Source organism: Priestia sp. AB (assembly GCF_028369225.1).
In the GTDB taxonomy this organism is placed as follows: Bacteria; Bacillota; Bacilli; order Bacillales; family Bacillaceae_H; genus Priestia; species Priestia megaterium.
Map to the genome: position 1 here is coordinate 57,672 of NZ_JAQMYN010000002.1, position 57,671 is coordinate 115,342.

Genomic DNA, 57,671 nt, shown 5'->3' on the forward strand with positions numbered 1-57,671 from the left:
CAATCATATATTGAGCAATCTTTTCATGAAGCTCGATGGTTTCATTTAATTGCTTTTTTAATACCTTTCGAACTTCCGGCGTCGCTGTTTCAGTAAGCGCTACAGCATATGTTCGTACACCACTCTTAGCTGATAATAATAAATCAGTCGCAATAGCAAGATCGTCTAACGTTTTAGTAAGAGTACTTTTAGTGGCCATTTTTCTACCCCTCCTATTTATTGAGCTTTCTTTAAGATTTTTTTCAATTCTTTAATCGCTTCAGTAGATGTTTGAACATCTTCTTCAAGAATCTTTTTTAATTCCTCATCCTCTACCAATTCCAACATCGCTGTTCCTTTTGTTACACATGATGTTTTAAGCGTTAAGATTTCATGAACTTCTAGCGTTTCGTGCATAGCTAGTCCCTTTGCCATGTTTGTATCCTCCTTGTCATTTTTTTGACTTGTGAATTATATTCCCAAATCATTTCCATTTAAACAAGTATTAATTTTTTTTTTTTGAAATTTTAGAAAAATAAATAGGAATATTAAAACTAACAAAAATAATCACCTATCTTTTGCAATTGACCTTCGGTTTTATTGCAGAATAAATCCCTTTAGGTGTAATATGTAACCCTTCAATGAACCTTAAATTGTAAGTCTTTCTTTCTAGACCTTTTTAATCGTTTAAAATTGCGTAATACATTTTGTAAAAGGTGTGATTTTATTAATTTTTTACATATTACCATCAAGGCTGTTGTTCTCTCTTTTGTTGATGTTATATCCAGGGTAATTTACGGTCAAATAATTGGAGAAAAAGATGTTCAAATAGAAAGTCTTATCGGTCTTTTTATTGGTTTTTTTATTGGGATTTTCTTAATTTCCTGCTTTACTGACTATCGTAAAAGGCACAAAAATCATAAATAAAATAACCAAGTTCGTTTGCGCAACCATTTCAATTATCAAGTGAGTTAACCCAGCTTGGATTAACGCACTTGATAATTACACTTGAATCAACATAACTCACTTTTCTATAAAATCTAAACATACTTTTAAATATTAAAGCGAGGATCCGTTTGGAAGGAAAGAGTAAGGTTAATTGATGAATTCAGGGTGATTATCACACTCGATTACCTTCTAGGCCGATGATTTTTCTGATGACTTATTGCCAGGTGCAAACCAACCTAATAGAGCAATACCAACTAATACTCCATAGAAAATTAGAGTCCAGATGGTGCTATGAGGAAAATGGGGATCTAAGACACCAATATCTTTATGTGCAAAAGTAATAACAGCAAGTTTCACACCTACCCAGGCAACAATGGCGTATGCTGTCGTTTCTAGGGCAGGTCGCTTTTCAAGGAGTTTTACGAACCAGGTCGCTGCAAACTTGATTAAGATAAGGCCTGCAATCCCTCCAAGAACTACAACTGCAAACTGCCCTCCGTCCATACCACCGATTTCTCCAAACTGTGAATCCGGAAGTCCAAGTGCTATAGCAACCGCAGCTAAAATAGAATCAATGGCAAAAGCTAGGTCGGCTAACGCAATTTTGCTCACCGTAGGCCAGAACCCTTTGCCAGCAGACTCCTTTTCATCATCATTATGAATATTCTCATTGTGTTTCCCAAACCGCGCCTTAATGACATGCTTTAAACCTAAATACAGAAGATAAGCTGCTCCTATCGCCTGTATCCACCAAACGTTGGCGATAAATGAAATGGCAAAAAGAGCTCCAAATCGAAAAATAAACGCCATAAGAATTCCGTAATTAATTGCTCTTTTCTTCTGGTCCTCGGGTAAATGTTTAGCTATAACTGCTAGTACAAGAGCATTATCAGCTGATAATAATCCTTCTAACCCGATTAGAATCAATAATGCCCATACATATTCGAGCCAAATAGATTCCATCCGCTTCTCCCCTTTCCAAAATATAAGCTGTTATGCTAAAGGTTTTGTTTACAATAGAATAACCATATATACTAAACGCAACTCTAAAAGCTAGGATTTTCATTATTTTAACACTAACCTTTTATAAAGTATTATTTAAAATACAAATAAAAACCAAATTATTAAATTTTTACGTTTTCATCATATAACTTCGTCTTGTTAGGTTGTTAATGAAAACGTTGAACCACCATTTATTTATAAGTTTGTCACTTAACATGTAATCGCTATCATTTACCGATTTCCACAAAGTACTTACGGCCAAATAAAAAGCAGCTAAAACATATTGATCAATATGTTTTAGCCGCTTTTTATTTCTTTTTTTGACGCTGGAATAAAAACGTCAATTAGGACTAATCCCCACCCAAAACAGGTCCACTAGAGCCTGAGCCGTTTTTTCAGGGCCTCCTAATTCTGTAATTAATTCTTTTTTGTTCCGAATCATTGTTACCGTGGAAAATGTATGCGCAAGCAATCTGGGACTTGCTACGACGATTTCTCCGCTGTTTGCAGCTTGCTTGAATACGTTCTCCAATGCCTCATGTATTGCTTTCTCCGCTTCACGAATTTCATGAATATGACCTTCTGTAAGCGAAGAAGTCGCTTCTTGCAATAATGTTTCAAAATCAATATGCGGTCTTTTTAAATGATCTAATGTTACCTCATATAATCTGTGTTTCAGCCCTTTGGAGTTTTGTAATAATTTCTCTGTCTGTTTTGTGATACGTTGGAACATACTTGATACCGAAACGGTAAACAAAGTTGCCTTATTTTTAAAATAGTAGTAAACGCTGGCCTTGGTCACATCGCATGCTTCAGCCACTTGCTCCATTGAAACTTTTTCGTATCCATATGCCATAAAGAGATGGGCAGCTGTTTTTAAAATTTGCTCTCTTGTTATATTATTTTCAGTTGTTATTTTAGGTCTGCCAGGCTTTTTTTTCGGTGTCTTATCAGTATTCATAAGGGCCCTCCTTCTAGTTCAAGAAATTGGCACATTTAAACTAGTTGATTAATTAACCTTCTGGTATATATAATTATTGAAGGTTCTATATATATTGTAATAGAAACAAACAGATTTGGAAATGAGGGAGAATTAATGAAAGAATCACCTTTAGCAACATTCAGTCGATTGATGACTGGAAAAGTGAGTCGTTGGGTTGTTATTGCCGTATGGATTCTGGCAACTGCATTTCTAACAATTGCTTGGCCTGCCGTTAATAAAACGGAAGTGAACAATGCACCAAACTTAAGTAAGAATTCACCTTCCGTAGAGGCTGAAAATCTTATAAAGAAAGAATTCCCTAACTCTTCAGGGGTTCCTGCCCTGCTTACATGGCATAAAGATTCAGGTTTGAATACCGATGACTTAAAATCTATTCAGCAAGTGGCGGCAGATTTAGAAAAGAAACCATTAGAAGAACAAACGTCTACTCCGCCTTTGCACAAATTACCGTTAGCAGCTCTACAAAAAATGATATCAAAAGATGGTACCACGCTTGTACAGCCTATTTTCTTTAAAGAAAACGTTGAGACGGATGTACTAGAAAAAAATCTAGATACGATTAAACAACAAGTAAAAGAAAACGTTTCATACGATTCTTTTGCGACAGATATCGATGAAAAAGATAAATTAAGCACGCGCGTTACGGGTCCTGTAGGAATTCAAGTAGATGCAACGAGCTTATTTGAAGGAGCAGACGTTTCGTTACTAATTGCGACAGTTTTATTAGTCTTAATTTTACTTCTTGTCATTTATCGTTCCCCAATTTTAGCGATTATTCCTTTAATCGGTGTGGGTTTTGCCTATGGGGTGCTGAGTCCGATTCTCGGTATTTTAGCAGATAAAGGATGGATTACAGTTGACTCGCAGTCCATATCCATTATGACTGTTTTATTATTTGGAGCCGGAACAGACTATTGTTTATTTTTAATTTCTCATTATCGCGATGAGCTTCGCAAAGTAAAAGACAAGAGACAGGCACTTATCAACGCCTTTAAAGGTGCTTCAGGTGCTATAGCGATGAGTGGCTTTACGGTTGTCATCTCTCTTTTAGCTTTAATCGTAGCAAAATACGGTGCTTACCATCGTTTTGCAATCCCTTTTAGCTTATCTATTCTGATTATGGGATTAGCAAGTTTAACACTTATTCCCGCCCTGCTTTCGGTTATGGGAAGAGGTTCTTTTTATCCTTTCGTCCCTCGTACTCCTGAAATGGAAGAGGAATTGGCGAAAAAGAAAGGAAAACCGGTGCGTGACCGAAAAGCGAAAAACCGTTTCGGGAATTGGATTGGTAATGTGGTTACGACTAAACCATGGACAATCATTGTAGCTTGTCTAGTCTTTTTTGGAGCTTTATCCATTTACTCTAGTCAAATCAAGTACACATATGATTTATTGTCTTCTTTCCCTGAAGATATGCCTTCTCGTGAAGGATTTACGATTATTTCTGATGCTTACTCTCCTGGTGAACTAGCACCAGCACAAGTAGTCATTGATACGGAAGGAAAATCGGTTGACCTTGAAAAAGCATTAAAGAAAGATGACCTTATTAGTACTGTTTCTGCACCTCAAAGTGGTACAAATAATGAGGATCTAAAAGTATATGACGTTACGTTTAATGTGAATCCATATAGTATAGAAGCAATGAAAGCTATTCCAGACTTGAGAGATGCAGCTGAAAAGGCACTGTCACAGTCCGGAGTTTCCACAGTCAAATCCAAAGTATGGATCGGCGGTCAAACAGCAACGCAATATGATACGATGACAGTTAGTGATAAAGACGACAGTATCATTGTCCCATTAATTATTATTTTTATATCGCTCCTGCTATTGGCTTACTTGCGTTCCATTGTAGCCATGATTTACTTGGTTGGAACGGTTATCTTATCCTACAGTGCAGCCTTAGGATTAGGCTGGCTCATTATTCACAACATCATGGGGGCAGATGCTATCCAAGGAGCGATTCCTTTATATGCATTTGTATTTTTAGTGGCGCTTGGTGAGGATTATAATATCTTTATGATCTCAAGCATCTGGCAGAAAAAGAAGCACATGCCATTAAAGCAAGCAATTAAAGAAGGCGTAAGCGAAACAAGCGGTGTTATTACATCAGCTGGAATCATTTTAGCTGCTACCTTCGCGGTTCTAGCAACACTGCCTATTCAAGTTCTGGTTCAGTTTGGAATTATCACGGCTTTAGGTGTTCTGTTAGATACATTTATTGTGCGACCATTCCTTGTACCTGCGATTACTACGGTTTTAGGAAGATTTGCTTTCTGGCCAGGTAAAGTTGAAATGGTATCAGAAAAAGAGCAGTAAATATTTGAACAAAGATGTTATATATATAATTTACTATGTAGCTTCTATGAATATGAAAACAAGAAAAAAGCAAAGAGAATATTCTCTTTGCTTTTTTACTTCACTTCCATCTATTCTCTTTTTTATCTGTTAGCTTTACGGTAAATGGAAACAAGTGATAACCATCCTTAAGTTTCTTGTCCAAGCGTTCTTAATAGATTAAAAAAGGGTGTGATTCTATTAACTTTTTACGTATTACCACAGCGGCTGTTATTCTCTCTTTTGTTGGTGTGATCTTCAGAGTCATTTACCGCCAATTAATTGGAGAAAAAGGTGTGCAAATAAAAAGTCTCACCGGTCTTTCCATTGATTTTTTATTCAAATAATTTTAATTTACTATTTTACTGATTATTGTGAAAGAAAAAAAGAATTAATCTAGTAGTTAGCAAACGAAATAATCAATGCAAGTTCCAATAATCTAAAAGGGCCTTTAACACAACTTTCATAAAAGCAACTGTTTAGGTTAAATTATTACTTAAGAAACATATGCTACTGGAGGTCATAACTTGTTAATAGGTGAGATTGTTCAAAAGTTAAATAATGGTGCTTCTTATGAAGATATTGCTTCTTCCATCAGAATTACTGAAGATATATTGAGAAATGATTTAAAGAAAATCGGATTTCACTATGATAATAAAGAAAGAAATCTGGTATTTACAGGATACGAATCTGAATATGAGAATACACTTTGTATTTGTTACTCTGATATCAGGAAACTCTCTACTTAACATTTTCATTTTAAGGTGATATAGCGAGCTCCCGCTATAAAAGCGTGGGTTAGATTTAATCCACGCTTTTAACTAGGCCTACTCTATTAGAGACTACGAAAACTAACCATTTTTAGTCATCTTAGATTCGTTCAAACTAGCCTCTTATTGCCGAGTCGTTATATTCCCTATCCTCTGCATTAAAAAAGATTCCTTTGTATGTTATGAATCAATTGAGCTTTCGCCTCTTCTAATTCTCTCTCGCTTTCATTATCATTATTTACTCAATTTATTACACGATTTTCAAGTTAACATACATATCATATAGAGAAATAATCAAGACAAATCTATATTCCATGCTATAACAAGTGTTACCAGTAAAAATGAAGTGATTCCTCAAAATTAAGAAATGTTTTTTATTAGCTATTCTTTTTCTCTCTATTAGTTGAAGAAGACTTTAATTTGGTAAAATATTGGAGAGGCTTTTCATTTTCTTATTCAGCTTCACTATCTAGATTTCTCATTTCCTTAATAAATAACTTTACAGCAATGGACGCTTCTTTTAACGCTGGAACTGCTAGTGCGATTTCTCTACAAAACCTTGGTTCTAATTTTTTTATAGCAATTCCTTCAGGTACACTTGTTAATGAAAATTTAGGAGCTATGGCCAAGCCTAAGTCTTCTTGAATCATTTTTAATAGAGTATTGATATGAGAAACTGTAAATTCAGCTCTTAATTTCACTTTAGCTTTATTAAACATATCTATAATGGGAGATTCAAACCCTCCTCTGCACAAAATTAATGGCTCATTATCTAAGTCATTAATACTAATAGAATTTTTTTCAGATAAAGCGTGAGTTTTTGGTACTAAAACTACCATTTCATCTTTAGCAATTGGCACAATATCCATACCTGTGCTTGGAAGAACGATAAACCCTATATCGATAGCTTTAGATTTGAGCCAACTTTTAATTTCATCTAATGTTCCTTCATGAACAATTAGCTGGAGAGAAGGATATTTTTGTTTAAAAACTTTAATGATTCCGGGTAAAAATTTCGTAGATGCACTAGGAAAACTTCCTATTCTTATTGTTCCTACTTCAAACCCCTTTTCAGCTGCTACTTCTTGTTCCACTTTTTCAATATGATTTAATACTGCTCGAATATGTACTAAAATACGTTCCCCAATATCAGTTAAAAGTAGACCTCTTTTACGATCCCTTAAAAGCAATTTAACGCCCAAATCAGCTTCTAAGTTAGATATTGCATGGCTGACAGCTGGCTGAGTCATATTCAAAACATGACTAGCCTTTGTAAAACTTCCCGTGTCAATAGCTTTTACTAATACTTGAAGTTGTGTAATTGTTATCATAAGTGATTACTTATACTCCTTATAAAAAACATTCATTTTCTTTATTCATCTTCCTATCGTATCATGTTTAATGTAATCATAACAAGGAGGTTTTATCATGAAGCAATATTCTAAAACGCGAATTGGATTTTTTCTTGCATTTCTTGTTTTTATGTGGGGAATAAACTGGCCTCTAACCAAATTCGCGCTGCACTACTCTCCACCACTTTTATTTGCAGGTATACGATTGTTTATCGGCGGAATCATATTACTCATAATTGCCGTTCCTAGATATAAAATGCTTCGTTTTAAAGAGACATGGCCTATTTATTTTATATCCGCACTATTTAATATCATCTTATTCTATGGACTCCAGACGATTGGATTAAATTATTTACCGGCCGGACTTTTTACCGCGATTGTTTTCTTTCAACCAATCTTAATTGGATTATTTTCTTGGATTTGGCTTGGTGAATCAATGTATACCTTCAAAATATTAGGTCTTATTTTAGGATTTGCGGGTGTTCTTGTCATTTGTCTTGGAGGTTTAAAAGGCCATATTTCTATTACAGGCATTTGTCTTGCATTAGGTTCTGCTTTAAGCTGGGCTTTTGGTACTGTATTTATGAAAAAAACCTCTAATAAAGTTGATGGAATTTGGCTTACTACACTGCACATTATTATTGGTGGATTATTTTTAATGGCTTCCGGAACACTTACAGAAAGCTGGTCATCTATTTCATGGAATCCGGCTTTTATCGCCGTATTGTTGTTCATATCTGTGTTCGTCATTGCTCTGGGTTGGCTTGATTTCTTTACACTTGTTAGTTCAGGAGAAGCAAGCAAAGTTTCCACCTATACTTTTTTAATCCCTATTATTTCTATTACAGCAAGTTCATTATTTTTAAAAGAACCAATTACAATGAATCTACTAGTAGGTCTCTTATTAGTCATTTTCAGTATAATACTTGTCAGTATAAAACCGAAAACCTCAAAGCCTCTTCTAGTATCAAAATAAAAGAAAAGGATGGCCCTTTGGATCATCCTTTTCTTTTTCATAACTTCCTCTCAAAGTTTACTTGCTCATTTATTCATTAAAGGAACTTATTTTTGTTCTTTTTCCTCTTCTAAATCTCTTTTCAGCCAATAAATAAGTTGTTGTTCACGTTCTTTGTTCATTTTTTTTGATTGCTGCTGTGACCATTCATAAAATCCTTTTCCCGTTTTTTGTCCGTAATTTCCCTCATCTACAAGTTTTTTTATCTTGCTAAACGATTTATTATGATTGCTTAAATCGGGGAATAGATAGGCTGATATAGAATCAAATACATCTAGTCCTCCCATATCAGCTGTCATAAATGGGCCTGTCACCGACAAACGTCTACCTATACTGTAACAAACAGCTTTATCAATATCCTCGATTGAGGCCACCCCTTGCTCAAGAATATATTGAGCCTCACGGAATAAAGCATACTGCAGTCGATTTCCAATTGAACCAAGGATATCTTTTTGAACCACAATAGGCTTTTTATTCAAGTTTTTAAGTAATTCAAGCGATCGATTAACAGTCTGTTCTGACGTCTGCTCTCCACGTATTACTTCTACAAGAGGGATCAAATGTCCTGGATTCCAAAAATGTGTAACTACTGTTCTTTCCGGATATGATGTAAGAGCAGCAATATCTGTTGGACTCAAACCGGATGTGTTACTCGCAAGTATTACATTTTGGGAACATAATTCATCTAACTCTTGAAACATTTTTTGTTTTAAGTATAAGTTTTCTGGAATTCCTTCAATCACGAAACTCGCATTATTTACACACTCTCTTAATGAATTTGTAAAGTAGATACGTTCTTTTATATTTTTTATCTCATTAGAATCCACTACCTCATACGTTGTCAACAAATTCAATTTTTCATCAATACCTTGCTTCCCACGGTGAATATCATTATCATCTATTCCCCAAATTTTCACGTTGAAGCCTGCTATAGATGCAGATAAAGCGATAGAATGCCCCATTGTACCAGAACCTATAATTGCTAATTCTTCTTTAGAAACACTCATATTGCTGTCCACCCTCCATCTACTTTAATTGTTTCTCCTGTTATAAACTGAGCTAAATCGGAAGCTAAAAAAAGAACTGCTCCTGTAACATCGGAGGGCTGAGCCAATTTTCCTAAAGGGATACGGGAAACAACATCCTGATAAAATTCCTCATCTTCAAACATTTCTTTCGTAAAATCTGTCTCGATAAAAGTAGGAGCCACAGCATTTACTCTTACGTTATAGGGTGCCCACTCAACTGCAAGTGCTTTTGTTAACTGAACTGCGCCGCCTTTACTAGAACAATAGACAGAGCGCTTAATATACCCTACAAAAGCCATTTGGGACGCCATATTAATAATCTTTCCTCCTCCTTGTTCTATCATATGTTTGCCTACTCTTTGTGCACAGAAAAAGGTTCCTTTAAGATTGGTGTCTATGACTTGATTCCAATCTTTTTCGGTTACTTCCAGTGCTGGTTTTGCAATATTAATCCCTGCATTGTTTATGAGTATATCAATATTACCTAATGTAGAAACTGCGTTATCTACCATTTCATGCACACTTTGTATATCTTGTATATCTGCTTTTAAATAGAAAGAATTGGGATGAATCCGCTTTAATTCATTTGTAGTCGACACTAAATCAGCTTCGTTACGCCCTGTAATGACTACGTCTGCCCCTTGTTTAGCGAGCGCCAAAGCAATATCCTTACCAATTCCTTTACTACCTCCAGTAACCAGCACTTTTTTTTCTTTGAGTTCAGAAAAATAAGTCACTATAATCCTCCTTTTATTAGATTCATAGATTCTATTATCAAACTAAACCAGTTAAACTATAAACAAGGATTACAAAGAAGCATGCGAGTGTTTTAAAAATAGTCACTGCAAAGATATCTCCATAAGCTTGTTTATGGGTTAATCCAGTAACAGCAAGTAGGGTAATTACGGCTCCGTTATGAGGTAAGGAGTCCATCCCACCCGATGCCATCGCTACGACACGGTGCATAACTTCAGGAGGAATATTATATTGTGTAATAGCTTGTATATACTTATCTCCCATAGCACTCAGTGCTATCCCCATTCCGCCAGATGCTGAACCCGTGATTCCAGCTAATACGTTTGTTGTAACAGCTCCATTAATAAGTGGATTTGTAAAAGTATGTGAGATGCTATCCCGTACAGTTGCAAATCCGGGAAGAGATGCAATAACTCCACCAAAACCATATTCAGAACCTGTATTCATAGCTGCTAGCAGAGCTCCGCCAATACTGGCATTAATACCTTGTTGAAATCCACTAGTCACGCGCTTCCAGTCATAGGCAAGTGCTGTAATAATACCTAGCACTAAAGCTAGCTCTACCGACCAAATTCCTGTTACTGTTGCTAAGTCTACTTTTCCAAAGGCTTCTAAACCTAACTTAGAAAAATCAAAACCTTCTGGGTACCACTTTGGAATAGATATAGTGAAAAATTTATTGGCCACTCCAACTAAAATCAGAGGAACAAATGCTAATACCTGACGCCCAATACTAGCAGAATTAGTAGAAGGAGCAGCTGAAATATTAACTGTTTCAGCAGCAACAGCTATCTCTTCCCCAGCACCATTAAAACCAAAATAACCTTCACCTGCACTTTGAGCTTTTTTACGGCGTCTTTCCAAATAAAGAAGTCCTAGGCAAAGTACAAAGAGCGATCCAGTTATTCCTAATATAGGAGCTGCATAAATATCTGTCTTAAAAAAAGAAGTCGGTATTACATTTTGAATTTGAGGTGTTCCCGGCATAGCATCCATTGTAAAAGATAAAGCTCCTAAAGCAATGGTTCCAGGAATAAGTCGCTTAGGAATGTTAGCTTCTCGAAAAAGGTTCGCTGCAAATGGATAAACGGCAAACGCTACTACAAACAAACTGACTCCGCTGTAAGTTAATATTGCACACATGAGAACGATAGCTAAAATAGCTCGTTTTCGACCAACTAAATTTATGATTGTTTTAGCTATAGATTCAGCAATTCCAGACATTTCAACTAACTTTCCAAAAACTGCTCCTAATAAAAAGACTGGAAAATAGTTCTTAATAAAGCCGACCATCTTTTCCATAAAAATATTAGAAAAGAAAGGTAAAGCATAGCTAGGTTCCGTTAATATAACCGCAAGTAATGCACATAGAGGCGCAAAAAGAATGACAGAAAAACCTCGGTAAGCAATAAGCATTAAGAGCCCTAAAGCAAGTATAATGATGACTAAATCCATTGTTTCTCCCCCTATATTTCTCGTCGCAACTTATTATATTTTCTTTCTTAGTTTAAATTTTTAGCCTTTAAACCATATTAAGCTCTAGTAATTCTACCGCTAGCCCTCTAAAAGCAAACGCTTTCAATATTTTAATAGGGATAATCAGTAATTCATCTCAAGAACAAAAACTTACTGAAAAAGGATACATAAGAAGTTTATGCATCCCTTTTATTGGTTATTTTGCTGTTACTTTTCCATAACGACGTACGCGAAGTAAAGCTTGTTCAGCATGCCCAGAGAAGTTCTCTAGTTGACAAAGGCGTGCTGCATATTCCCCAATATGCGCGCTAGCTTCTTCTGTAACCTTTTGATAAGTACATGTTTTTAAAAATTTACCTACCCACAGTCCACCAGTATAGCGTGCAGCTCCTTTTGTTGGAAGCGTATGGTTTGTACCAATGACTTTATCACCGTAAGCTACATTTGTCTCAGGACCTAAAAACAAACATCCGTAATTATTCATGTTTTCTAAAAAATAATCTGGATTTTCAGTTAAGATTTCAACGTGTTCAAAAGCTAATTTGTCTGCTTCTATTAAAGCTTCCTGTTCATTTTCTACAATTATGATTTTTCCGTAATCCTCCCATGAAACACGTGCTACATCAGCTGTTGGAAGCTTTTCGAGCTGACGTTCAATTTCTTCTACAGTTTCTTGAGCTAACTTTTCAGATGTTGTAATTAATGCTCCCGGTGAAGTTGGTCCATGTTCTCCCTGTCCTAAAATGTCAGTGGCAATCATTTCTGCGTCTGCTGTTTCATCAGCTACAACTAATGTTTCTGTAGGGCCTGCAAAGAGATCAATTCCAACACGACCGTATAATTGACGTTTTGCTTCTGCCACATAAGCATTACCTGGCCCTACCAGCATATCTACAGGTTCAATTGTTTCCGTACCAACAGCCATGGCAGCCATTGCTTGAATTCCCCCAAGAATGTAGATTTCATCGGCTCCTGCTAAATGCATGGCTGCTACTGTAGCTGATGGAATTTCTCCTCCAATAGGCGGAGTACAAGCAATCACTCGATTTACTCCAGCTACCTTTGCTGTCAGTACACTCATATGTGCAGAAGCAACCATAGGATAACGTCCACCTGGAATATAACATCCAACACTTCCAACTGGAATATTTTTATGGCCTAAAATAACACCAGGTAATGTTTCTACTTCAATGTCTAGCATAGATTTTCTCTGTTCTTCAGCAAATCTTTTTACATTATTTTGAGCAAATTTAATATCTTCAATTGTTTGCTCTGGTACACTATTCACGATCTCAATGATTTGTTGATTGCTCAATCTGAAATTTTCCGGAGACCAATTATCAAATTTTCTTGATAGTTCTCTAACTGCACTATCTCCTTCGCCCTCAATTTTTTTAATGGTTTGACTTACTGTTGCTGATACTTGCATATCATTTTGATTAATTTCTTCCTGACTTTTCCCCTGTTTAAAAACTTTCGCCATGAAAAATCTCTCCTTTTTTTTGCATACGTATGCATTAAATTCATGCTTCATTTAACAACATCCCCAAAATGCATACGTATGCATTTTGAAACAGAATTTTAAAATCATAGTAGTATTAATTCAATTAATAGTAAGCTTCCTAACTTTAATAAAAAGCTATTTGCATACGTATGCATTTTTAGTTACAAAAGAGATATTATGTATCCCTTTTAGAAAAAACCTATTATTTACACAATTCACACTATTGTGTCTACTAGATCATAAATGATAGCCCTTTCATTGTCAACTATTTTTGAGAAGTTTTACGGACTTTCTCTCAAGAAGCTTGCCTGAAAAAAGTAGAGATTGAGGCTTGGTCGCTTCTCCATCCACTGTATTTAATAACATATTAATAGTTGCTTCAATCATTTCTTTTACTGGTTGCTGCCAAGTTGTTAAAGAATAAGGAGGCCAGGAGGCCATTGAAATATCATCAAATCCTACAATTGACAATTCATTTGGAATAGATATTCCTAATATTTTAGCAGCATCTATTACTCCTAAAGCTACAATATCATTTGCACAGAAAATAGCATCCGGACGATTTCTATTTTTTAGTACACGCATTGCTACAGTGTAACCAGCTTCATAAGTGTAATCACCTTCTTCAATTACCGGTTTTATTCCTTTTTGTAAAAGAAACTCAGCAAATCCCCTCTCACGATCACGACTCGTTGATGTATTGGTACGACCGGTAATATAAGTGAACTTTTGATGACCTTGTTTAAATAAATACTCCCCGATTTTCATGCCCGCTGAATAATTATCACAACATACAGAATGACAGGTAGAATCTTGGTTATATCGATTGAAAAGGATAATAGGTATATCATGTGTAGAAAGTTTGGAGACAACATTTGAAGATAGCAAAACGTCTGTCACTATCACACCCTCTACATTGTATTCAAGAAATTGAGATACTTCATCTTGGGTAATTGCATCATTCTTTGTATGAAAAAAAAGTACATGATACCCTTTTTCGTACAAACTTTTTGTGAATTCATCAAGGATTTCTGGATAAAAAGGGTTTTGAATATTACCCATTACAAGTCCAATTATATTAGTCTTATTAGTTATTAATCCTCTTGCTAAAGCATTTGGGCGATATCCTATTTTTTGAGCAGCTTCTAACACGCGTTTTTGTGTCCTAGGAGACACCTTGGCACCTGGAGTAAATACCCTAGAAACCGTCGATTGTGATACATTAGCTAACTTAGCCACTTCTATTGCATTAATTTGTTTTTTTTTCACATTTACCTCTCCCTGTTCCCTCTATAGTACGTTTTCTTAATATAAAAACTCGTTAATAGCTAGACTAGATATATTTATATTATAGATATTTCTCTATTTTAACAATTGACTATTATATTATTATTATCATTTTTTGAGAAAAGGTAATAAAAAAGTGGTTTAATAAATACTAAGAGGAATTAAAATAATCCCGTGACATTTCAATTTTTAGGCAAATGTCTCTATAATATTATTAAAACACAAAAAAGTCGCAAAGCCTTAGTGGAAAAGGTCTTTGCGACTATGTGATTTTTATTTCACTTGCATTAATATCAAACACATTTATTTTTGGACAATATTAATGAGAATTACTTAAAGCTTCCCCTTTGTCTCTAAATATCTTTTTAGTAACGAGCCGTAACCATTTTCTTTCTTGTATAGAACTCTACGCCATCTGTGCCGTTTGCATGAAGATCACCGTAGAAAGAGTCTTTCCAGCCCGAGAATGGGAAGAACGCCATAGGAGCTGGCACTCCTACATTGACTCCTAACATGCCCGACTCAATATTTTCACGGAACTCGCGGACGCTTGCACCACTATCTGTGTAAATGCAAGCACCATTTGCAAATCGGGAATTATTCGCTACCTCAATTGCTTCTTCTAGTGATTTTACACGTACAATCGATAATACTGGTGCAAAAATCTCATCTTGCCAGATTTTCATTTCTTGTGTGACATGATCAAAAATAGTTGGCCCTACAAAATAGCCTTTATCTTTTACTGCACTATCTTCACGGCCATCCCGAACTAACCGAGCTCCTTCCTCTATGCCTGATTTTATGTAGCTAAGCGTACGCTCTTTGTGATTTTCACGAATAACGGGTCCTAAGAAGACATCTTTTTCTAGGCCGTTTCCAATGACGATGTTGTTTGCTTCTTCTACTAAACGATTGATTAATTTATCTGCAATTTCCTCTTGTACCGTTACAACAGAAGCGGCCATACAACGCTCACCTGCCGAGCCGAAGGCAGCACCAATAATTTGCTTTGTTGCTACGTCTAAGTCAGCATCATTTAGTACAATTGAGTGATTTTTTGCACCGGCTAAAGCCTGAACACGCTTTAAATTTTCTGTACCTTTTTTGTATACGTATTCAGCTACTGGCTGAGAACCAACAAAAGAAATAGCTTTCACTAATTTATGTTCAAGAAGACCATTTACCACATCATGCGCGCCGTTTACAATGTTTAATACGCCTTTTGGCAATCCAGCTTCTTCAAATAATTCTACTAATCTTGCAGCTAAAAGCGGCGTACGCTCAGATGGTTTTAAGACAAATGTATTACCGCAAGCAATCGCAAGAGGGAACATCCAGCAAGGAACCATCATTGGAAAGTTAAACGGTGTAATCCCTCCAATTACGCCAATTGGATAGCGGTACATGCCAGATTCAATGCCTGTCGCAATATCAGGAAGCTGTTTCCCCATCATTAAGGTAGGAGCGCCCGCAGCAAATTCCACGCATTCAATACCACGTTGTACTTCACCATGTGCTTCATTAAAGCTTTTTCCATTTTCAATCGTCACTAACCTTGCTAATTCATCCCAGTTATCTACTAATAACTGTTGATACTTAAATAAGATTCGCGCCCGTTTTGGAACTGCTGTCTTGGACCAGCCCTTAAATGCTTCATTCGCAGCTCGGACAGCTTGATCTACATCTTCTTTTGTTGAAAGAGGCACCTCTGCAATTACTTCTCCAGTTGCAGGGTTATAGACTTTCTCTCTAATCCTTGTAGATGACTCTACCCATTCACCGGCAATATAGTTTTGAATTACTTTTGTATTAGTTGTAGTTTCCATTTTTCATTCTCCTTTTAGATAAACTAGTAGATTTTTAAGATTCAACAGTATTTTTGCTTCTTGAAAAATTGTAGTTATAGCAGTAATAGTACAAATCCACTATTTCTTGATGAGTAGGCACTTTTGGGTTATTTCCAGGGCTGCCGCTTGCTAGTGCATCCGTTGCCATTTTATCAACTACTTTTTGAAACTCTCGTTCATCTATTCCCCATGCTTTCATATTAGGAATATCTAAGTCACAACAAAGTTGCTTTATTTTCTCAATAGCCACATCAGCTAGCTCTTCTTTGTTTAATGATTTCGATTCTGGATAAATTAGATGTCCTATTTTTGCTAGTGAATCGATAGCAGCTTCTTTTGTAAATTCAAGTACCGCTGGAAGTAACATTGCATTTGAAATACCATGAGGTACATGAAATAAAGCACCAATTGGACGGGACATTCCATGAATTAGCGTCACAGAAGCATTACTAAAAGCAAGTCCAGCTTCCATAGAAGCAATGGCCATTTTTTCCCTTGCGTCTGAATCCTCTCCATCTTGATAAACTTTTCTTAAATGGTTCAAAATAGCTTCTATCGATGAAAGAGCCAATGTTTCCGTTAACGGTTGAGATAAACGTGATATATAAGCTTCAACAGCATGACAAAGTGCATCAATTCCCGTTGCTGCTGTAACTTGTGGAGGAGTAGAAATTGTAAAAATTGGATCTACAATCGCTACTTTCGGAAGAAATGCTTGATGTTTAATCATCATTTTTATATCTTCCTTAGTATTCGTAATTACGGTAACATTTGTTACTTCCGAACCCGTTCCAGCCGTAGTCGGAATTGCAATAAGCGGAAGAGGATCTTCTGTAATTGGAGACTTTCCGCCTGCAAAATCACCAATATAACCACCATTGGTTGCTACTACAGCTACAGCTTTGGCAGCATCAATGCAGCTTCCTCCACCTATTGCGATAATAACACCGCATTGCTCTCTTAGACACAGGTTTAATGCTTCATTAACGTGTAAATCCGTAGGCTCTGTATTAACATCTAAGTATGCAGCATAAGAAACATTTAAATCCTCTAGTATTTTTTCGCAACTTCTTACATGTCCTATTTTTTCCATAACACGATCACTAATTAAAAGTACTTTCTTTCCATAAGCTCTCACTTGCTCTCCAAGCTGAGCTAAAGAATTTTCCCCATAAAAGACTGAGTTAGGCATACAAAATTTTGAATACCCTTTCATAAAATCCCTCCTTACATTAACGTCACTGTTATTAATGCAAGAACCGTGCCAATTATAAAAGCTTAATTCCAAAGGCTTCTTTTAGTTAAAGTGTCTATTTTTAAATACATAAGTGTTTGATATATGTCCGATTATACAGACACTTGAACTATAATCCGTATTTTTTTAATTTTATGTAAAGAGTAGAACGCTGAATTCCAAGAATTCTCGCGGCAGCAGCCTTATTACCGTTCACGTCAGCAAGCGTTCTCAAAATAGTGTCTTTTTCACTAGATAAAATATCTTCTCTTACCTTTTTTAAGAGTCTGTTTGTATCACTATTTTTTTCTGTTATAAAAGAGCTTGTATCTTTTTTTCGAAAATGAGCAGGTAAGTCTTCTTCCGTAATTTCTTGATTTTCTACTAGACTTACTAACATTTCCACCGTATTGACAAGTTCCCGTATATTTCCTGGCCATTGATATTCTTGTAAATACCACATTGCTTCAAAAGAAAAGCTTTTTTTAATGATTCCAAACTTTTCACAAAAATTTTTAAGGTGGTGTATGAGTAATATTTGAATATCCTCTTTTCTTTCTATAAGTGGTGGAATACTCAAACGAATAATGTTTAAACGATAATATAAATCTTCACGGAACTCTCCCTTCTTAACTAGCTCTTCTAACCTTTTATTAGTAGCAGCAATAATTCGTACGTCTACATGTTGACTTTTCATTCCTCCGACTCGCTCCACTTCTCTGTCTTGTAATACTCGGAGTATCTTAGCTTGCATAAGTAGGGGCATGTCTCCAATTTCATCTAGAAATAAGGTACCTTTATGAGCTTGTTCAAATTTACCTGGCTTTCCTCCTTTGCGTGCTCCTGTAAATGCTCCTTCCTCATAGCCAAATAACTCTGCTTCAAGTAATTGTTCTGGAATAGCGGCACAATTGATACTAACAAAGGGTCCTTCTGAAAATGGACTAGAATAGTGAATTGCTTTTGCGAATAATTCTTTTCCGGTGCCACTTTCTCCAGTAATTAATACGGTAGAAGGTGTTTTTGCTGCTTTTCTAGCAATCTCTTTTACGGTTTGTATTGCGGGACTTTCTCCAATAATTTGATCAAAATGATTGTTATTCTCTATTTGTTCAGGATTAGGCAAATGAGATTCTGTTACTTTTCGGGACAATTCCTGCATACGACCTAAGATATTATAAAGCTCACTGACGCCTTCAAAGATAAGCATGCCAATTGCTCCTACAATTTTCTCTTCCTTTCTAATCGGAATACGATGAACAATCATGTCTTGACCTTGGATACGTTGAACATAACCTCTTTCATCTGTCCCCGTTTCACTAACGATATGCACTCGGGTATTTTCTATAATCTCTGTGACATGTTTTCCAATAGCTTCTTCACGTTTTTTTCCTAAAAAACGGCAGTAGGCCGCGTTAAACTCCTTAATAATTCCATTTGTGTCAACAATAACAATACCTTCGTAAGCGCTTTCTAGAACAGCGTCTAATGTTTCAACAGCATAAGGATTTTCTTGGAGATGCTTTAAATAGAAAGAATACGAATGAAGAATATCCGTTTTAGTTAATAACCCGACCAATTTTTCTTTTTCATCTATAACAGGTAAAATCCCCCCTTGTATTTTCCAAGCTGTGTCAATAGAGTCATGAGGACTAACACTGTTTATTGAAGGCTTCATAACTTCTTCAACTTTGGTATTTAGTGAGTGGCATCCAGTTAAGGATCTCAATAATTCCGAAGTTGTTAGCACCCCTATAACTTTCTGTTGTGCGGAAACAACAGGTAACCCCTCAATACCGTGCATGTCTAGTAAATGAATGGCTTCCTTTAATGTTTGACCTTCTGTCAGGTTAGCGGAAAGAGGTCTCATCCATCTATGAACAAGTTCGTTATTTTTTATTTGGTTATAATCAAAGGGCGTATATTTATTAAAGTCTTGTATCATTATTTATATCTCCTAATCTTAGCTATTAATAAAAATGTAGTATTTATTATACATAAAGTTTTTGAAATTGTCTGTGTTTTAGACATAAAAGAAATCTCTTATTACCTATCTAATCATATTCAAATTGGTAGAAAAAAGCACCAGTTTAAGATTACATACGACAGTTATATTTCAGCGTTTAGTTGTTCTGTTACATGCTTATCTCCTTATTGAAAAATAAATATGTAGAGGAGGTTAAATATGGTATTGTTAATTTTTATCTTAGCTTATTCTTAGTTATTTCTTACATGTATTGGAATATAGACTTAAACATTAACTATTTTATCATTCTCGGTTTTATTGCTTTTACTTTCATAAATCCCCCAAAAATAACTTACCGAGAGGTGGACTGTTCGTAATATTATAGAAGAATTTCGATAAAAATGAAATTAGTATTTTACTTTTAATTATACTCGCTTTTGCTGTGTTCGCTTTTCTTCCTCAAAGATTGTCCCGTCACATTACGTTTTTAAGCTTATTATGGGGTTCAGCTAGTGGCATACTCTTCTATTTCACCCTTGGAAGGAGTTTTGGGGGATACTTATACAGTAAATGACTAAGAACGCTACGAATTATTTGATTTTTTGTATCATACTTTATTCTCTCCACTCAACTATTTTTTCAGTTGTATTACCGATATGAATAACGAAGGGTATAAGAGTTATATTAATAAAAACGCTAAGATAATATAGAGCTTCTCTTCTTGCTATAGGATCTATAAATGACCATGGAGGAAAATATGAATAAAGTCTTTTTCATTTTTATGATTATTGGTGTACCTCTTTCAATTATTGGCAGCATTTTTAATTGGAATTATATTTTCATGTTCTTTATTTATTGTGTGACATTAATTAGTTTGGCTAATTACATCAGACGTTCTACTGAAAGCCTTAGCGTTGTAGTAGGTCCAACAGCAGGGGGATTACTTAATGCTACGTTTGGCAACGCTGCAGAAATTATTATTTCGTTTTTTGCATTAAGTAAAGGACTAAATACAATCGTCATTTCCTCCATTACTGGAGCAGTTCTCGTTAATCTACTTTTTGCGAGTGGAATATCAATGATTGTTGGAGGAATTCGATTTAAAAAGCAAAAATTTAGTGTATTTAAAACACGACATAATACCTCCCTCTTAATGTTTGCTATTATCGTAACTTTTGTATTGCCATTTATCTTTGCAAAACGTTTGGATGATAAAGATATGCAGGTTCTATCAACTTCTTTTGCTATTGTGATGCTGACCATTTACTTGCTTGCTCTTCTTTTTAAACTTGTCACGCATAAGGGGATTTTTACTGGAAACGCAGAAGAAAATGGAGAGGAACCAGAATGGAAAAAAAAGAAAGCAATCGTTGTACTTGGACTGGCCACAATTGTACTAGCTTATATTAGTGAAAAACTTGTTGGCACCATTGAGCCAGTAGGTGCTGCCTTAGGCTGGAGTCACGTTTTTATTGGAATTATTGTTGTGGCCATAGTCGGAAGTGCTGCAGAGTACGTGTCAGCAATTGCAATGGCCTATAATAACAGAATGGACGTAATGGTGGAGATTTCCATTGGTTCAACCGTCCAAACGGCCATGTTTGTTGCTCCTATACTCGTTCTGTTTTCATACTTGTATGATTTCTTGCCTCTTGTATTTAATACAGCGGAAATGATTGCGATGATCCTTGCCGCTCTCATGACGGTGACCGTTGTGAACGACGGTGATTCCAACTGGTTCGAAGGTGTTTTACTTGTTGGTACCTACATTGCGATAGGCTTTAGTTTTTACCTTTTATAGAATTTTTTCAAGAAAAAGATGAAAATTTCAGCTTACATAAAGACAACGCTTGGTCATCTTTTTAAATCTTGACGAATAACATATATACAAAAATTTGCTTTTCTTTTGCATGGTTTTCAACTTTAAACACGATTAAAATATTGCTGCATTGATAATATATAAAGGTATATGAACGAGAAAAACGAGCTCTTATCTGCTAAGGGCTCGTTTTTTACATTTATTTCATCTGCCCTTATATACAAGCATTTAAAATAAACAAAAGACACAAGTAAACCTAAAACATATGTACATATTCTGACGTAAATGACATATTAATAGCTCGACAGTGCTAATAATAAAATTTAGAGGAGATGAGAGTGGGAATGGATAATTTTAATTCACAATCATCCACCAATCATTCAAACCCGCAAGTATGAAATTTTGTTTCGGCTCCTAATTTACATCCCATGAAGGTTACCATTAATGTTGATAAGCCCGGAACAGCTCCCGGCCTATTATTTGTTGCGCCCTATACGGTATATGAAGCAGCGATGATTGGCCAAACTGGGGCACTAATTATGGATCAGACAGGGAATCCAATGTGGTTTAGACCACTTGCTAGTAGATATATCCAAAACACAGACTTTCGAGTACAAATGTACTGCGGGAATCCTGTTCTTACGATGTGGCAAGGAACAATTTCAGGAACTCAAACCGCAACCCCAAACCTTCCAGCAGGCGATCCTGAACCTGGTGCTTATTTTCAAATTATCAATCAGCATTATAAGGTCATTAAAAAATTATTTGCTAAAAAAGGATTTACAGCTGATGTGCATGAGTTTACAATCACCGAACGGAATACGGCTTTGTTTACGGCAGTAAAACAAGTACCTGCAGATTTATCTAAGTATGGTGGACCATTACGCGGGTATTTTGATGATTACTCTATTCAAGAAGTAGACATTGAGACGGGAGAGCTTCTCTTCTTTTGGAGTGCACTTGAACATATTAATCCAGCTGATTCAGTGGTACCTGCTTCATCCGCGACAAGTTCTAATAATATATGGGATTGCTACCACGTAAATTCAGTCGAAGAAGGGCCAAACAATACACTTCTAGTGAGTATGCGTAATATGTGGGCCATTTATAACATTGATAAAAAAACGGGAAAGGTAATTTGGCAACTTGGTGGAAAACAAAGTGATTTTAAGCTTGGACCGAACGCTGCATTTTCTTGGCAGCATGATGCGCGCTATAGGTCCGAAAATAGGATAAGCTTGTTTGATGACGCCTGCTGTGCCTCTTCAACCTCTCCTCCTGAGGGACAGGCGCGTGGTTTAATTCTTCACTTAGACTATAAACACAAGGTCGCCAATGTAGATCGAACGTATTATCATGACCCAGCTTTATACGTTCCAAGTCAAGGAAATGCGCAAAAGCTTTCCAATGGAAATCAACTCATTGGGTGGGGGCAAGAGCCCTACCTTTCAGAATTTAAGAATGCTGGTAATACACAAAGAAATCCTTCATTTAATTTGTTATATGATATGCGGTATCCAAATCAGAACCTTTCTTATCGAGCGTTTAAAAATAAGTGGGTAGGTCTACCACTTTACCCTCCTAGCATAACGGTAGACTTATTGCATGACGGTCAAGCTACAGCTTACGCATCATGGAATGGTTCAACAGAAACGGTTGCTTGGCAGTTACTGGCAGGCCCAACGCCTTTTAAATTGTCAGTAGTGATATTTAGTAGCCCTCGTACTGGATTTGAAACAGATATCCTTGCTCAGGCAGTTGGTCCCTATTTTCAAGTAAAAGCATTAGACTCCTGCGGGAACGTCATTGGTACATCACCGACTACTTACGTGAAAATAAGACGAAATAGACGAAAGTGAGCATTAATAATCTTCTATTAGATTTTAAAAATGTTCGTATAGCGCCCCCTACTCAGAAGGCTTGAGGGGACATTCACCTTTTAAGGAATCAACTAGAAATTATGTGAGCTAAGGATTTTTCCAAAAAACCGCTACTATATTAATCTAAACTGCAAAAATAAAATTCCTGATATATAATATTATATTTTAACAAATAGTAAGGATAAAGAACTGAGGGAATATTTGATATAGATGAGTATAAGGTGCTTTTTCTTCCTAATTACTTAACTTTTAAAATCATATCTTCTGACTTTTCATTCCATTTAACAGTTAAAGTCATATATTCAGGTTTAATTACACCTTTACTAGCGTCAACCTTTACTTTTTCTTTGAAATTCCCTTCTTTATTTAACTTTGCGTCTCTTACTGCAATTTCATTTTGATTATTTGAAGTGTCTAAATTAATCCCAAAATCTCCTACGGATTCTACCTTACCACCTAGATAATTTAAGTTTATTTGAGCTGTTTCTTTACTATTTTCAACGGGATATAACGTAATAGTAGCTGACCAGCTTTGGGTTTCACCTGAAAACTCTAAAGGATTCTCATCTTTACTTTGACATCCAACTACTAATGAAATAAAAAAGAAAAGACTAAATAAAGCAATATAAAACTTTCTCATGCTCTTCCTCCATGTAAACACCATAATGTCATTTTTACTACTTTATATTTTATTAAAATATATATCTTTAGTTAACATGGCGTAGAATATTATCTAGTAAAGAACATATGTAAGATCTTTTTTAATAGCTGTTCGTAAGTTTTGAAAGTCGCACTAAATGTGGAACGTTTCTTTTCATTTCCCATCATAATTTTATCCCCTTTTACTTTAAGCGGGTATATTATATACAAGTTTATACAAAATGAATTGTCGTTAGTTTAAATAATGAAAGGTCTCCCAGAAATAATTCTGAGAGATTAGTAAACAAATTAACCTGTAAAAAAGCTTACAACACCTATCAGCACAAAAAATATGAGAATTGCAGATAAAATGAGTACAATTGTAAAGATAGGTTTATACTTTACTCTATTTTCTTGCTTATTTATCTTATTATGTAAATCATCTAATTTTCTTTCAATTTCATCCAGACGTTTTTCCGTGTTAATATCCATCACCTCCTGCCTTTTATACGAATTACTTCTATAAAAGTTCCCTAATTACTGTATTTTAAAGAATATATATGTAAAAGCCGTTTTGAATTGTATTTATAGTTAGTTACCGAAATCCCCTTTTCACATAGTAAACTTTCATTTTTTTTAAAACCTTAATCTAAATCAAAAGTGAAATGGACTTACTTGTTTGATAATAAACCAAATGATAAACGAAACAGAAATTGTTGCCGCTAGCTGCTTTGGATTTTTGTAAAAGACTCCGCATAAAACAGCATACATAATGAACTCTTCAATATAATTTACATGTATATAAAATACTCCAACCGCTAAAGAAAGGCTTAGCAATAACCCCATAGGCAACGCTGGTAATATCCAAGCTAGACGTAAATTATTTTTAGCCATCCATACAATAGCTGCTAGAAACGGAGACGCTAGTGCGATACTTCCCCACAGTAAAAAATAACTAGTTGGAAAAAATCCAAATAGAAAAGCGGAATATATATAATAGCCTGTTAACATTCCTATAAAGAACATGAATGTATTAAGAGCCGCACTAATTTTGGTTTTACTATACGCGGCTATAAGGGTAGCAATCAGTACCCAAATACCTGTCCTTGAACACAAATCCCCGAAATACGGCAGGATATTCATCCACCAGCTTCCATCAGCACCTGCAATAGTATCTAAATATTTGGCTACTATCCCCAAAACTGTACCGAAGACTAAATAGATAATAGAAAATGCAAGTTTATTTGTAGACTTAACTACTCCAATAGTAAACTCCCCCTAACCAAAGCAAATCTATTAAATTGTTTTAACTCTTTCGTCCAAAAGCTTTTGTATCAATATTTTTGTCATCTAGAAAATTCTCTATCTTTTTCTGTTCCCTTCCATTTACGCCTTCATTTTTATTCATAAGTGACTCATTTTCTGTTTCAGAAAAATCTCCTTTGCTTATATGCTCAACCATGTCATCGATGGCTTGATCCAGTTCATCCAAAATTTGATTGGAACCCATAATAAAACGGCTAATTCTCTCTGACTCTTTTTTATATCCTTCTGGTAGAGTATTGTGCGAGATATATGTGGAAAAGTTACGATCATTTTCTTTGACCAGATCGTTTAGTTGTTCAAGTTTTTTCGCTTCAGCTTTAGTTAGCTGTTGATCAGAATCCATCATTTCTTCAAATTGATCACTGATATTAGATAAATCCTCGTTAGTATTTAAGTAAGTCTTTATACTTTCTTTCATTTCCTTTTCATCAATTACAGCATTATTTTTCGATGAACTAAATATAGAAGTTGGTAATACAATTTCTTCACTAACTTCTTTTGTACTTTCCTGATAAGAACAAGCACCTAATAAAAAAATAATCATTAAGCTAAAATAAAGTTTCTTCAATTCGAACGCTCCCTTTACCAATGTATTAATTCCATTAATTTACATAGAAAATTTTAGCATTAAAATTCCCTTAGGACTATACATCTAGAGGCGTATATTGCAAAACTACCCTCCTCTAATTGAATATAGCAAAAAATGTTAAGAACAACGATTTGTTTGCTGTTATAGTGAACGTAAGGTAGGTGAATGTAAATGAATTATGTAACTTGTATACAAAGAACGCTAGATTACATTGAGGAGAATTTGGAGACACAAATTACTTTAGAAAAGTTAGCAGAAATTGCTTGCTTTTCTCCTTTTCATTACCACCGTGTCTTCCAAGCCATGGTTGGAGAATCGGTGATGGATTATGTGAGGAAACGAAGACTTACACGCGCAGCAGAACGCTTATTTTTCACAGATGAAAAAGTCATTGATATCGCACTTGATGTGGGTTTCCACTATCAAGAATCATTTAACAGAGCGTTCAAAAACTTTTATGATGTTTCACCGAAGCAATACCGTAACGCAAGGAGAATATCTGGACCGCTGCGGGGAAAAGCCTACCTAACTACCACACTTTTGTCAGGAGGAAATAAGATGGAACCAAAACTAGTCACTAAATCTGCTTTTTATGTCATTGGATATGAGCTAAAAACGAAGAACGAGGGTGGCCAGAATAACAAAGACATTCCTGAATTTTGGCAACAGTACATGCAAAATGGATTAGGCTCTAAAATCCCCAATCCCTTAAAAGAAAACACGGAGCTTGGTATTTGCACTGATTTTAATCCTGAAACGGGTGAGTTTGTTTATGTAATTGGCATGGAAGTAAAGGAAGGCACTTCAGCGCCTAAAGGAACAGTTTACAGAAGTTTCCCTGAACTAGACTATGCCGTATTTACTACACCAAAATCAAATGAAGAATCTTTTACTTCTTCCATTCAGTCCACATGGAATTATGTTTTTACAGAATGGTTCCCTGAATCGGGTTATGAGCACTACGGATCAATGGAATTTGAACTGTATGATAAAAGATGTTATGGTTCAGAAAATAAAGAGATTGATATCTACATTCCTGTAAAAAAACAGACTGTTAAGGCATAAAAGAGAACTCCCATTTGTTTAAGAGAAAAGTAGCGTAGAAATTCATTTATAATACTAAAGATATTCCTATACAAAAGCCCAATCTCTAAGCAATTAAACTTAAGAGAGGGCTTTTTATTCTTTTGCATTGGGAATTTTGGAATCAATCAATGTGAATATTCACTTCATTTTTAATTATCATAATGTACGATATCGGCTATAAAAACATCAGATATATATAGAAGTGTGAGATGCTTTTCTCTCCAATTACTTAACTCTTAAAACAATACCTTCTGATCTGTCACTGGATATAAAGTAATACTAGCTAACCCGCTTTGATTTTCATCTAAAAACTCTAAAGAATCCTCAGCTTTACTTTGACATTCAACTAATGCGACAAAATAGAAAACAAAGTTGGATACATTTCCTATCATTTTATTTTATGTATTTTCCTCACGTGCATATTTTTTACATTTTATAGGAATGATAACGTTACTCGTTGTATAACAAATATTCACTCATATAAAAGGTGGTAAAACGTGCGACAAAAATATCTTCTGAAAAGCTCTAATAGAGAAAAGACAACAGATTGTTCGGCAGCTCCCTTATATGATGATGTAAATAAAAATATAGAGAGACTATTAAACGAATTAGGAAATAGTTCTGATGTATCGTTTCGAATGGTTGAGTCTCCGTATCAAAAAACGTTAAAAGCAGCCGTTATTCACCTTGACGGATTAGCAGATGAAAACATTATAAATGAGAATATCATGACGCCTCTTATTCAGTGGCTTAAAGAAAGTAATCAAGTAGTAACCGTCAAAGAGATAGAAGAACAAATACCTCAAATATTGACTGTATCTCAATTGACTATAAAAGAGAATTGGCATGAATTTGTGTCGGCAGTTTTAACTGGTGATACGGTCATACTAATGAATGGAAGTTCTAAAATTTTCATTGGCAATACAAAAAAACTTCAGTCCCGCGCAGTAACAGAACCAACCAGTCAAACTGTTGTTAGAGGGCCCAAAGATAGTTTTACAGAGAATTTAAGGACTAATACCTCCTTGATACGAGCTAGAATTCAGGATTCTAATTTACGCTTAGACAGCATGAAAATTGGAAGCGTAACCCAAACAGATATAGGAATCATGTATATTCAAGGGAATGCAGATGAACGTATTGTAGAGGAAATCAAAGAACGTTTAAAAGAGATTAAGGTAGATGGGGTCCTTGAGTCGAACTATATTGAGGAATTTATCCGGGATGATAGGACCACTATTTTTCCACTTCTATTAAATACGGAACGACCTGATGCCGTTGTAGGAAATTTATTAGAAGGTCGAATTGCTATTATTGTACAAGGAACACCTTTTGTATTAATTGCACCTGCTATTTTTTCTCAATTTTTTCAGTCTCCCGAAGATTATTATCAGAATTATTATATTTCTTCCTTTTTAAGGATACTAAGATTTGGTTCTTTTTTTCTTTCTATGTATGCATCTGCTATCTATTTAGCATTGATTACGCATCATCAGGGACTTATTCCAAACACATTAATGGTCAGCTTAATGGCGCAAAGAGAAAGAGTTCCTTTTCCAGCAATTGTAGAAATGGTAGTGATGGAACTAGCTTTTGAGATGTTGCGAGAAGCCGGAATCCGAATGCCTAGAGCAATCGGACCAGCAGTCTCCATTGTAGGAGCACTGATTTTAGGACAAGCAGCTGTAGAAGCAGGTTTTGTATCAGCTGCTATTGTGATCATTGTTGCTATTTCTGCCATCAGCAATTTTACACTGCCATCTACTAGCATTGTCAATGCGGCCCGTGGTTTTCGATTTATCTTGATTATAATTTCAGCATTTATTGGCTTATATGGAATTTTGCTTATGACCTTATGTATATGGCTTCATATAAGCAGTCTAAGATCTTTCGGTGTCCCCTACTTTTCACCTTTTGCCCCCTTTGATTTTAAAGAGCAAAAGGATACTTTAGTTCGATTCTCTTTACCATCTCTGTTGAAAAAACATCAAAATAAATAGACGTCGTATAAAGATGAATGAGGATAGAAAATGAAAACTTATCTTTTGCTTTTATGGATTGCTAGCATTTGTTTATGCGTTTCAGGATGTTCGAATTACCGAGAATTAAACCAAATAGGGGTTATTATAGGAATGGGAATTGATGAGAATAAAAATTCGGAAGAACCCTATAAAGTAACCTATCAGATTATTAACCCAAGCGGTTTGTCACAAGGCAGTTCGACAGGAGGACAGGGTCTTCCTGTCATTAACTATACAGTAACTGCCAAAACACTAGTAGAGGCATTAAAAAAAGCCTCCGTCGTTATTCCAAGAGAACATATCACTTCACATCTTTCGCTTATCATTATAGGTGAAAAATTAGCAAGAAATGACCTTAGCTTATTATTTGATGCTTTGGATCGAGGCAAACAAGCCCGTACAAGTATTCCAGTTTTTATTGCACGTGATGGGACTGCTGAGAAATTGCTCGGTGTGATTGAACCTTTTGAGGTTACTCCAGTCAAAAGTATCCTAAGTACCAGCCAGAACAATCAAAAAATGTATGGAATAGTTAGTAATGTACAAGGATATGAAGTTATTTCTATGCTTTTGAGTGAGGGAAAAGATCTATCTCTTCCTGGAATCAACATTGACAAGCCCTCTCAGAAGGCAGAGGAAGCAGGCAATTTAGAGAATACCAGCCCAAGTGCTATGCAGGTAAAAGGATTAGCCATGTTTAGAAAAGGAAAATTAGTTCGATGGCTGGATGGCGATGAGGCTCGATCCGTTCAACTTGTTACGTCTGAAGTGAAAAGCACAGCCCTTGTTTTCCCTTGTAATATAAATGAGAATATCACAGTTACAGCGACTGGAATAAAAGGCCAAATAAAAACAGCAATCCGCCGTGGGCAACCTTTCATTCATACAGATTTGAACGTCGTGGGAGAAATTACGGAAACATCATGCCAAAAGGATTTAAACAACCCTAAGGTATTGAAAGAGTTGGAAAAAGAAGTCCAAAAGGAATTACAAAAGGAAATCACAAAAACTATTCGCATCGCACAAAAAGAAAAGGCAGATATATTTGGCTTTGGTGATAGCTTGTCTCGAACCAACCCTAGTTATTGGCGTCAGCATAAACAGAATTGGGAGAATCTATTTTCAAGTGCGAAGGTATCGATGAATGTGAACGTCAGTATTGTAAATACCGGAATGCGGACAAATCCTTATGAAGTAAATTAGATGAGGAGCTGAAAAAGCATTGACTAAAATAAAAATCGACGGGTTTCAATTATTTTGTATGATGTTTATCTTTATATTAGGCAGTACGCTGCTTTTAGATATCGGAAAGGCCGCCAAGCAAGATGCATGGATAGTCCCCCTTTTGGCTACTATTTTTGGATGTATACTGTATTTAGTCTATATCTCCTTATATAAGAGATACCCTAATATGCCTTTGACCGGCTATCTCATTAAAATCTGGGGTAAATACGTAGGCAGTGCTATCAGCTTTTGTTATATTATATATTTTGTTTATATTGCTTCCAGAGTACTACGTGATTTTGAAGAGTTACTAATTAGCTCTTCTTACTATGTTACATCGATTATTACGCTGGGCATGTGCATGACCTTTGTGTTAATTTATAGTATTCACTTAGGAATAGAAGCATTCGCACGAGTTACATGCTTATGTTTTGTTGTTATTTTACTGACTCTTTTTATATTAAATGTTTTGTATGTAGTGGGAGGCTATATCAAGGTGGAGAACCTTCAACCCGTATTAGCAAATGGATGGGGAAACATAGGCAAAGAGTTAGTCCCTCTTGGCATTACTGTCCCTTTCGGGGAATTGATTACCTTTACTATGATTCTTCCTTATTTGAATAAAAAAAATCAGGCTGCACCAATTGGGTTATCCGCCATTATAATAGGAGGGATTGTCTTAACCATTAATTCAATTATTCTTTTGTGTGTACTCGGACCAGAGACTGTTTTAAGATCCTCTTTCCCGGCTCTGACAGCTGTGAGTTACATTAACATAGCTAGTTTTATTCAAAGACTGGATACCTTTATTCTTATTCTCATGGTCATTTTAGGTTTTGTTAAAATAACCATCTATTTCTTTTGTGCAGTGATTGGCGCAGGTGATTTGTTTCGAATGAAACCTTCTGTTACAAACATTTATTTAATTGGCGGTGTTATTTTTTTCTACTCACTGATGATTGCTCCTAGTTACCAAGCTCATATAAATGAAGGACTCAAAATTGTTCCTTATTTATTGCATCTCCCTTTTCATATAGCAATTCCTATCCTATTGCTGATTACAGCATATATAAAACAAAAAATAAAGCCTGCCCTTTCATGACAAGGGAGGCTATTGTTTTTTTAAAACAGGAAAAATGCTAACAGTAAGGAATATCAAAGCAAATAAAATAACTAAAAAATAATCTTCCCCACGGGCAATTACAAAATATTGTTTTATGTTATAAAACGATTGAAACATATAGTTTCCCTGAAAAACGTCGATGAATACAATAAGAATATAAGCCCCGAGCAAAATGCATAAGGATGGAATTATTTTAGCCATTATATCAGCCTCACCTTTTTCTTTTAAAGTGCGGTAAATAATATAAAAATATACAAGGTGTCCATGAGATTTAATAATATTTATTAAATGATGAAAAATAATTGATTTTCTGCAAAGCAATCTGTTATAAAAATTTAACTCCACAAGAATTGTGGACATTGATCTCCAAAGAACTTTTTTCATTCTAATGTACGGTTCTATTTTTATAGACTCTTAAGAAATAGTACAAGCCAAGCAGAAGTAATCCTACATTTGTATAAAAATAAAAGATAAATCCATACAAAAAGTTCTTTTGAGCCAATGAATCAAAAACATAATGCAAAGAGTGGTATAACGCTACGTAGATTAAACAAAGATTCCAGAAAATATTTTCTTCTCTAGAGTAAATCTCTCTTAGCAATAAAAGGATAATCCACCAAAGCACAAGTATGGATAATGTACTGAGTAAGTTAATTGGATAAGTCTTATAGTAAAAGAAATACGCGCTGCTATAAAATAAAAGCATCGATAGTAACAACATGAATAGTGGCTTTCTGGAGTGTTTATTGGTGATAAAAAAGTACAAGCCAACTAAAATGGCAATAAAAAAATAAATGTAATTCAACGAATTTCCCATCTTAAACCTCAAAATTTTTATAATTTAATACTATGACATTTAAGTTTCTAATAAAATCTTTTATGTATTGGGTGAAAAGCACTGCACCTTATGCTACCTTGCCTTTTTTATGTGTATAATACTCAAAGATAGCAATCCCAAAGGAAACTCCAAAAGCGGTTGAAAATGCTGTTAAAAGATCAAAATTAGAGGTAAACAGAATATTAATCATTAAGTTTCCTCCAAAGAAGATTAAAAAATATACAAAGAATTTCAAAATAACTTTTTTCAAGAACTACCCTACTTTCATAGATTTCGTTTAAATTGACTGTTGATTCAACACAGATTTTAAAAATCACTAAATTATAAATATAACCAATATATGATTATATTACCATATATTTTTACTGACCATAAAAAAGAACCTCTTTAAAATAGAGGTTCTTTTTTATAACAGACAAGATATTTAGTTACGGTAATAACAAGAATTAAAATTCCATTCGCAAGCTTTAATAAAGATAATCCTCTTACTACCTATAGCTTTTCTACCAATTCATCAACACGGACACAAGTGAATCCTTTTGTTTGCACTGTTTTTAATACATCTTTTAACGCATTAATTGTGTTTCTTGGAGCTTCAGATTCTGCCCCGAGCGTATCTCCGCAGTCGTGCAGCAAAATGACGTCCCCGCCTTTTATGTTGGCCAGGCGTTGTCTAATCTTTTCGCTTCCGCCAGAGGTTCGCCAATCTTCCGCCATGATTGACCATAGAATAATCTTATATTTACCTCTTCTCATAAAATCGAAAAGGTTGAGCATTCCCCAAGGGGGCCGATAATAAATAGGTGTGACTCCAGTGATAGATTTAATCACCTTGGCTGTATTCTTAAGTCCATTTCTAACTTTCCAAGGCGACATAAACCAGTTGGAGTGATGTACGTAGTTATGAATTCCGATTAAGTGCCCTTCATTATGCATGCGCTGAATCAGTTCAGGGTACTTTTTTGCTTTAGTACCGACCACAAAAAAGGTTGCCTTCACCTCATTTTTCTTCAATAAATCAAGAAGTATCGGCGTATAAATAGAGTTCGGACCATCATCAAACGTAAAAGCAATTTTAGATAAATCCCTTCCTCTTTTAACTACGTTCACTCCTAGACCACGTGATAAGAAATACGGAATAACGGTGTATAATAAAATAAAAAAAATAATAGCAGAAATCATGAACTCCATATTATATACTCACCTCTATCTCCTTTTGCTTTTGTATCGTTCTACTATCTGTTACGTTACGTAATGGACCGCGTCTTGCTGCTTCGGTAATGACATGGAGAGCGTCTATGGATGATGTTTTGGTTTGATATTTTTTCATTCTTTGTTTCATCCATCTTAAAGGTGCTGAATCGCAGACAAGATTTTCAATTTGCGCAATTAACTCTTTTTCTGACTTTACAGACAGTGCGAATCCCGAACGACATAAATACTCTGCATTGTCTTCTTCTTGTCCTGGTAACGAATGATAAAGCAGTATTGGCAAATCCATCGCCATTGCCTCAGAGGTTGTCACTCCTCCAGGCTTGCTGATCATTAAATCTGAAATAGCCATTAATTCTTCAACCTTTTCACAGTATCCAAAAATTCTCACGTCATGCTTCGAGTCTTTTAATTCCCATTCTAATTGTGTTTTTAATTTCTTATTTTTACCACATACTATAAAAAGTTGAATCGGTGTGGAAATTGATTCTAATGCCTTAAAGGTTGAAATTCCTTTTCCAAAAAATCCGTCTCCCCCTCCCATGATGAGCAGGGTGAACATATTTGGATTGATCATATATTTATCTAAGAGAAGGTCTTTTGGAAGAACATCCATAAATCTTTTCCGTACAGGTATTCCAGTGTTTTTAATTTTGTCTGCCTCTACCCCTAACACAATTAATTGATCACGCAATCGAGCAGACCCTACCACATATTGATCTGTAGAGGGATGAATCCAATAAGAATGATCCGTATAATCTGTGATGATGGTTACCGCTGGAATATCAATTAACCCTTGCTCTTTTAATCTTGATATAATCCCGGCGGCAAATGGATAGGTACTAACCACTACTTTCGGTTTTATATCCTGTATGATTTTAAGCACAGCTTGCATGCCCGATAAAAAGATCGAATTTAGCTTAACGGAAAACGAATTTTTTACACGAGTTTTTTTATACAAAAAGCTATACACTTGAGGAAACTTCTTAATGCTTTTTTTATAAATATAGTGGCTGATTGGATAGAGGGTGGGATGAATCCACTCCATGATATCCATGGTAATAGGCTCAGCATCAGCAACCATCTCATTTACTGCCTCGCTTATGGCATTTGCCACTTGTTTATGTCCCTCTCCAAATGTAGCGGAAAGAATGAGGTATTTATCTTTCTCGCGATTATTCATGACTTTCCCTCCTTGTAGTTTTTATGCTTTTGCAATGTGGTAAAGCCTGGGCTGTTTCACGTACCTTTTTGTTCTCTTGTTTATACGAGTAAAAAATTACTCTACTAATAAAAGGGTAAACATGATAAAAAATTAATACCGGGTATTTAGCCTTTTTAATCAATTTGTGTGGTGTATCTTTTCTTCTTTTTCGTTACATAGATTGTTTAGGAATTTCTTACACTATTTATTAGAAAAACATACAGTCTTAAGTTGAGCTTTCAAATAGCACATTTTCAGTCTACGTTTTGTAATTAAAAATAGGCTAAAAATAACATTAAAAATCAATGAAAAATCCAATTTTTTTTATAAATAGTGCTACATTAAAAAAACAAAGGTGAAATTACTCTTTTCACTTCTCCTATTTTCAATAAAATTCAAGTTACTAACTGTGCTTTAGGTAAATACATACTATGAAAGAAGGACAAACCATGGATTTTATCACATCTTATATAAATCAATACGGATATATCGTGCTGTTTCTAGCATTGATGCTGGAACTTCTTGCTCTTCCTCTTCCAGGGGAGCTGCTCATGGGCTACGCTGGGGTTCTTGCCTTTCAAGGACATTTGAGCTGGGTGGGAAGTATCTTGGTGGCTGGTATGGGGAGTATGGTTGGAATGACCATAGCCTACGGAGTTGGTTATAAGTTAGGGACTCCTTTTTTTGATAAATACGGAAAAACTCTTCATATGGGGCCAGAGCGAATTGAAAGAATGTCAAAATGGTTTAGTGTACATGGAAACAAACTGTTGATTATTGCTTATTTCCTCCCAGTTATTAGACATATTACAGGATATTTTTCAGGAATTACTCGGCTTCCTTTTCGTACGTATGCACTGTACGCCTATAGCGGATCATTTCTTTGGGTCACCACATTTATTACTCTAGGAAAGTTATTAGGACCTCAGTGGGAACAGTTTCATCATTCTATCAAGAAGTACTTTATCATTGGGATGATTGTAGCTGTAAGTTTGTTCGTTGCTATTTACATTTATAAAAAGTTCAAAGTAACGATTAAAAAGATAGCAATTAATTGTCTCAAGTGGATAGTAAATGTGTTTCATACGCGGAAACGGGCAGGTCTTGTTTTTATATTTACAGCATTAGTAACATTAGGGTTTATTCTGCTTATGATTGGAATGACGCAAGACTTTATCGCAAACGAGTTTGGAGATTTTAACAAAATAACGAGTCTATTAATAACAGCCCTTTTTAATAAAGATTGGAATGTATCAATGCGGATATTTTTCATGCTGGGATCCAGGCAAGTTCTAGTGGCATTAATTGTCTTTACACTTGTATGGATTTTATGGAAAGGCAGAGATAAAAAAATCGAATTATTATCTCTGGTAGCTGTTGCAGGCGGAGGAGAGCTATACGAAGAAAGCCTAAGACGAATTTTCCGCCATTTCTCCCCTATTAGAAAGTCGTTGATAGAACAGCTTTCATACACCTTTCCAAGCGAGCAGTCTTTGATGGCTTTTGTTGTTTATGGGTTTGCTGTATTTATGCTGGTTCGACACTCTAAAAGATTATGGACTCCTACATTAGCACCAATAGCAGCCATTCTTATTTTATTGCTTATTGCGATTAGTCGTTTGTACCTGAGCATACAATATCCCAGCGATATTGCAGCAGGATATGTATTTGGGGGAGTATGGCTAGGGTTAAACGTTTTACTTCTTGAAACCTTCCGTCTTATGAAAGGTATTAGTCTATAGCGGTTCACTAAAAAGAAAATCAAACTAAACAGGAACTTATCTTGTCCAAATGGCATTTATTATATTTTGAACGACGGGAAAGGAGAAGCTGCATGCAAAACCGTATTTTAATCGTTGAAGATGAAGAAATGATTGCACGAGCTCTTCAAATTGAGCTTGAACATGAAGGATACAAAGTATTCGTAGAGCATGAAGGAAAAAGCGGCCTTGAAGCTGCTTTACATAATAGCATTGATCTAGTTTTATTAGACGTTATGCTTCCAGAACTTAGCGGTATCGAAGTCCTTCGAAGAATTAGAAAAAAGAACGCCTACCTCCCTGTTATTCTTTTGACAGCCCGTGACACTACGTTAGATAAAGTGATGGGACTAGATCATGGAGCAAATGATTACATCACCAAGCCCTTCGAAATAGAAGAAGTATTAGCTAGGGTGCGCAATAGTCTTCGCCATGGAGCTATCATTCAAGAAGTTACTGAAAAAAAAGATGTTCATTTATCAATAGAAGATTTATCTGTGAATTTAGAGACCAGAGAAGTCATAAGAAAAAACAAAACGATTATACTAACCCCGAAAGAATATGATTTGCTTGTTTATTTACTAAAAAATCAAAATATCGTACTGAGCAGAGAAAATATCCTCTTGACCGTTTGGGGCTACGATTATGAAGGAGAAACAAACGTAGTAGATGTGTATATTGGACATTTGAGAAAGAAAATAGAAGAAGAGATTAACTCTCCCTTGATTCGCACCGTCAGAGGAGTAGGATATGTGATAAGAAAGGAACCATATGAAAATTACGACCAAGGTTAACTTGTTTATTACAGTTTCTCTGTTAGTCAGCTTGCTCATTGTAAATACGATTGTATTTTTCTTGTTTATGAAAACGACCGTTAATATGGAAGCACACTTAGTCTTCAAAAATGCGAGTGAAATGTTGAAAAAATACCACATTTCCAAATCCTTAAAACTAGACAAAAACCTTTTAAACTCTTACATGCCTAGTCACTCTTTTATTCGAATCGTTGGGCCGAACTCTACAACTATTAATCAAGTCACTAACGACAAAGTTCTTGTTCAGAAAATCTCCCCTACTTTTTCAACAGAAAAGAACTTTGAACTTAGACCTTTTCAAGAACACCAAAATTTAGTAGTTCACGTACCGATTCATCAGAATCACAAAGTAATCGGCACGTTAGAAATAAGTGAGCGGTTATCAGGACTAGAAAGCCGCAAAGATATTATTTTGTCCATAATGGGGACTGTTACCATTGTTTCTGTTCTTCTCTCTTTTCTAGCTGGCAGATGGCTATCAGCTATCATTATGAAGCCTATTGTATCAATGATCTCTACAATGGAAGATATTGAACAAAGTGGAATGCTGAAAAAGATTGGTATACAAACTGAAACAAAAGATGAAGTGTACAAAATGGCAGCTACATTTAACCGTATGATTAGCAAACTGAAGGAAAACTCAGATAAACAAAGGCAATTTATTTCCGATGCCTCTCATGAGTTAAAAACACCTGTGACTGTTATTAGCAGTTTTATTACGATTCTTAGAAGGCATGGCACACAAGACGAAACAATAGCAAAAGAAACAATTGAGGCTATTTATTTAGAAACAAATAGAATGAAAAATTTGACTAAAACACTATTAAGTTTAGCTGAATTAGAGGACTCCGAACCTGTTGATATAAAATCAGTTGACCTTGTTTCTCTCAGCACAGCCCTTGTAACTCAGTTCATGCAAGTTTATGACCGACCTATTATTCTGCATAAAAATTCCCACTCCATTTTCATCAAGGGAGATGAATTGAAGCTGAAACAAGTGATCATTATCTTTTTAGATAATGCTATAAAGTATAGTACTGATGTAATTGAGGTCTTTTTGAAAAGTAATCAGTATAAAGCGATTCTCCGAATAAAAGATTATGGCATTGGCATACCAGAAGAAGAACAATCTCATGTTTTTGAAAGGTTTTATCGGGTAGACAAAGCCCGCAAACGGGATTCAGGAGGAAGTGGACTCGGATTAGCTATTGCTAAAAATATTGTGAACCTCCATAAAGGAGAAATTGATATACAAAGCAAAGAACATGCTGGAACAGAGATTAAAGTTACTTTTCCCCTTACAAACTGAGTAAGTCGCTTTTATATAAATTAGCTCATGTACCACTAGTGAGGCAGCAACTATCAATATTTAATTTCTAAAAATGCTAACTAATGAATACATTCAAAACGAAATCACCAGTTTTTCATGAGAAAAAACACCTCCAAGTGATTGCTCGGTACCCCATACCCGGTTTTCAGCTTGAAGGTGTTTTTTTATTTATATAAAATCAGAGCCTGTCCAAAAGATTAGCAACTACGTTTTCTTAATCTGCGAACGCTGATACTTTCTAAACTAGTCGTATTTCTATTACCTGAATTATCTTCCCATACTAAACATCCGCCTTCTGCTCGAATAAACGTACCATTGCCATCAAGCTGTCTTCCACCAGAAAAAACTTGAATTTTATCTCCTCTTCGAAAATTATCTACTATAGAGCGAGATTGAGGTGTCCGGTATATATAGTCTAAAAAGTTGTATCTTTTAAACACAAAAAAAGAACCCGCCACAATAGGAGGGTTCAAACAGGGTAAGTAAGAAAAAGAAATATACATGCATGTTCCTGGGGGGCACTACGCTTGTATAATCAACCTATACCCGCTATTCACTGATTGAAACAGTTAAAAACATTTCAAATAAAAATTAATAGTTAATCTATTAAATACAATCACAGTTTAATTAAATTAGCCCTATAGATTCTTGAACTACTCCCCCATGGATGATAACCATCACCTATATATATAAAGTCATACTTTTCATAGTATCCAACGTGGTTAGTGCATAAATAAAGATTATCAAATCCGGCATCTTTCGTATTTTCTTTCAACTTTAAAAGAAGTTGCTCACCTAAGGATTTACCTCGATAACTTTCTTCAATATAAAGAGCACACACCCAGGGCCATAAATCCATTCGACTTATAAAATCGTTGGTGATAAGCCCTGCACAGCCGATAATTTCTCCTTTATCTTCTAACAAGTACCAAACTGGAAGACAACTATTTGTCTTTAAGCTATGCATAATACAGTCTTCATAAAGTCTTAAATTCTCTTTACTCGCCCACTTACTCTGAATATATTCAATAGCTTTATCTTTGTACTCTACCTGTTCTCTAATATTAATAATTCGCATAACAAGTGCTCCTCTACAAAGAATAACAACCATCATTTACATAAAGGGTGTTAAAGACACGCTTTTTAATAAAAATGTGTTGTTTCTTTAATTAAAACTTATCCTTAAACCCATTCTCTCCTATGTTCACGAATAAATTTAATATCATTTTGATAATGTTCAAGATGCCCTTCGCCTATCATTTTTTGGAACACACTGTCGCCTTCACTGGCTTTTCTTGTAATTGTTTTACATAACCCCTCTAATCGCAGCAATACCACTTCCAAATAACCTTCTTGTAATTCTTCGCCGTATGATTCAAAAAATAATTTCACTCTTCGGTTTATATGTTGAGCATGCTGCAATGAATTATAATAAATCCTCTCACCTGTGTAAGAAAGATAAAATCTACTTAAAGGGACGCACGTATAAAGAGTATAAGCAATGTCCCAAATTCTTGGACCGGGCCCAGCAACATCAAAATCAATGATGCCTACTGGTCTTTCGTGCTTGAAAATGATGTTGTATATGGCAAAATCATTATGACATAGTATCTCAAATGGTTTAGGAGTGTGATCTATTGATTTCCAGCTGTCATCAAATGAAAAATCACTCACTGAATCATGATAAAGACGGAGCATTTTCCCTATTTCTATTAAAACATCATCAGACCACATATATTTCTTCAAGGGATAATTACCAGCTTCACCTTCAATAAATGACAAGACCTCTCTCCCTTTTTCATCAATGCCTAAAAATTTTGGTGCATAACTAAAACCTTTGTTCTCTAAATGCTTTAATAGTTTATGAAATTTATGACTATCTGATTTTAATTCTCGTCGTACAGTATCTCCCGAGCGATAAACGTTAGAGACATTCCCTCCTGTTAGCACTTCTTCGTCCTCAAAGCTTGACATATAAACCTTCCCCCTGAATATATCCTATTTGTCATCAATAAGTGAAAATGATAAAGCATTCGTCATAAATGAAATATCTCATTTTACTACTGATTTAGAAAAGTCCGTACTTTTTCTTTTGTAGCCCATCAACAATCCTTTGGGACTGACTAATAAAGTGGAGAAAATCGGTTATCGTTATATTACGTTACATTATAAAAAAGAATCTTCATTCGAAGATCCTTTTAACTGCTTGTTTCATACAAAAATCCGCTAAAAAGTGGAAGACCGCTACTGTGTTAAATCACCAAAAGCCTCCATCTGAGTGAATAATTTGTCCGGTAATCCATTCTGATTCTTCACTTGCTAAAAAGATAACTAATTTTGCGGCATCCCGGGGCTCACCAAGTCGACCCATTGGGAACTTTGGCAGTAGCTCTTCCTTTAACTCACTGCTCATCCAGCCAGTGTTAGTTGGTCCAGGATCTACAGCATTAACAGTAATTTTAAGAGGTGCTAATTCAATAGCAACTGATTTAGTAAACGTAGAAACAGCCCCTTTTGTTGCAACATAAGCCAAATTCCCAGGCTCAGGTGACTTATCTTGACCTGAAACCATATTAATAATTCGACCGCCATGCTTACCTTCGATTAGACGTGCAAACTCAACAGTCAAAAGACACGTCCCTCTAATATTCACGTTATAATGAGCATCAAGCATATCAGCATCTATAGAACGAAAATCTACGTCCACGGAATGTGTTGCATTATTTACAAGGATTGATGGAGAACCTAGTTTGTTTTGAACTTCATCAAGCAGCTTTCTTGGTGCATCGGGTTGCGATAAATCCAATTCCATTGATTCACATCGCACTCCCAGACTGCGAATCTCTTCCATAAGATGTTTCGACCATTTAAAATCATCCTCATTAAAATAATCCATTAAACGATCATACTTTGACCAATGAGTGAAAAAAATATCTGCGCCTTCTCTAGCTAATTCCCTGCATATTTCAGTACCAATACCTTTTGCCCGACTAGCACCAGTAACAATTGCAATTTTATTTATTAACTGCTTCATAAAGCATCTCCTCATGAGAACGTTGAATTCATATGCTTATCAATAGCACACGAATTCAGCAATCCCGTATATGTATATTAATCTATCAAGTTGTAATAAATGAAAAAATGTAATTAAAGTTTAAAAGGTATTTTCTCCATAGTAATCATTCATTCTTATTTCACCTCACATAAGTATTTTTCCATACATGCATTCAACTTTCCTGCCTTATCAACATGTTTCAGACAGCAAAAGCTGAATCCCCCTAGTCTCCAACAAGTTTAGGCTCTTTCCTTAGTTACATTTTCAAGAACGTTATATTTTACTTTTTAGTAAAAAGATAAAGAGATAGGTAGAATAATCGATTTCCTAAATAAAATTCTAAAAGGAAATATCCCTATGTTAGAGAACTGAATAAAGGACTGCTTTTCATTTCTCTAACACTTAAAAGGAGGTACACGAATGAATGAAGAGATAATAAAAATTGATAACGTTGAGATTTGTACAGAAAGTTTTGGAAACCCCAAGAATCCTGCTGTACTTTTAATAATGGGAGCAATGTCTTCGTTAGATTGGTGGGATGAAGACTTCTGTCTTCGCCTCGCTGAACATGAGAGATTTGTTATTCGTTACGACCATCGTGATTTAGGGCGATCTACCACTTATCCACCCGGTACGTCTAACTATACAATAACGGATATGGCTGACGATGCAATTGGTGTTTTAGATGCTTACTCTATAGACAAAGCTCATATTGTGGGAATGTCTTTGGGCGGGATGATAGGACAAATCCTTGCTCTTAGATATCCGGATCGCATAGACTCCCTTACTTTAATTGCATCAAGCGTATTTGGAACGGAGGCGGAAAAATTGCCCCCAATGGATCAGCGGATACTTGATTACCACAAGAAGAGTGCTTCCATAGACTGGTCAAATCAAGAGGAGACTGTTCTCTACCTTGCAGGTGGATGGAAAATTTTAAGTGGAACAAAACCTTATGAAGAGAAAAGAATGTATAAGCTAGCAGAAAGAGAAGCTGCCCGCGCCAAACAGCTGCCAAGTAGATTTAACCATGCTTTGCTTCAAGGAGGAGGCCAATATTATGACAGATTGAGTGAAATTACTATACCTACACTGATTATTCATGGAACAGAAGATCCGGCACTCCCATACGAACATGGACTTGCTCTTGCAAAAGCTATTGCTCATGCTAATTTAATAGCTCTTGATCGTACAGGACATGAAGTTCATAGCGAAGACTGGGAACAAATCATCAAATCAATTGTAAGGATTAGCTCCTAAAATCAAAACATGAGATATGCAGACTTCAAAGCGCTTTTTTAAGAAAGCTTTGCGGTCTTTTCATGTTTCAAAGTTCCTTCCTTCTACTTACAGTAGATAAAACTTTTCCTATAGCAAAGGGTATTTTGTACAAAAGTACCTACATCTTTTCAAAACATCATATTTACGATACACTGATAATTCGCGAAATATCCACATAAGGGTATTAAAGTAAGAAAATGGAGGTTTTTATGAAATATTTTAAGGTACTTTTTTGTTTAATCTTATTAATCCTTGTAGGTATAACCGGCTGTTCTTCAAAAGAAGAATTCACAAGCATTAACACTGTTGATGTAAAAGATCTTAAAGACCACAGTGGAACTTATGTTGGAGATAATTCTAACGTAGTAGCTATTGTAAGAGCATTGCCTGGAGGAGAAACGTTTAAAGAAATTAATTTACATAATAAAACACCAAAAATAATGTATGGTACTAAAGAGGACTCTTTATCAGAAGATGAAATATTAAAATATTGGCTCGACGGTAGGGATACACTAGAGAAAAACTTTCTTTATAATGCTATTTATTTAACGATACTAATACCTAATTCTGAAGGGTACAGTTTTAAAATAGATGATCAGAAATTCTCAGTATCTAGACAAGAAATGAAACAATTCATTTCCAAAAACATTCAAACTTTACCAAGTAGCAATGAGTTATTTGATAAAGAAAACGCACAGCAATTTATAGATAATAATAAAGAGAAGATTAATAAAGCAGTTAAATCGGCAACTATTCGAGAACAATTTTTTAAGAATGTTCCTATCGTAAAAGAATAAGAACAAATAAAGAGCCTTATTTAAGGCTCTTTATTTGTTTTCTATTTACTTAACCAAACTTTCAAATTAAATAAAAGCTCCAGAAAGTCACGAAGCAAGGAAGCTTTTCACAGCAGTTAAAAAAGCGGATAAGTTTCCTGCATGCACCTCATGTCCAGCCCCTTCTATCGTTACTAATTTACAATTTGGAATACGCTTAGAAACTTCCTGCAATTTATCTTGAGGAATATGGCTGGATCCTCCTCCTATAATGAGAGTAGGTGCAATTATCTCTGTAAGACTTCCCCACCATTTAGGGTTGGGGTTGTTTAACTGTTGAAGAATTGAAGGTACAACCTCCCAGTCAAACGATAAAGGACCAGGCGGTTTGGCAGGAATTTCGAACTTTTCTCCTGTAAAAGGTGGAGGAGTGTCTTCAACAATCAATCGATCTACCCTTTCTGGAAATGTTTCAGAAAAAAGATAGGACACCGTACCACCCATAGAATGCCCAATCAACGTAAAGCTCTCCAAATTCATCGCATTTACAAACTGAAGCAAGTCATCGCACATAAGTTCAAACGCATAGGTACCGCTTCTTTCACTTCCACCGTGTCCTCGCTGATCTAAAGCTAGAAACCGATATTCCTTCCCTAATACAGCTGCTACTTCATCCCAAGACTCTGCGCTCATTCCCAAAGCGTGAAGTGCAATAATGGCGGGTGCCGAAGCTTCACCCGCCTCTCGATACTGAAATGTTAAACCATTTAGTTCAATTTGATTTACTTGCATTTTCAAATTAGATCAACTCCTAACTCAGATTTCACCAATTAAAATCTAGTTTATTAAGGTTCATCTATATATTAGTGAAGGAATGAAGATTTCCTTCACCTTTTATCTTATTGGGAAAGACATCAGATTATTTTATATATCCTGTGTAATTCTTTAGTCAGCATAATTAACGTACCTAGAGTTTTTCACTTTGGATACCTATATAATTTAAACCAAAAGTACTGCAAGCCAATTGAATAAAAGATTGTAAAGGAAGAGACATAAATTTATCTTTATGCCAAAACATTTGTGTATAAAGAGGCGTATCAACTTTAGTACAAGCCAATTCTTTTAATATGCCTTTCTCAAGCTCTCCTTTTACTACTACTTCGGGCAATATGGCAATACCTAAATCCAGCATGACGCATTGCTTAATAGCTTCCACGCTTGCAAATTCAAATTTAGTTGATGTACAAATACCTGCCTCGCGAAACAAGTTTTCCAATACTACCCGATATGAACAACCCGACTCAGTATATAAAAGAGTCTCATTTTCAAGCTCTTCTAAGTAGATATCCGTTTTATCAGCTAAAGGATGCTGAGGAGAAGCAATAATTTTTAAGTCTTCTGCAACAAGACATTGTGTATGTAAATTTGCATCATGATGCTGAATAGGCTCCATTGTAAAGGCGATATCAAGAGTACCGTCTAGTAGCTGCGCTCTTGTTTGTGTGTGAGAGTAAATGGGCTTAAAAATCATTTTAACCTTTGGAAATTGATCCTTAAACTCTTTTAATATTGGAGGTAACCTATACGTGCACTGGCTTTCAGAAGATCCAATAATAAGTGTACCCGCAGGCTCCTCCACTCCACTTACAGCGTTTTTGGCTTCCTTAGTCAATTGAATCATTTTATCAGCGTATCTTTTAAATTCTCTACCCGCCTCTGTTAAAACTAAGCGCTTCCCTAAACGTTCAAACAAAGGCGTTTCAAGTTCATTTTCAAGCGCTTTTATTTGAGCGGTAACGCTTGATTGAGCAAAATTTAAAACTTTAGCTGTATAGGTAAAATTTAAATTTTCTGCAGCTGTTTTAAATGTAATTAGTTGTTTTATTTCGATTTTCCTCACCTCTATATAATCGGATATTTCGATTGATTCAATCGTAATGTTCATCTGTAATGATTGCTAATTTCATTATAAAATATGGTAAATCAAACCACAACATACTAAATATAAAGAGATAAGGGGAAATCATAATGTCTATAAAAAAAGAAAATACGAAGGAATCAATGAGTCTAGCGAAAAAAGATACCAGCGAAAAAAACTTCAAATACTATTGGAATGAAATTATTCGAGCGCTTATCGTGACTAAATGATTAAAACTAATCTCACACGCAAAAAAAGCTGTCACATAAAAGCGCTTAAATATAAAAGTATAATCCACTAACTCCGTATGTTGCCAGAGTAAGTGGATTATTCGCTTATTTACACTTGAAATCATGTTTATTGTCTTGAATCTAACCTGAACTCCGCAATGTCCTTGTCATCTTGAGAGATAATGAGTGTGCCTTTTAATGCATTAGCCTGTAGCTTTTTTAGTTTTTCTTCAGCTGGCAAAAGAGGTAATTCATTATTTTTTTCCTTTGCTCCTAAGGTATAACTAAGAGTAAATTTACTTGTTCCTTTAGATGGAATTTCTCCTATACTCATACCAATACCTAACTTATTGTTATCCATATTATAAATATTTGAACCAATTGCTTCTTTTACAGCTGATACTAACTCCTTATCTGGTTCTATGCGAATGTTTGTTTTAGCAAAATCAGAGAGGGCCATAATATTATTAGACTTATTTTCCATCGTGAATGTATAGTGTAACTCCGTTGGAACGATACGTTTACTTTTATTCTTTTTATCAGGTACTATCATTTCCCCAACGATCTTTTTATCATCTGTTAACGTTACCTCTGCTTTTTGTAATTTTAAGTACTCAACATTGTTTACATATTCCGTTTTTGAACAAGCGGAAATGATAAACACCACACAAATAACAAACAACCCCAGATAGAACTTTTTCATATTTCTCCTCCAAACATTTTTTATCCTACAACAACAAACATATGTTATCATATTTGTTATATTTTGTATTTTATAATTGTCATATGAGATATTATTAAACGTAAAAACACCAAGGTGCTTTATGTTTCCTTGGTGTCTTTTATTAGTTTTTAAGTGTTTAGTTAAAAAATAGATTTGGAGAAGGAAGTTAATTTGGAAATGAATGCTGAAGATGGACGTAATGGAGCTTATTATACATTTTTTGTATCTAGTAATTTTCTTCTATAAAACGTATCGCTTTGTTTAATTCTGAAGTTCTTAAAATGACTTCTTTATCATTAAAAATAATAAAGAAAGGGCTGCCTTCTACCTTTAAGTCTGGATATTGATTCTTTACTTCTTCTAAAGAGGAAAAATATCGAACCAGATTTAAACCCATTATTTCCTCTGGATGATCGATGTCTTCACCTACTGCCAAAATAGAATATTCTTCTCCATCTGACAATAACTCCTTAAGTGGAGAATCCGCATATTGTTTCTCCCAAGTTAAACTTGAACATGCTGCACATAGAATAGCCAAAGATAGAATAAAAGGTAAGTATAACCACTTTTTCATAACACAGCCCCTTCTTTATTCGAAATATATTTCAAAAGAAAAATGAGGCAACATCTTTATTTACCATAATGGATTTTATAGACACTTTAGCACCTTTATTGACAAGAATATAAAAACCACATAGGCATCTCCGTGTTTTCAACTAGCAGCAATTGTTTATGCTTAGGATCACCTTTAATAGCATAAATAAAATCACCATTTTGTGTTTTACCAAAGGCTCTAAAATATTTCTTAGAGTCATACTTTGTTTGATCAGCCATCTCCACGCACTCATAATTTCCATACGTATCACTTAAAAGCTTTGTGTTAAACATATTCTCGTCTTTCGTTACATAAAACTTATCGTAAGAAAAGAACAAAAAATATATACTTAACGCCCCTATAATTGTTATACAACTAGCTAAACCCCATCGAATTTTTTTATTCACTTTCAACCTCTTAAAATTTTTTTGTTTTACTATAATTAGGTTTTGATATATGTAATACGCTCACATAGAACGTATTTTCTGAAAGATAAAGTAGTCAACTTAAATAATACTCACCTTTTTTGGGCTACCTTTTTCATTAACTGACTTTTATGATCTTTATCTTTAACTATAATATAATCCTCTGTTCCTTTTACTGAATAGATTTCTGAACCAACTGTAAAATAGTTTGATTGATTATTACCTGCCGGCATTTTAGTTGCTTTAGTTTTCTTTTCTATTGTTCCTATTTGGTCTCCTATTTCTTGTGTTTGATCTAATTTATCTTCTGTTCCGTTATATTCCTTATTTTCAACTATCACAATGATAGCAGAGCTCTCTATATTTATTCCTGTACTTTCTTGGTTACATGCAGTTAGAACGGTTAAATAAACTACTGACAGAAAACTAAGTGTTCTCTTCATAATAAGCAGCCTCCGCAAATCATTTTCCTTGCCCTTTAATTAAAATCGACATTAGAGGATATACCAAGTTCAGTAACGTATCATAATGTATTCGAAAACGAACAATCCTAAAAGTTCTATTAAACAAACTTTCCAGGCTCCTCCCCATAAAAATCCACATAACCGCAGCTTGAACAAACATAAGGTATTAACTCACTGTAATTGTGATTGTTGTTTAATACGCTGCTCGGTGTTTTATTTACACCTACTGTACCAGGTGATGATTGAATACGAGCTTTGATTAGAGTTGAATCACATTTAGAGCACTTTTTGCTTTGCATACACATCATCCCTCTCTATTCCATAACATCATTCCTAGTTTCTATAGTACATGCTTACTAGTTTTAAAATTAATAATTAGCCATATAACTTGAATAATCAAAGGGAAAATAAATGCAATTAGCAACACTATAAATGCGAACAATTTTAGCTCTGGTGTTTGGGTAACACCCGCTCCATCCACTTCTCTTGTCCAGACAACAGCTGTGCCTACGACGAAAAGTATGATCCAAATTATATTAGCTATCCACCAGGAAATCCATCGTCTTTTCACATCATCACTCCTTCCATTTTTAAGCAGTATCTTTCTTTTTTAATTCCCAGATAAGAGTAATGATGGAGATAGCTCCACCTACCGCAAAGAGGTAAGAAGAAAATGGTATTGTTTCATGTATGAATAAACCTCTTATTCCATAAAAACACAGGATAATGGTGCTGAGTAAACCAATCATAAGTCGAATATTTTTATTGATCTTTTTCTCCTCCTTAGACTTTTCCCTGCACCTGATCCTTTATCATAAGTCCAAATATAGCGAAGAAGTTTAATACAACCAGCAATCCATAATAAAAGCCAATCCCTTCAAAAAACAAAGAGAGAATGGGGAATATTATAGATTCAAAGCCAAATAACATAATAATAAGGCCAATTCCTTTAGCGAGCTGTTTTTCATCCTTAGGTGTAAATATCTTTCCATACCCAGCAATGAAATTAGTATTACCTTTTTTCCATACACGTTTCCCAATATAAATAATGAAGCAGCTTACTAAACATATAAATAATACGTTCAACATCAGATATTACCCCTTCTTCACACACTCTAATTTAACAATATATAGTATATTTTACCATAAAAATTTACAAATATTATGTATTAAAGGTGGACTCATAAAATATAACACTATAAAATATATACATACTAATTATGGATATCTTAATTAAACAAGAACTCACTGAAGAATATAATAAAACTGAAGAAGTTGTGAAAAACGCTTTTTTAAATGAAGAATACAGCGATAAGAAAGAACATTTTGACGTGCCTGAAGAATTCTTTATGACCTTAGAGTTAACAGAGGGATTATTAAAAAATATGCAAGGTGTTGTGCAGTACTCAAAAACTTTTTCAGAGTAAGTACTAACTGATTAATTAGGTTTTACGTAAAGGCTGCCTAGAAAAAAAATTTATAGTATTTTCTATGAACAGCCTCTTTTTTATTTACCTGATATTATTAAAGCGGTGGGTTTTCCACACCTAAATGAACCCAATCTTCTTTTGGAGGCCCATAAACTCCAGGGGGTTTTAGTCCTGCTTGACGCATCAGAATGGTAATTTGACCTCGGTGATGAACAATATGCTTGATTAGTCCCATTAAGATTGTGGCATTTGATTGGGTTCTTCCGAACGCTTCTTGCGTATGTTCTAAAGATTCATCTGTCCATTGCTGTTCAATGATTTTAGCAGCGTGAGAACTTACATTTTTAAAGGTTATAGCGATTTCCTGTGCTGAAGATGGAACGCTTGCTGTACTTTCTATTCTGTCTATGCTCAGTCCAAATTCAGTTAGATAATCTGGAATATTTGTTGTAAAATGCCAAGCAATTCTTCCTAACGTACGTCCTTCAGGGTAAACTTGTTGTTTCAATGAATCATCTGTTAAGCTATCCAAAACTTTTTGAGTTAGCGTAGCTTCGTTGTTCCATTCTTTGATAAAATCTGAAATGGTATTATACATGTACAAGACCTCCTAATATAAATCTAATCTAAATTAACACTTAAATAATATCATAGAAAAAATCAGTTGGCTTATTTACTAAAGAAAGGAGATTCTATGTTATTTAAAGCTACTGCTCAAAAAACTATTATTTTCATCCTATTATCTTTAAATGCTTTATTATGCATTCAAGCAGTTCAATATAAAGCACTTGATTTTTTACTTCTTTTTGCTATCCTTTGTTCGTTTCTTTCCCTTTTCCTCAGATATGAATTTCAGATAGACAAAGATACTTTAACCTATAGAACATATATATTACGGTTTAAAGTATATGCAAAAACTGTTAAACCAAGGGACATTAAAAAAATTGTATTTAAACGGTTAAGTTGGAAAACAAAATTAGCAGTAGTAAAAGTAGAAAACGGGTGGAATATGCGAATAGCATTATTTAATCCACCAAATGTTTTTAAGGAATTAGAAACATTTGCACATGAATATGATATAGATATTAAAAAAACATCAGATTATAAAATTTTAAATAAAACGCCTTGAATGTCACTGCGTTTTGGATACATGAAACTACACGTAAGTTAAGCCTTATAATCAGCAGTTATTCATTTCTAATTAAGCAGCTTTTGGACCTCTTTACTGCTACAAAGCATTAATAAAGAGGTCCTTTCCTAAACACCTCAAAGTTTAAACACTTTGTCCTCCTTCCTCACATCAACCTCAAGCCCTATATAAAAACAGGCTTCAAGACCATTCTGTTTAACATTATTTGGATATATAATTCGTGTATAACGCTTTTTAAGAGGTGATGATTCTGTATATATCAAAAAAGGTTGGCATTTTAAGCTGGTTTGCTACTTGCTTGTATTTTTTAGTTGAACCTTTTTTTATTTTGACTTCAACTGCTTCCTACAGTTTTTTACATCACGCAATGAGTGATCTTGGCGTAACTTCTTGTGGAACCTACACCTATTCAATTGCACCTCATAAAATTTGCTCTCCTCACCATTTCTGGATGAACGTATTGTTTATTATAAACGGATTAACACTTTCAATTGGTGTTCTGTACATTTCACAAAACCTAAAGAAAACAAAAATAACCCAACTAGCAACAGCTTTTATTCTTATATTAGCTTTGGGTAACATTGTTTCAGGCTTTATACCGGCTGATATAAATTTATTTTGGCATTCAATATTCGCTCAGCTTGGCATGATTACTGTTTTAGCTGGTCTTTGGATATATGCATCCTCTTTAACCAGCGGCAAGTATTGGACTTATGGCTGTTTAGTCTCCTTACTATTCATCCTCATACTCATTATGTTTGTATTTTTTGTTCCTATGCCTACCGGTCTGCTGCAAAGATTATTCTATTTAGTAATCTTTATATGGGGCACCGTGCTTTCCTTTATATTAAACAGGTAATCCATTATCATTCCGTTTCATATGAGCTTACAAGATTACGTTCAACTACTCGTAATTTTAAATAGCAAAAAGTCCATAGGGACATCCCCTATGGACTTTTTATACGATTTTGTTAGATAAATTCTCTTAATAATTCTTTAGATTTCTTTCCGCTAAAACCAAAATAATTGCCAATAAGCTTGACGTATTCTGTGTAGGTAACTTTTCTATTCAAAGCAGTTTCCCACCATCTCTGTGGATTATAATAACGACTTCCACTAGAACAATAGGTTAATTGTATTTGGGTATCCTTAAATTCTTTATTAAAGTTTTTTTCTACCCTTTTCATATGATAGTTGGAAGAAACAACGATAGCGGATTGGAAATGATAGTTCATCATTAGCCTTTTTGTGAATTTAGCGTTTTCCGTAGTACTTGTAGCGTGATTTTCTAATATAATTGAATCCTCAGGTACCCCTGATTCCTTGGCTTGATGATAAAAATTATTCTCTTGACCATTCGAAAGGATTAAATTAGCCGCATAGCCTTTTTTATATAATTCAATTCCTTTCTCCAGCCGATCATTATCACCGCTTAACACAATAATCACGTCAGATTTTACAGGCTTTTCGTTTACGACAAGCTCTTTCCCGGCAAACAGAAAAAAAATAATCCCTAATCCCAGCATGAATATGCTGATCTTTACTCTTTTACCTTTAATTTTTTGCATATAGACCCTCATTTAAAAAGTTCACTTCATATCGTATCATAAAGCTCAATATTCATAAAAATAAAAAGGTACTTTCAAAAAAACTTTGCATTCTGTAAGCAATCACAGCTTTTATATAAAAGTTAACATTAAAAATTTCAATGAACGTTCTTTCTCAATATTTTCGTGAATCAAATGAATTTTATACAAACTTAAATATTTTTTCACTTATTTGTATTAATATTGGTTTTTTCACTTATTTTTCATTTTTCAATGATAAAATTACAAATGATATGAGAAGTGAGCAAAATAACTTATTTATTAACCTTAAAAAACTGACCATTATGGTCAGTTTTTTAGTGTAAAGAGAATTAGTTACATCATTTATATTAAGACCATTGTTCGCTGTTATAACAAAAAGTCCTGACTATATATCAGGACTTTTCACTTTATTTACACAAATAAGAATAAAGCTGCTTAGTTTCAATTGCTATATTTTTTTGCTAGTAATCTATTAGAGGATAGATTTACTTCCTAAATAACGAGGTGCCCAGTAAGAATTGCTTAACGATGCAATAGTTACACCAGTTGAACTGCCAGCATGAATAAACTGCCCGTTTCCAATATAAATTCCAGCATGTGAAGGACCTCCAGTAGTATCAAAGAACACAATATCTCCTACATTTGGAGTAGATGTACTTTTTCCTGACTGATACAAGGTAGCTACTGTTCGCGGTACAGTTACTCCACCTCCATTTTTAAACACGTAATAAATGAAACCGCTGCAATCGAAACCACTCGGAGACGTTCCTCCCCACACATATGGCACCCCTATGAATTTTTTAGAATAAGCAACAATATCACTAGCTGTCGCTTGCGTTGAACTATTGACAGTTGAAGAACCAGTGGAGCTAGTAGGTGCGTTATTTAAGGCATTCAAAGTAGCTGGACCTACTATTCCATCCACGGCTAAGCCATGATCCCGTTGGAAATTCATAACCGCAGTTTGAGTAACTGTACCAAAATAGCCTGTTGGTGTGGCATTAAAGTAACCTTTTTCCTTTAACAATTGCTGGACTTTTTCAACTTCATTACTAGTCATTCCATATTTTAGAAGCGTACTGCTTGTAACCGCACTTGTTGAATTAGCTATTAACGCTTGATATGTATTGGGTCCCACAATTCCATCAGCGGTTAAACTATGAAAACGCTGAAAGCTTAGAACTGAATCTTTTGTAATTGAACCAAAATAGCCAGTCGAAGTAGCTGAAAATATGCCCTTCTGTCTTAAAACATCCTGTAATTCTTTTACGTCTGGATCTGTCATGCCTTCTTTTAATAGCTTGTCTCCTAAAGCTGCATGGCTTATTGTTGGTAAAACAATCAATGATGAGCATAAAGCTAATGAAGAAATTATCTTTTTCACTAAGTATATCCCCCGATGTTATATTTTTCTTGTTCTTGACTATAAAATTTTAGCAGGGAGAAATAGAAAAGAAACAACCTATTTGTGGATTTTTTGTGACAATTTTAAAAAACACTTGATTTATTAGGAAGTAATTATTTATTTTGTCATATAAAGTATAAATATACTTATAATGGTTAAAGTTACTCTTCTTTAATCTTACTCTTCTTTTTACGTATATACCGCTAAATCTTTCATACAATAAAGCACCTTTTTATGGTTGTAACCATAAAAAGAAAAAATAGGATACAAGTGTAAAGAGATAGGAGGAATAATGTGAACAAAATAGTGGTTTTGAAGCGCCGGTTTAAATACTTACTTATTAAACTATTACGATTAAAAGATCATTCACATAAAGTTGCGCTAGGTTTTAGTCTAGGTTCTGTTGTGAACTTTATTCCTACCTTTGGATTTGGCCTTATAATATCCGTAGGTTTAGCTAAATTATGTAAAGGAAACAGCATAGCAGGACTCGTTGGTGGAATGTTTTTTATGTGGGCTTTTCCGTTGATGTTTTATTTGAATACAGTAGTTGGAGGATATATATTTCCACTTGATTTTGATCAAACTTTACTTCAAAGTGCAGATGAAAATTTGGATAATCGACTAGAACTAGGAGCGAAAGTAGGAAAGAATTTTTTAACGGGAATGTTTCTTAATAGCTTTTTGTTTGGAAGTATACTCTATATTGTTAGTTACTATATTATAAATCAGTACAGAGGCTTCCTCTTACACTACATCTCTAAAAAATGGATAGTAAAAAAAACGTACTAAACAAATGGATTATTAGTTTAATTTCAACCTTTATTTCTAATTGTAAATCAATATAATTTATATAAAAATATAACCATTAACCTGAACATTTCTTTAAAAGGCATAGAGATAAATTAGCCCATAATTGATACCTGTGGTTACCAACTATGGGCTAAGATGCAACCTTTGTTTCTGCTTTAAGATGCATATGGAGGAAATAAGGATCTGCTCTCACTCCTTTGTTGAAGATAATACAGTCTGTTTCACCCATTTTTTTCGATTTCTTTGGTCAATTATCCATCGGTACAAACTTTGTATACCTAGTATCAGAGAGATAATGACCCCGCTAGCTGCTAGGATTAATGCAAAGTATTCTACAGGATTGTATGCAAGTATATTTCTCCATTTGATTCTTCCGATAAAATCATTTACTACAAGCCCCATTCCAAGCATTTGACCTACTACGGAATAAAGAGTCAAAATCAGCAATAACAGGCTGTCTTTTTTCGCATTCACGTTTTCCTGGTATCTAAATAAACTCTCTAGAGATTGTTTAGCTTCCTTATATAACAACTCAATATTGAAATTTTCCCTAAGAAGATAGAAAATATCACGACTTCGGGACTGAGATACTATTTCAAGCGAAAAATAATTGGCGGTAAACGAATTAATGGAATAAATTAATTTTCCCATTTCTTTTACGTCTTTTTCAATATTTAGCTCTGCATAGGTATTAGCTAATTTTAATAAAACGATCTTGTGAAAAAGATTTAATACAAGCCCGTAGTAAAATTCTCCATAAAACTGATTAGCTAGATCAGGAGTTGTACGTTCATCTTGAATCGTTATACAAGTAAAAATATGTTCTTCTACCAGAAAATAAGTGCTAGGAGCCCAGCGCTGATAAGCATGTGTTTGTAAATAATCTTGAATGTAAGGAAGGTTATTAGCATGAACATATGGCTCTCCCTCTACAGTTAAGCCACAAAGACTTCCCATTCGATAAACATCAACTACATCGATTTTTTCATTTTTCTCTAATGACACCAAGGATTGGACATACATTCTTTCATCTTCAAAAAAAGAAAAAGTTTCAAAATAAGAATTTTTCTTTGAATCACCTTCAAAAAAGCGGGAAAGCCCCTCAAAAAGGTGGTTAAATACAAATTCTCCTCCTCCCCTGTATGTGTTGCCATCGCATTCAATTTTTGTACTGTTATCTTTTCGTGTTCGTGGTTCTAATACACGAAAGCGATCTGCGAATTCTAAAGAATGAGACAATGACATAGACGTAGAGGGTTTCAATTCAGTTCGAATGGTTAAAAATCCGAGTTCATAGGGACATGTAGTTAAATCAATAGAGTGTATTTGAAAAGGAATACACTCTGTATCCGTCATTAACTCGCCTCTGATATTTAAAGGCTTTGAATATCTATGAAGGCCCTTTTCTTTTTCTGAGTGTGGAAAGAGTATCTTATTAGTAAAAGACAAATAATAAGCCTCCATATCACGATGAGAGACTTTAAAATCGCCGTAATATGCGCACTCATCTTCTAGTTGGTTTAACTGAAATAGCTTAAAACCGTTCTTTTTTTAAAAAAGGGAGATAGTAGATTCTGTTCCTTGCTTTAAGGAAAAAGGGAAAACAAATTGAAAGAGAGCTCTGTCTATCTTTTTTTCTTGAATATCAATTTGCTGCATGTGTTCTAATGTACTCCTTTCAATTATATATATCATTTACCATTTTGTATCATAACGATCCATAGTAAACCTAATATATTTTTTCTTTGTAAGACTACATTCAGTTTAAAAACTTAAAAACAATAAAACAGCTCCACATAAAAATAAGTAGCCATACTATGATAATAATTGAACCCGCAACCCAATTTTTCGGTTTTTCATTTTGAATGAGCTCCTCTGCTTTTATTGTGCAGTCCTCTATTACATTTTTAGGCAGCATCTTCAAAGCAAGCATAATTCCTAAAGGAACAATGATTATATCGTCAATATAGCCTAAAACCGGTATAAAATCAGGAATTAAATCGATTGGACTGAAGGCATATGCAACAACACAAGCAGTAAATAATTTGGTATACCAAGATACTCTTTCATCTTTATAAGCTAAGTATAAGATAAATAGCTGTTTTTTTAACTTTCTAGCCCACAGCTTTAATTGATTAAGCATGTTTCCTATTTTCCTTATGGACGGTTTAATATAATGTGAAAATCGGTTTTATTTTTTGTTTAACTGCATGTTTCTTTTATGAGTAAATTCAAAACTATACGAATAACTGATTAATGCAGTCATCTTGATTTGCAGCTAGTTTAGGAACAGCTCTAACAGGAACCCAATAATAGGAAAAAATTAATCCTTCATCTTCCCCTTCAGAATTCACCTTATATTCCCACCGTTCTGCCGTTTCTTCTTGAACTTCTAAATGAAAAACATGTCGTTCATGATACTGACTTTTACCTTCATGATGATAGACGTATGTTTTTATTTTGTTCACTGATAAAAACTTCATTAACCCAGACTCTTCTTTGACCTCTCTATATAAAGCTTCTTCAATTGTTTCTCCTTCTTCTACAGTACCGGCTGGAACTTGAACTCCTGCTTCTGGATAATCTTTGTGTTCGCAAACTAGTAACTCTGTATAGGGCTCATTGAATCTAGTTATGTAAGCCATAACTTTTGTTATCATCGTTTTATCCTGCATATTGGCTTCCTCTTTTAATAGATACTAATTAAAAAATTTCTTTTTCAACAAACTTCTTTGGTAAATTACACATACATATGTTGGGTTGGTATAAACTCGCTTTTAAAATCTATGAGATAGACAGGCTATGATTTATTTCCAATCGTTGTTTCTAGATTCAAAAAACCATTTATCAACGTGTAAATTTATGGTAATATTTATGTCATACAGCTCAAGGAGGTTAAAAATGGCTATAATGTACTTGATTGTTATAACTACAGTTGCTTGCTTACTTTTACTTTCATACAAACTGGGCAGAACAACATCCTCTTTAAAATATACAATACCTTTAATTGCAGGAATAGTTAGTCTAAGTGTTGTTGTCATAAGCTATTTTTACGGAGGATTAACTGGTATGGGAATTGGAGTAGTTAATTTTGCTATTTTTATAGGATCAATTATATCTATAATCATCATATCGTTAAGTGAGATAATAAAAAGTAAAGAAAGCCCCATGAATAAATCTTGGAGCTTTCTTTGCTTTCTAAATAGATTTATTCATATTGTCCTTCTTAAAAATACCTATCAGAAGAGTAACGACTCCGATTAAAAAGAAAAGCGGCAATAATAACATCATTAAACCAACTGCTGCAAAACCATCTCCTTGATTAATACCAAACAGAATAGAAACAACCCATGGAAAGACATGAAAAGAATGGAGTTATTATTAATATAATAGTCGTTCCCCATACTATATATTTTCTTTTAGCTAACTTTCCTTGGCTTAGTCCATTC

56 protein-coding genes and 2 pseudogenes (2 of these 58 cut by a window edge) are annotated in these 57,671 nt (G+C 34.7%); 19 read left to right on the top strand and 39 right to left on the bottom strand.

Annotated features, from left to right (window positions below; translation table 11 throughout):
* The 4 genes from POF52_RS06575 to POF52_RS06590 form a co-directional block, all read right to left on the bottom strand.
* Positions 1–199 carry the 5' portion of a spore coat protein gene (locus POF52_RS06575; protein ID WP_016766365.1) on the bottom strand. Its footprint begins 92 nt before the window's first position, so the window shows 199 of its 291 coding nt (coding positions 1–199); it begins with the start codon at positions 197–199; its stop codon lies off the left edge, out of view.
* Between the two features lie 17 nt (positions 200–216).
* Positions 217–414 (bottom strand): hypothetical protein, encoded by a 198-nt coding sequence (locus tag POF52_RS06580; protein WP_016766364.1) that lies wholly within the window; start codon positions 412–414, stop codon positions 217–219.
* Positions 415–1,116: 702 nt separating this feature from the next.
* A complete protein-coding gene (locus POF52_RS06585; RefSeq protein WP_271991145.1) occupies positions 1,117–1,890 on the bottom strand; it encodes a TerC family protein in 774 nt (257 codons plus the stop codon).
* 379 nt (positions 1,891–2,269) lie between these two features.
* Positions 2,270–2,890: a TetR/AcrR family transcriptional regulator gene (locus POF52_RS06590; protein WP_176583694.1), complete on the bottom strand. Its 621-nt coding sequence runs from the start codon at positions 2,888–2,890 to the stop codon at positions 2,270–2,272.
* A 135-nt stretch (positions 2,891–3,025) separates the two neighbouring features.
* On the opposite strand from POF52_RS06590, the gene POF52_RS06595 reads away from it, so the two are divergent.
* Both POF52_RS06595 and POF52_RS06600 read left to right on the top strand, forming a co-directional pair.
* The gene (locus POF52_RS06595) at positions 3,026–5,248 is read left to right on the top strand and encodes an MMPL family transporter (RefSeq protein ID WP_271991150.1); all 2,223 of its coding nucleotides are present in this window, start codon (positions 3,026–3,028) and stop codon (positions 5,246–5,248) included.
* A gap of 545 nt (positions 5,249–5,793) precedes the next feature.
* On the top strand, positions 5,794–6,015 hold the full coding sequence (locus POF52_RS06600) for a hypothetical protein (RefSeq protein ID WP_176583696.1): 222 nt from the start codon (positions 5,794–5,796) through the stop codon (positions 6,013–6,015).
* 473 nt (positions 6,016–6,488) lie between these two features.
* Here the strand turns inward: POF52_RS06600 and POF52_RS06605 are convergent, their stop codons facing one another.
* The gene (locus POF52_RS06605; RefSeq protein WP_176519025.1) at positions 6,489–7,364 is read right to left on the bottom strand and encodes a LysR family transcriptional regulator; all 876 of its coding nucleotides are present in this window, start codon (positions 7,362–7,364) and stop codon (positions 6,489–6,491) included.
* Positions 7,365–7,464: 100 nt separating this feature from the next.
* Here POF52_RS06605 and POF52_RS06610 point away from each other — a divergent pair, with 100 nt between their 5' ends.
* Positions 7,465–8,364: a DMT family transporter gene (locus POF52_RS06610; RefSeq protein ID WP_271991153.1), complete on the top strand. Its 900-nt coding sequence runs from the start codon at positions 7,465–7,467 to the stop codon at positions 8,362–8,364.
* A gap of 86 nt (positions 8,365–8,450) precedes the next feature.
* On the opposite strand, the gene POF52_RS06615 is transcribed toward POF52_RS06610, so the two are convergent.
* The 8 genes from POF52_RS06615 to POF52_RS06650 all read right to left on the bottom strand — a co-directional run bounded on the left by POF52_RS06615 (position 8,451) and on the right by POF52_RS06650 (position 19,480).
* Positions 8,451–9,410, bottom strand: coding sequence for a 3-hydroxyacyl-CoA dehydrogenase family protein (locus POF52_RS06615; RefSeq protein WP_016763683.1), 960 nt, complete (start codon positions 9,408–9,410; stop codon positions 8,451–8,453).
* On the bottom strand, positions 9,407–10,168 hold the full coding sequence (locus POF52_RS06620; protein WP_176583698.1) for an SDR family NAD(P)-dependent oxidoreductase: 762 nt from the start codon (positions 10,166–10,168) through the stop codon (positions 9,407–9,409). Before POF52_RS06620 ends, POF52_RS06615 begins: the two co-directional genes overlap by 4 nt.
* A 37-nt stretch (positions 10,169–10,205) precedes the next feature.
* A complete protein-coding gene (locus tag POF52_RS06625; RefSeq protein WP_176583699.1) occupies positions 10,206–11,642 on the bottom strand; it encodes a GntP family permease in 1,437 nt (478 codons plus the stop codon).
* Between the two features lie 217 nt (positions 11,643–11,859).
* The gene (hisD, locus tag POF52_RS06630; RefSeq protein ID WP_176583700.1) at positions 11,860–13,146 is read right to left on the bottom strand and encodes a histidinol dehydrogenase; all 1,287 of its coding nucleotides are present in this window, start codon (positions 13,144–13,146) and stop codon (positions 11,860–11,862) included.
* Positions 13,147–13,428: 282 nt separating this feature from the next.
* Entirely contained in the window at positions 13,429–14,436 is a 1,008-nt protein-coding gene (locus POF52_RS06635) for a LacI family DNA-binding transcriptional regulator (protein ID WP_016763679.1), read from the bottom strand.
* Positions 14,437–14,819: 383 nt separating this feature from the next.
* Entirely contained in the window at positions 14,820–16,280 is a 1,461-nt protein-coding gene (locus tag POF52_RS06640) for a CoA-acylating methylmalonate-semialdehyde dehydrogenase (protein WP_016763678.1), read from the bottom strand.
* A gap of 34 nt (positions 16,281–16,314) precedes the next feature.
* Positions 16,315–17,517, bottom strand: coding sequence for an iron-containing alcohol dehydrogenase (locus POF52_RS06645; RefSeq protein ID WP_016763677.1), 1,203 nt, complete (start codon positions 17,515–17,517; stop codon positions 16,315–16,317).
* A gap of 148 nt (positions 17,518–17,665) precedes the next feature.
* Positions 17,666–19,480 (bottom strand): sigma-54-dependent Fis family transcriptional regulator, encoded by a 1,815-nt coding sequence (locus tag POF52_RS06650; RefSeq protein ID WP_271991166.1) that lies wholly within the window; start codon positions 19,478–19,480, stop codon positions 17,666–17,668.
* 778 nt (positions 19,481–20,258) lie between these two features.
* Here POF52_RS06650 and cax point away from each other — a divergent pair.
* Both cax and POF52_RS06660 read left to right on the top strand, forming a co-directional pair.
* Complete coding sequence (gene cax / locus POF52_RS06655; protein ID WP_116371777.1) at positions 20,259–21,302, top strand: calcium/proton exchanger; 1,044 nt, start codon at positions 20,259–20,261, stop codon at positions 21,300–21,302.
* A gap of 446 nt (positions 21,303–21,748) precedes the next feature.
* A complete protein-coding gene (locus POF52_RS06660) occupies positions 21,749–23,179 on the top strand; it encodes an arylsulfotransferase family protein (protein ID WP_271991171.1) in 1,431 nt (476 codons plus the stop codon).
* A gap of 259 nt (positions 23,180–23,438) precedes the next feature.
* On the opposite strand, the gene POF52_RS06665 is transcribed toward POF52_RS06660, so the two are convergent.
* The 4 genes from POF52_RS06665 to POF52_RS06680 form a co-directional block, all read right to left on the bottom strand.
* Positions 23,439–23,840: a hypothetical protein gene (locus POF52_RS06665; protein WP_271991174.1), complete on the bottom strand. Its 402-nt coding sequence runs from the start codon at positions 23,838–23,840 to the stop codon at positions 23,439–23,441.
* A gap of 308 nt (positions 23,841–24,148) precedes the next feature.
* Positions 24,149–24,331 (bottom strand): hypothetical protein, encoded by a 183-nt coding sequence (locus tag POF52_RS06670; RefSeq protein WP_176583706.1) that lies wholly within the window; start codon positions 24,329–24,331, stop codon positions 24,149–24,151.
* Positions 24,332–24,493: 162 nt separating this feature from the next.
* Entirely contained in the window at positions 24,494–25,039 is a 546-nt protein-coding gene (locus POF52_RS06675) for a hypothetical protein (protein ID WP_255323348.1), read from the bottom strand.
* Positions 25,040–25,145: 106 nt separating this feature from the next.
* On the bottom strand, positions 25,146–25,733 hold the full coding sequence (locus POF52_RS06680) for an NDxxF motif lipoprotein (RefSeq protein WP_271991178.1): 588 nt from the start codon (positions 25,731–25,733) through the stop codon (positions 25,146–25,148).
* Between the two features lie 192 nt (positions 25,734–25,925).
* Between POF52_RS06680 and POF52_RS06685 the strand changes: the two genes are divergently transcribed.
* From POF52_RS06685 to POF52_RS06700, 4 genes are all read left to right on the top strand, one after another.
* Positions 25,926–26,819 (top strand): AraC family transcriptional regulator, encoded by an 894-nt coding sequence (locus POF52_RS06685; protein ID WP_016763674.1) that lies wholly within the window; start codon positions 25,926–25,928, stop codon positions 26,817–26,819.
* A gap of 518 nt (positions 26,820–27,337) precedes the next feature.
* Positions 27,338–28,840 carry a spore germination protein gene (locus tag POF52_RS06690; RefSeq protein WP_271991182.1) on the top strand — a complete coding sequence of 501 codons (1,503 nt, stop codon included), beginning with the start codon at positions 27,338–27,340 and terminating at the stop codon, positions 28,838–28,840.
* 30 nt (positions 28,841–28,870) lie between these two features.
* Positions 28,871–30,064 carry a Ger(x)C family spore germination protein gene (locus POF52_RS06695; protein ID WP_271991185.1) on the top strand — a complete coding sequence of 398 codons (1,194 nt, stop codon included), beginning with the start codon at positions 28,871–28,873 and terminating at the stop codon, positions 30,062–30,064.
* Positions 30,065–30,083: 19 nt separating this feature from the next.
* Positions 30,084–31,187, top strand: a complete 1,104-nt coding sequence (locus tag POF52_RS06700; protein ID WP_271991188.1) for a GerAB/ArcD/ProY family transporter — start codon at positions 30,084–30,086, stop codon at positions 31,185–31,187.
* Positions 31,188–32,113: 926 nt separating this feature from the next.
* Here POF52_RS06700 and POF52_RS06705 read toward each other — a convergent pair.
* The 3 genes from POF52_RS06705 to POF52_RS06715 form a co-directional block, all read right to left on the bottom strand.
* The gene (locus POF52_RS06705) at positions 32,114–32,236 is read right to left on the bottom strand and encodes a hypothetical protein (RefSeq protein WP_255255999.1); all 123 of its coding nucleotides are present in this window, start codon (positions 32,234–32,236) and stop codon (positions 32,114–32,116) included.
* Positions 32,237–32,538: 302 nt separating this feature from the next.
* The gene (locus tag POF52_RS06710; protein ID WP_271991193.1) at positions 32,539–33,237 is read right to left on the bottom strand and encodes a polysaccharide deacetylase family protein; all 699 of its coding nucleotides are present in this window, start codon (positions 33,235–33,237) and stop codon (positions 32,539–32,541) included.
* Position 33,238: 1 nt separating this feature from the next.
* Positions 33,239–34,441, bottom strand: coding sequence for an MGDG synthase family glycosyltransferase (locus POF52_RS06715; protein WP_271991195.1), 1,203 nt, complete (start codon positions 34,439–34,441; stop codon positions 33,239–33,241).
* A 470-nt stretch (positions 34,442–34,911) separates the two neighbouring features.
* On the opposite strand from POF52_RS06715, the gene POF52_RS06720 reads away from it, so the two are divergent.
* The 3 genes from POF52_RS06720 to POF52_RS06730 all read left to right on the top strand — a co-directional run bounded on the left by POF52_RS06720 (position 34,912) and on the right by POF52_RS06730 (position 38,346).
* Positions 34,912–36,204 carry a VTT domain-containing protein gene (locus POF52_RS06720; protein ID WP_271991198.1) on the top strand — a complete coding sequence of 431 codons (1,293 nt, stop codon included), beginning with the start codon at positions 34,912–34,914 and terminating at the stop codon, positions 36,202–36,204.
* A 92-nt stretch (positions 36,205–36,296) separates the two neighbouring features.
* On the top strand, positions 36,297–37,016 hold the full coding sequence (locus tag POF52_RS06725; protein WP_251442702.1) for a response regulator transcription factor: 720 nt from the start codon (positions 36,297–36,299) through the stop codon (positions 37,014–37,016).
* Entirely contained in the window at positions 36,994–38,346 is a 1,353-nt protein-coding gene (locus POF52_RS06730; RefSeq protein WP_271991205.1) for a sensor histidine kinase, read from the top strand. The genes POF52_RS06725 and POF52_RS06730 overlap by 23 nt, the downstream gene beginning before the upstream one ends.
* Before the next feature lie 637 nt (positions 38,347–38,983).
* Here POF52_RS06730 and POF52_RS06735 read toward each other — a convergent pair.
* The 3 genes from POF52_RS06735 to POF52_RS06745 all read right to left on the bottom strand — a co-directional run bounded on the left by POF52_RS06735 (position 38,984) and on the right by POF52_RS06745 (position 41,401).
* A complete protein-coding gene (locus POF52_RS06735) occupies positions 38,984–39,445 on the bottom strand; it encodes a GNAT family N-acetyltransferase (RefSeq protein WP_271991207.1) in 462 nt (153 codons plus the stop codon).
* 104 nt (positions 39,446–39,549) lie between these two features.
* Positions 39,550–40,341, bottom strand: a complete 792-nt coding sequence (locus tag POF52_RS06740) for a phosphotransferase (protein WP_271991210.1) — start codon at positions 40,339–40,341, stop codon at positions 39,550–39,552.
* A gap of 283 nt (positions 40,342–40,624) precedes the next feature.
* Positions 40,625–41,401, bottom strand: coding sequence for an SDR family oxidoreductase (locus POF52_RS06745; RefSeq protein WP_271992171.1), 777 nt, complete (start codon positions 41,399–41,401; stop codon positions 40,625–40,627).
* Positions 41,402–41,842: 441 nt separating this feature from the next.
* Here POF52_RS06745 and POF52_RS06750 point away from each other — a divergent pair, with 441 nt between their 5' ends.
* Together POF52_RS06750 and POF52_RS06755 are read left to right on the top strand one after the other, a co-directional pair.
* Positions 41,843–42,682, top strand: a complete 840-nt coding sequence (locus POF52_RS06750; protein ID WP_271991213.1) for an alpha/beta fold hydrolase — start codon at positions 41,843–41,845, stop codon at positions 42,680–42,682.
* Between the two features lie 230 nt (positions 42,683–42,912).
* Positions 42,913–43,500 carry a DUF4825 domain-containing protein gene (locus tag POF52_RS06755; protein ID WP_271991216.1) on the top strand — a complete coding sequence of 196 codons (588 nt, stop codon included), beginning with the start codon at positions 42,913–42,915 and terminating at the stop codon, positions 43,498–43,500.
* Between the two features lie 87 nt (positions 43,501–43,587).
* Here the strand turns inward: POF52_RS06755 and POF52_RS06760 are convergent, their stop codons facing one another.
* The 9 genes from POF52_RS06760 to POF52_RS06800 form a co-directional block, all read right to left on the bottom strand.
* Complete coding sequence (locus POF52_RS06760; protein WP_271991219.1) at positions 43,588–44,277, bottom strand: alpha/beta fold hydrolase; 690 nt, start codon at positions 44,275–44,277, stop codon at positions 43,588–43,590.
* Between the two features lie 169 nt (positions 44,278–44,446).
* Positions 44,447–45,370: a LysR family transcriptional regulator gene (locus POF52_RS06765; RefSeq protein WP_271992173.1), complete on the bottom strand. Its 924-nt coding sequence runs from the start codon at positions 45,368–45,370 to the stop codon at positions 44,447–44,449.
* Positions 45,371–45,754: 384 nt separating this feature from the next.
* Positions 45,755–46,330, bottom strand: coding sequence for a hypothetical protein (locus POF52_RS06770; protein ID WP_176583720.1), 576 nt, complete (start codon positions 46,328–46,330; stop codon positions 45,755–45,757).
* A 247-nt stretch (positions 46,331–46,577) separates the two neighbouring features.
* Complete coding sequence (locus tag POF52_RS06775; RefSeq protein ID WP_271991222.1) at positions 46,578–46,925, bottom strand: hypothetical protein; 348 nt, start codon at positions 46,923–46,925, stop codon at positions 46,578–46,580.
* A gap of 95 nt (positions 46,926–47,020) precedes the next feature.
* Positions 47,021–47,353 carry a hypothetical protein gene (locus POF52_RS06780; protein WP_176583722.1) on the bottom strand — a complete coding sequence of 111 codons (333 nt, stop codon included), beginning with the start codon at positions 47,351–47,353 and terminating at the stop codon, positions 47,021–47,023.
* A gap of 110 nt (positions 47,354–47,463) precedes the next feature.
* Positions 47,464–47,814 (bottom strand): hypothetical protein, encoded by a 351-nt coding sequence (locus tag POF52_RS06785; protein WP_271991225.1) that lies wholly within the window; start codon positions 47,812–47,814, stop codon positions 47,464–47,466.
* Between the two features lie 119 nt (positions 47,815–47,933).
* On the bottom strand, positions 47,934–48,134 hold the full coding sequence (locus POF52_RS06790; RefSeq protein ID WP_271991228.1) for a hypothetical protein: 201 nt from the start codon (positions 48,132–48,134) through the stop codon (positions 47,934–47,936).
* A gap of 41 nt (positions 48,135–48,175) precedes the next feature.
* On the bottom strand, positions 48,176–48,406 hold the full coding sequence (locus tag POF52_RS06795; protein WP_074897119.1) for a DUF3923 family protein: 231 nt from the start codon (positions 48,404–48,406) through the stop codon (positions 48,176–48,178).
* Positions 48,407–48,618: 212 nt separating this feature from the next.
* The gene (locus POF52_RS06800) at positions 48,619–48,924 is read right to left on the bottom strand and encodes a hypothetical protein (protein ID WP_047932722.1); all 306 of its coding nucleotides are present in this window, start codon (positions 48,922–48,924) and stop codon (positions 48,619–48,621) included.
* Positions 48,925–49,055: 131 nt separating this feature from the next.
* Between POF52_RS06800 and POF52_RS31150 the strand changes: the two are divergent.
* Positions 49,056–49,160 (top strand): annotated as a pseudogene (locus tag POF52_RS31150) (GNAT family acetyltransferase); the annotation flags it as partial.
* 199 nt (positions 49,161–49,359) lie between these two features.
* Here POF52_RS31150 and POF52_RS06810 read toward each other — a convergent pair.
* Positions 49,360–49,863: a DinB family protein gene (locus tag POF52_RS06810; RefSeq protein WP_074897115.1), complete on the bottom strand. Its 504-nt coding sequence runs from the start codon at positions 49,861–49,863 to the stop codon at positions 49,360–49,362.
* A 96-nt stretch (positions 49,864–49,959) separates the two neighbouring features.
* Between POF52_RS06810 and POF52_RS06815 the strand changes: the two genes are divergently transcribed.
* Together POF52_RS06815 and POF52_RS06820 are read left to right on the top strand one after the other, a co-directional pair.
* Positions 49,960–50,394 (top strand): diguanylate cyclase, encoded by a 435-nt coding sequence (locus POF52_RS06815; protein WP_271991239.1) that lies wholly within the window; start codon positions 49,960–49,962, stop codon positions 50,392–50,394.
* Positions 50,395–50,659: 265 nt separating this feature from the next.
* Positions 50,660–51,274, top strand: a complete 615-nt coding sequence (locus POF52_RS06820) for a DUF998 domain-containing protein (RefSeq protein WP_271991241.1) — start codon at positions 50,660–50,662, stop codon at positions 51,272–51,274.
* 112 nt (positions 51,275–51,386) lie between these two features.
* On the opposite strand, the gene POF52_RS06825 is transcribed toward POF52_RS06820, so the two are convergent.
* Positions 51,387–51,983 (bottom strand): YdcF family protein, encoded by a 597-nt coding sequence (locus POF52_RS06825; protein WP_271991244.1) that lies wholly within the window; start codon positions 51,981–51,983, stop codon positions 51,387–51,389.
* Positions 51,984–52,476: 493 nt separating this feature from the next.
* A complete protein-coding gene (locus POF52_RS06830) occupies positions 52,477–53,388 on the bottom strand; it encodes a C40 family peptidase (protein ID WP_271991247.1) in 912 nt (303 codons plus the stop codon).
* Between the two features lie 315 nt (positions 53,389–53,703).
* Between POF52_RS06830 and POF52_RS06835 the strand changes: the two genes are divergently transcribed.
* Positions 53,704–54,201 carry a DUF2062 domain-containing protein gene (locus tag POF52_RS06835; protein ID WP_271991249.1) on the top strand — a complete coding sequence of 166 codons (498 nt, stop codon included), beginning with the start codon at positions 53,704–53,706 and terminating at the stop codon, positions 54,199–54,201.
* A 210-nt stretch (positions 54,202–54,411) separates the two neighbouring features.
* Here POF52_RS06835 and POF52_RS06840 read toward each other — a convergent pair.
* The 3 genes and pseudogenes from POF52_RS06840 to POF52_RS06850 form a co-directional block, all read right to left on the bottom strand.
* Positions 54,412–55,881 (bottom strand): annotated as a pseudogene (locus tag POF52_RS06840) (hypothetical protein).
* Between the two features lie 100 nt (positions 55,882–55,981).
* Positions 55,982–56,365: a YkvA family protein gene (locus POF52_RS06845; protein WP_271991251.1), complete on the bottom strand. Its 384-nt coding sequence runs from the start codon at positions 56,363–56,365 to the stop codon at positions 55,982–55,984.
* Between the two features lie 94 nt (positions 56,366–56,459).
* On the bottom strand, positions 56,460–56,897 hold the full coding sequence (locus POF52_RS06850) for an NUDIX hydrolase (RefSeq protein WP_271991253.1): 438 nt from the start codon (positions 56,895–56,897) through the stop codon (positions 56,460–56,462).
* Positions 56,898–57,123: 226 nt separating this feature from the next.
* Between POF52_RS06850 and POF52_RS06855 the strand changes: the two genes are divergently transcribed.
* A complete protein-coding gene (locus POF52_RS06855) occupies positions 57,124–57,486 on the top strand; it encodes a YesK family protein (protein WP_271991256.1) in 363 nt (120 codons plus the stop codon).
* A 58-nt stretch (positions 57,487–57,544) separates the two neighbouring features.
* Here POF52_RS06855 and POF52_RS06860 read toward each other — a convergent pair whose 3' ends face one another.
* Positions 57,545–57,671, bottom strand: partial view of a hypothetical protein gene (locus POF52_RS06860; RefSeq protein WP_271991259.1) — the 3' portion only. It continues 50 nt past the right edge of the window; 127 of the gene's 177 nt are visible here — the last part of the coding sequence; its start codon lies off the right edge, out of view; it ends in the stop codon at positions 57,545–57,547.

What these genes read in the sequence shown, in the direction of transcription:
- POF52_RS06740 (WP_271991210.1), bottom strand. Translation starts at nt 40,341, where the DNA reads ATGTCAAGCTTTGAGGACGAAGAAGTGCTAACAGGAGGGAATGTCTCT.
- POF52_RS06595 (WP_271991150.1), top strand. Translation starts at nt 3,026, where the DNA reads ATGAAAGAATCACCTTTAGCAACATTCAGTCGATTGATGACTGGAAAA.
- POF52_RS06645 (WP_016763677.1), bottom strand. Translation starts at nt 17,517, where the DNA reads ATGAAAGGGTATTCAAAATTTTGTATGCCTAACTCAGTCTTTTATGGG.
- POF52_RS06725 (WP_251442702.1), top strand. Translation starts at nt 36,297, where the DNA reads ATGCAAAACCGTATTTTAATCGTTGAAGATGAAGAAATGATTGCACGA.
- POF52_RS06755 (WP_271991216.1), top strand. Translation starts at nt 42,913, where the DNA reads ATGAAATATTTTAAGGTACTTTTTTGTTTAATCTTATTAATCCTTGTA.
- POF52_RS06785 (WP_271991225.1), bottom strand. Translation starts at nt 47,814, where the DNA reads ATGAAGAGAACACTTAGTTTTCTGTCAGTAGTTTATTTAACCGTTCTA.
- POF52_RS06615 (WP_016763683.1), bottom strand. Translation starts at nt 9,410, where the DNA reads ATGAGTGTTTCTAAAGAAGAATTAGCAATTATAGGTTCTGGTACAATG.
- POF52_RS06770 (WP_176583720.1), bottom strand. Translation starts at nt 46,330, where the DNA reads ATGAAAAAGTTCTATCTGGGGTTGTTTGTTATTTGTGTGGTGTTTATC.
- POF52_RS06845 (WP_271991251.1), bottom strand. Translation starts at nt 56,365, where the DNA reads ATGCTTAATCAATTAAAGCTGTGGGCTAGAAAGTTAAAAAAACAGCTA.
- POF52_RS06815 (WP_271991239.1), top strand. Translation starts at nt 49,960, where the DNA reads ATGTTATTTAAAGCTACTGCTCAAAAAACTATTATTTTCATCCTATTA.
- POF52_RS06735 (WP_271991207.1), bottom strand. Translation starts at nt 39,445, where the DNA reads ATGCGAATTATTAATATTAGAGAACAGGTAGAGTACAAAGATAAAGCT.
- POF52_RS06855 (WP_271991256.1), top strand. Translation starts at nt 57,124, where the DNA reads ATGGCTATAATGTACTTGATTGTTATAACTACAGTTGCTTGCTTACTT.
- POF52_RS06730 (WP_271991205.1), top strand. Translation starts at nt 36,994, where the DNA reads ATGAAAATTACGACCAAGGTTAACTTGTTTATTACAGTTTCTCTGTTA.
- POF52_RS06670 (WP_176583706.1), bottom strand. Translation starts at nt 24,331, where the DNA reads ATGGATATTAACACGGAAAAACGTCTGGATGAAATTGAAAGAAAATTA.
- POF52_RS06660 (WP_271991171.1), top strand. Translation starts at nt 21,749, where the DNA reads ATGAAGGTTACCATTAATGTTGATAAGCCCGGAACAGCTCCCGGCCTA.
- POF52_RS06750 (WP_271991213.1), top strand. Translation starts at nt 41,843, where the DNA reads ATGAATGAAGAGATAATAAAAATTGATAACGTTGAGATTTGTACAGAA.
- cax (WP_116371777.1), top strand. Translation starts at nt 20,259, where the DNA reads ATGAATAAAGTCTTTTTCATTTTTATGATTATTGGTGTACCTCTTTCA.
- POF52_RS06715 (WP_271991195.1), bottom strand. Translation starts at nt 34,441, where the DNA reads ATGAATAATCGCGAGAAAGATAAATACCTCATTCTTTCCGCTACATTT.
- POF52_RS06580 (WP_016766364.1), bottom strand. Translation starts at nt 414, where the DNA reads ATGGCAAAGGGACTAGCTATGCACGAAACGCTAGAAGTTCATGAAATC.
- POF52_RS06825 (WP_271991244.1), bottom strand. Translation starts at nt 51,983, where the DNA reads ATGCAAAAAATTAAAGGTAAAAGAGTAAAGATCAGCATATTCATGCTG.
- POF52_RS06810 (WP_074897115.1), bottom strand. Translation starts at nt 49,863, where the DNA reads ATGTATAATACCATTTCAGATTTTATCAAAGAATGGAACAACGAAGCT.
- POF52_RS06685 (WP_016763674.1), top strand. Translation starts at nt 25,926, where the DNA reads ATGAATTATGTAACTTGTATACAAAGAACGCTAGATTACATTGAGGAG.
- POF52_RS06790 (WP_271991228.1), bottom strand. Translation starts at nt 48,134, where the DNA reads ATGCAAAGCAAAAAGTGCTCTAAATGTGATTCAACTCTAATCAAAGCT.
- POF52_RS06610 (WP_271991153.1), top strand. Translation starts at nt 7,465, where the DNA reads ATGAAGCAATATTCTAAAACGCGAATTGGATTTTTTCTTGCATTTCTT.
- POF52_RS06745 (WP_271992171.1), bottom strand. Translation starts at nt 41,401, where the DNA reads ATGAAGCAGTTAATAAATAAAATTGCAATTGTTACTGGTGCTAGTCGG.
- POF52_RS06710 (WP_271991193.1), bottom strand. Translation starts at nt 33,237, where the DNA reads ATGGAGTTCATGATTTCTGCTATTATTTTTTTTATTTTATTATACACC.
- POF52_RS06590 (WP_176583694.1), bottom strand. Translation starts at nt 2,890, where the DNA reads ATGAATACTGATAAGACACCGAAAAAAAAGCCTGGCAGACCTAAAATA.
- POF52_RS06720 (WP_271991198.1), top strand. Translation starts at nt 34,912, where the DNA reads ATGGATTTTATCACATCTTATATAAATCAATACGGATATATCGTGCTG.
- hisD (WP_176583700.1), bottom strand. Translation starts at nt 13,146, where the DNA reads ATGGCGAAAGTTTTTAAACAGGGGAAAAGTCAGGAAGAAATTAATCAA.
- POF52_RS06695 (WP_271991185.1), top strand. Translation starts at nt 28,871, where the DNA reads ATGAAAACTTATCTTTTGCTTTTATGGATTGCTAGCATTTGTTTATGC.
- POF52_RS06800 (WP_047932722.1), bottom strand. Translation starts at nt 48,924, where the DNA reads ATGTTGAACGTATTATTTATATGTTTAGTAAGCTGCTTCATTATTTAT.
- POF52_RS06775 (WP_271991222.1), bottom strand. Translation starts at nt 46,925, where the DNA reads ATGAAAAAGTGGTTATACTTACCTTTTATTCTATCTTTGGCTATTCTA.
- POF52_RS06665 (WP_271991174.1), bottom strand. Translation starts at nt 23,840, where the DNA reads ATGAGAAAGTTTTATATTGCTTTATTTAGTCTTTTCTTTTTTATTTCA.
- POF52_RS06820 (WP_271991241.1), top strand. Translation starts at nt 50,660, where the DNA reads ATGATTCTGTATATATCAAAAAAGGTTGGCATTTTAAGCTGGTTTGCT.
- POF52_RS06625 (WP_176583699.1), bottom strand. Translation starts at nt 11,642, where the DNA reads ATGGATTTAGTCATCATTATACTTGCTTTAGGGCTCTTAATGCTTATT.
- POF52_RS06640 (WP_016763678.1), bottom strand. Translation starts at nt 16,280, where the DNA reads ATGGAAACTACAACTAATACAAAAGTAATTCAAAACTATATTGCCGGT.
- POF52_RS06650 (WP_271991166.1), bottom strand. Translation starts at nt 19,480, where the DNA reads ATGATACAAGACTTTAATAAATATACGCCCTTTGATTATAACCAAATA.
- POF52_RS06850 (WP_271991253.1), bottom strand. Translation starts at nt 56,897, where the DNA reads ATGCAGGATAAAACGATGATAACAAAAGTTATGGCTTACATAACTAGA.
- POF52_RS06585 (WP_271991145.1), bottom strand. Translation starts at nt 1,890, where the DNA reads ATGGAATCTATTTGGCTCGAATATGTATGGGCATTATTGATTCTAATC.
- POF52_RS06705 (WP_255255999.1), bottom strand. Translation starts at nt 32,236, where the DNA reads ATGATTAATATTCTGTTTACCTCTAATTTTGATCTTTTAACAGCATTT.